This is a genomic window from Undibacterium sp. SXout20W (assembly GCF_049340285.1).
Classification (GTDB): Bacteria; Pseudomonadota; Gammaproteobacteria; order Burkholderiales; family Burkholderiaceae_D; genus Undibacterium.
Genome location: NZ_JBMPPH010000009.1, coordinates 1 through 57,671 on the forward strand (window position 1 = coordinate 1; position 57,671 = coordinate 57,671).

Genomic DNA, 57,671 nt, shown 5'->3' on the forward strand with positions numbered 1-57,671 from the left:
GGGCGATGAACAGCTTAAATCATCGTCCCAGAAAATGTCTCGGCTTCAAAACGCCGCACCAAGTATTTATGAAGCAGTTACAATCGCATCAACATGTGGTTGCACTTCGAAATTGAATCCGCCATTTTTTTGAGAGCATTCCATTGTCCAAAATTAATGGGGAATCGCTGGTAGGACCGCCAGCTTTAATCTCATCCAACGTAGTCAATTCTAACGAATTCTCTATTAATTTGGCAGTTCCCATAACAATGGCGCCGTTTCTACCACTCGTAATAACTAGCACTTCCGTTTGGCCTATGACGACACCTTCAACTGTGCCTTCATCGCCTTCGTTTATCCGTTCACAACCTGGGATTGCCATTGAGTGGCTACCAACAATTTGCCCTCCGTTTTGGCTTAATTCAAAAATGGCAGTCCCACATTCAATATTTTTTATTTTTTTGGCTTTTGATCTTAAACCAATCTCACATGCACCAGAGAATGTTTCCCCCGCTGTGGCAGGGGGCAAAGAGATTATTGAAATTAGAGTTGCAACCAATATTAATATTCTTCGTATTTGGCACTTTCCATGAAAAATTAAATTTATTAAATTTAAGACGAATAGTGAATGCCCCCGATGCCGCGAAGCACCAATTCCCCATAACTCCAAAGGGCTTCTCAGCTCGCATTGGAGCCATGTGCGCGGGAACACGCATTTAAAACTTGATAAGTAATAACTATATTGGATGTGGTTTCTGATGGCCTACTGCAAACGTTCGTTGTGTGCTTGGCAATGTCGAATTATAAAGTAAACACCGTAGGTGGCCCTTGTTTCGTCATTCAGTGGCTTATCTGATCTAGCTAATTTGTCTAATGTGAATGTGCTGCAATATTGAAATTAATAATAAATTTGCCATGATGAAATTATTTTGTTCGGCAGAAATGCAGATTGAAGGAATTGACTCTTCACCGTTTTAGATACAGTTAGACCTAAGTAAAAACACGAGGTGTATCCTTTATTTGCTCTTGAGTGTGTCAAAATAGCGCTTTAAGCATTTTTGCATTGTTATTTTGTTTAAATGGCAATGTCAATGCCGCGATTTCTTATCCAACTTACTGGAGTTTCATCATGTTTCAGCACGTCGAAGCCTATCCTGGCGATCCTATCTTGTCTCTGAATGAAGCATTTGGCAAAGATCCACGTCCAAATAAAATCAATCTGTCGATTGGTATTTATTTTGATGATGCTGGCAAGATTCCTATGTTGCCATCAGTACGTGCTGCTGAACATAAAGTCGTTGCGGATGCAGGCGCGCGTCCTTACTTGCCGATGGAAGGCGCAGCGAATTTCCGTACCGCCGTGCAAGAATTATTGTTCGGCAAAGATAGTGCAGCGGTCAAGGCGGGTCGTGTTGTGACGATGCAGATGGTAGGTTCCAGCGGTGGTTTAAAGATCGGCGGCGATTTTATTAAACGTTATTTCCCGACCTCAACCATGCTGGTGAGTGACCCAACCTGGGATAACCACCGCGCTGTATTCGAAGGTTGCGGCATCACCGTTAAGACATACCCATACTATGACGCTGCAACTGGTGGTTTGCGCTTTGATGCAATGCTGGAAGCACTGAAAGCTGCCGAGAAGCACAGCGTCGTGTTGTTGCATGCATGTTGCCACAATCCGACCGGTGTCGATCTGACGAAAGCCCAATGGCAAGCTTTGGCGCCTGTATTGAAAGAGCGCGAACTTATCGCATTTCTGGATCTGGCATATCAAGGTTATGGCGATGGTATTGAAGAAGATGCTTACGCGATTCGTTTGTTGGCTGATGAAGGTTTGAGCTTCCTGGTTGCTAATTCATTCTCAAAGAGCATGAGTTTGTACGGTGAGCGTTGTGGTGCATTGAGTGTTGTATGCCCTGATGCTGCGCAGGCTGTGAATGTTTTAGGCCAGATGAAAGCAACAATCCGCCGCAATTATTCCAATCCACCTATGCATGGCGGCCAGTTGGTTGCCCGTGTATTGAATGACCCAGAGCTACGCCCAATGTGGGAAGCAGAAGTTGTTGCGATGCGCGATCGCATTCAAACCATGCGTCGTAAATTGCATGACGTGTTGAGTGCAAAATTGCCAGGTCGTGATTTTAGTTACTTCCTGACCCAGCGAGGCATGTTTAGCTACACGGGCTTGAGTGCCGAACAATGTGATCTTCTGAAAGAAGAATTCGGTGTGTATCTGGTACGTTCTGGCCGTATGTGCGTCGCTGGTTTGAATACTGGCAACGTTGAGGCGACTGCCAATGCGATGGCTGCAGTATTGGGTTAATGTTAACCTGATATTCTGAGCAAAAAAAGCGATGCTGCAGGCATCGCTTTTTTTATGTTGCTAATGTTGCTAATGTTGCTAATGTTGCTAATGTCGCCAATGTGGCTGGATCATGAAGCGAGTTTTGTGTTTCCGCCTGCTTAACTTGCCATTGCCGGGGTAACCTCGGCGATAGTAAAAATCTGTACCTCTGAGTCAGGTATTTTAAGCAGATGATTAAACGCATTACGTAAGCTGGACTTGCTGCTCGTCGTATAGGCCGTGATCGTGGGTGGCCGCTGAATTGCCAATAAGGATAAGCTCGATTGTTCAAGCAGGCGCTGCAATTGTAGTGCAACAGCGAGCCCGGTATCAATGACTTGCACTGCGCTAGTATCGGCTCCGCTACTTGCGGCGTTTTCTGCCTGGAATTCTTTGATGACCTGTTCAATCAGGTGAGTCACAAATGGATAATGGGTGCAACCAAGCACGATCGTATCGGCGCGGGCTTGCAATAATGGGGTGACGTAATTACGTATTAATTTTAAAGTTGCAATGGAACGCAATTCGCCTTTTTCAATTTGATTAACCAAGCCAACGCAGGCTTGCTCTTCAAATGTTACGGCAGTTTCAACACTGATTTGCTGACGTAATTTTTTGAATTTTTCACTTTGCAAAGTGAACTGCGTCGCCATTACCCCGGCAACTTTATTGAGACTCAGATTGGCTGCAGGCTTTAAGCCAGGCTCCATGCCGATAATAATCAAATCAGGATAGCGTTCGCGTAATGCGTTGATAGCAGCTGCCGTCGCGGTATTGCAAGCGACGACTAAGGCTTTAATCCGCTGTTGTAATAAAAATTCTGTAATTGCAATACAGCGTTCCGTAATATCGGCTTCCGACTTTTCTCCGTAGGGAGCGAATGCCGAATCAGCAAAATAAATCAACGACTCGTGCGGCAGTATATGGCGAATGTGCTGCAGTACCGACAAGCCACCGATCCCAGAATCAAACACCCCTACAGGCGCAAAACGATCAGACTTCATAGTGGGCTATTCCTTTTCCGGGCTGGGCTCATCAAAAACAAGGTCAGAAGAGCCCAGATTTTTACAGATTAAGAGTAATGCTGCGGTGGTTAATTGACGGGAATAATACCTATCTTAGCTTGCCATTCTTTGGGGCCAGTATTGTGTACTGAAGTTCCCTGGGAATCCACTGCAACGGTGACTGGCATGTCGACGACATCAAATTCGTAAATCGCTTCCATACCAAGATCAGCAAAACCAACAACGGTTGCTGATTTAATTGCTTTTGATACTAAATAAGCTGCACCACCAACCGCCATCAGGTAGGCAGATTGATGTTTTTTGATCGATTCAATCGCTACTGGTCCACGTTCTGCCTTGCCGATCATCGAGATGAGGCCGGTCTTTTCTAGCATCATGTCAGTGAATTTATCCATACGAGTTGCAGTTGTCGGGCCAGCTGGACCAACCGCTTCATTACGTACAGGATCAACTGGACCAACGTAATAAATGACACGGTTGGTAAAGTCGACAGGCAGAGATTCGCCTTTCGCTAACATATCCTGAATGCGCTTATGTGCCGCATCACGACCTGTCAACATTTTGCCGTTCAGCAGCAAGGTCTGACCCGGTTTCCAAGAGGCGACTTCTTCTTTCGTCAAGGTATTGAGGTCGATGCGTTTTGATTTTTCTGTATCTGGTGTCCAGTGAACTTCTGGCCAATCCGATAATTTAGGTGGCTCGATATAGGTCGGACCTGAGCCGTCGAGTACAAAATGTGCGTGGCGAGTTGCCGCGCAATTTGGAATCATGGCGACTGGCTTAGATGCAGCGTGGGTTGGATACATATTGATTTTGACATCCAACACAGTGGTCAAGCCACCGAGGCCTTGCGCACCAATGCCAAGCGCGTTAATTTTGTCGCACAACTCAATCCGTAACTCTTCAGTTTTGTTTTGCGGGCCGCGTTGTTTGAGTTCGTACATGTCGATGTCGTCCATTAAGGACTCTTTGGCCATCAACATGGCTTTTTCTGCGGTGCCACCGATACCGATACCCAGCATACCGGGAGGGCACCAGCCAGCACCCATGGTTGGCACTGTCTTCATGATCCAGTCGACCAGAGAATCCGATGGATTGAGCATGACAAACTTAGTCTTGTTTTCAGAGCCACCACCTTTGGCGGCCACCTTCACGTCAACTGTATTGCCAGGCACCAGTTCCATATGAACGACAGCAGGTGTGTTGTCTTTGGTATTTTTACGTTCAAACTGTGGATCGGCAACGATAGAAGCGCGCAGCTTGTTTTCAGCAAAATTGTAGCCTTGTCTTACACCTTCATTAACGGCATCGATGATGGATCCTGAGAAGCCTTCAAAACGAACGCCCATACCAATTTTGAGGAAAACGTTGACGATGCCAGTATCCTGGCAAATCGGACGCTTACCTTCCGCGCACATGCGCGAGTTAGTCAGAATTTGGGCAATAGCATCTTTGGCTGCGGGACTTTGTTCCGCTTCATAGGCGCGTGCAAGATGGGCGATGTAATCCGCTGGGTGATAGTAACTAATGTACTGTAGCGCTGCTGCTACCGATTCGATCAGATCGTCTTGTTTGATGACTGTCATGTTGTGGCTCTTGGCTAGTGATGAAAACTGGTTACTTTGTGAATGCAGCAGTCAGAACAAAACCGGGTTAGCAATGCGCTCAAAAACACACAATAAATCGCGTTTGTGGTTCATTTTGCAGAGCATAACTCACGTCTGCTGTTGCGGGGGTAGGATCAGGTCACAAAAAACATTATTTTACATCTGTGTCATAAACTCGTGTGATTCTGCTTTTTTACTGATATTTTAGTGGTGATGTAATGGTATTATTTTGGTATTGCATTTCTTGTGCCAAACTGACGCAAAACGGCAACAAGGTCTCAAACTAAGTTGCGGCGACCAAGCCATGGTCTTTTTGACCAAATGCAACATCGTCGATGACGTTGTTTTTTGTAATTGTGTGTAAATTAGTGGCGAAAGAGGTGCACGAAACCGTAAGGCTTGAGTAAGTCTCTGGGATTAAGGTTTGCATGTCCAGTTTTATGGTACTGAATTTTGCCTGACCAAATTCAAGCTTTAACGATTTTATTTATTGAAAACAAGACGGAGACAACCATGACAGACCAAACAACCGATAGCACCGAAGTTAAAGCTGAATCCCGAATTTTCCCGCCGCCAGCAGCATTTGCAGCTACAGCAACGATCTCTGGCATGGATGCCTATAACGCCCTCTGCAAATCTGCTGAAGACGATTACGAGGGCTTTTGGGCAAAATTGGCGCGCGAAAATTTGCATTGGCATAAACCATTTACAACAACGCTAGACGAAACTGATGCACCTCTTTACAAATGGTTTGAAGATGGCTTGCTCAATGTGTCGTACAACTGCCTGGACGTTAACTTGCAAAAAGGCAATGGCGATAAAGTTGCCGTGATTTTTGAAGCAGACGGTGGTGAAGTCACGCAAATTACCTACAAAGACTTACATCAAAAAGTATGTCAATTTGCGAATGGTTTGAAGTCGCTTGGCATCGGTAAAGGTGATCGTGTCGTTATCTATATGCCGATGTCAGTTGAAGGTGTCGTGGCAATGCAAGCCTGCGCCCGTATTGGTGCGACGCATTCCGTAGTGTTTGGCGGTTTCTCCGCGAAGTCTTTACAAGAACGGATTGTGGACGTTGGTGCCGTTGCTGTTATTACCGCTGATGAACAAGTTCGTGGTGGCAAACATCTGCCATTGAAAGCGATTGTTGATGAGGCTTTAGCGTTGGGTGATTGCGAAAAAGTCCGCAATGTTGTCATCTATAAACGTACAGGCGGCGCAATCAACGTTGCTGCTGGTCGTGATTTATGGATGCATGATCTGGCAGAGGGCCAGTCTGATGTGTGCGAGCCAGAATGGGTAAGTGCAGAGCATCCACTGTTCATTCTTTATACTTCTGGTTCTACGGGTAAACCTAAGGGCGTACAGCACTCGTCAGGTGGTTATCTGCTGTGGGCAATCTTGACCATGAAGTGGACTTTCGATATTAAACCTTCTGACGTCTTCTGGTGTACTGCAGATATCGGCTGGGTGACAGGTCACACCTATATTACCTACGGACCATTAGCTGTCGGGGCGACAGAAATCGTGTTTGAGGGCATCCCAACCTTCCCGAACGCCGGTCGTTTCTGGAACATGATAGAAAAACATAAAGCAACTATTTTCTACACTGCGCCAACAGCGATCCGGTCATTGATCAAAGCTGCTGATGCGGATGCGAATGTTCATCCATCTAAATACGACCTGTCGTCATTGCGCTTGCTGGGTTCTGTTGGTGAACCGATCAATCCAGAAGCCTGGATGTGGTACCACAACAATATTGGTCGCGGTAATTGCCCGATTGTGGATACCTTCTGGCAAACTGAAACGGGTGGTCACATGATGACGCCGTTGCCAGGTGCGACACCATTAGTGCCGGGTTCATGCACATTGCCATTGCCGGGGATTATGGCAGCGATTGTCGATGAAACAGGCCACGATTTACCGAACGGGCAGGGTGGTATTTTGGTTGTGAAACGTCCTTGGCCGTCGATGATTCGTACTATCTGGGGTGATCCTGAACGTTTCAAGAAGAGCTATTTCCCAGAAGAGTTTGGCGGTAAAGTTTACCTTGCCGGCGACGGTGCGATCCGCAATAAAGATACTGGCTATTTCACGATCACTGGCCGTATTGATGACGTGTTGAATGTTTCCGGACATCGCATGGGCACGATGGAAATCGAATCAGCTTTGGTTGCAAACCCATTGGTTGCCGAAGCGGCTGTAGTTGGTAAGCCTGATGATACGACTGGCGAAGCGATTTGCGCATTTGTGGTGTTGAAACGCAGTCGTCCAACTGGCGATGAAGCCAAACAAATTGCTACCGAGTTGCGTAATTGGGTTGCCAAAGAAATTGGCCCGATTGCCAAACCTAAAGAAATTCGTTTTGGTGACAACTTGCCAAAAACCCGTTCCGGAAAAATCATGCGTCGTCTGCTGCGTGTCTTGGCAAAAGGCGAAACAATTACCCAGGATATATCGACATTAGAGAATCCGGCAATTCTGGAACAATTGAAACAACCTTTGTAATTCGATAGGGTTTTAAGGTTTCAATGATGCGCAACTTATTTTTTAATAAGTTGCGCATCATTAGATAAACAATGGCATCACCTTTGTCGGTTGATGCCATTGTTTTTTGATGTAAGGCGATTATTCTCGGCTATCAATCGTGTTATTCGTGTTATTCGTGTTATTCAAGTTATTAGCGATTGGTGCGCGACATAAATACCAGGCGTTCAAACAAATGTACGTCTTGTTCGTTCTTTAACAGTGCACCATGCAATGGCGGCACGATTGCTTTATTGTCTTTACTGCGTAAGGCTTCAGCAGGAATGTCTTCAGCCAGTAAGAGTTTAAGCCAGTCGATAAACTCCGACGTCGATGGTTTCTTTTTCAAGCCTGCTACATCCCGGACTTCGTAGAACGTTTGTAAAGCTTGTGTCAATAAGTCCGCCTTCAGTTTAGGGAAGTGAACATCGACGATTTTCTGCATCGTTTCTTTGTCTGGAAACTTGATATAGTGGAAAAAACAACGGCGTAAAAAAGCGTCCGGTAGTTCTTTTTCATTGTTCGATGTGATGATCACCAGCGGTCTATGCTTGGCGCGGATCATCTCACGGGTCTCGTAGACGTAAAACTCCATTCTGTCCAGTTCGCGCAGCAAGTCATTCGGAAATTCAATATCCGCTTTGTCGATTTCATCAATCAGTAAGACGACGGGCTCATCAGCAGTAAATGCCTGCCATAACACACCTTTGACGATGTAATTATGGATATCTTTTACTCGCTCATCGCCTAGTTGCGAGTCACGCAGACGGGAAACCGCGTCATATTCATACAAACCCTGTTGCGCCTTGGTGGTCGATTTGATGTGCCATTGCATTAAAGGCATATTCAGTGCGGCAGCGACTTCCTCTGCCAACATGGTTTTCCCAGTACCAGGTTCGCCTTTGATCAGAAGCGGCCGTTGTAGTTTAAGCGCGGCATTGACGGCGAGTTTCAGGTCATCGGTGGCGACATAATTGTCGGCGCCATCAAAACGGAGAGTGGTGGTTTCCTGCGTCATGGTGGGTTTATTAAGAGTAGGGTTGGTCGAATGCTTCATTAATAAATCAAATTGTGTGCCGCTCTGCAAATGCGTAAGGCAAGTAAAATTAATCCGAACTTGAGTATAAGCCAGAATCTGCCATTTCGTGAACGCCTGTTCTATTTTTTGCAAAATCCAACGGCAGGTCGTTACTATTTTTTACCAGCATCATGCAAAAGTGTTGTCAGATGCGGAATAAATTACTAGTTTTACGCGTGTTTTTTACGCACAATTGATATTGATCATATAAAATGGTGCGCGGTATCAAGGTGTTGTCTTCATTGTTCTGTTTGTTTAATTCAATTCGCTCATATGAAAAAATTGTTTGCAATCCTCGCCCTGGCGAGTCTCGCTCAAGCTGCAGTCGCAGCAGAAGTTGTTGGCAATGCGAAAGATGCTGCTGATAAAAAAATTGCGATGTGCATAGGCTGTCATGCCATTCCTGGTTATAAGGCAACGTTTCCTGAGGTCTATCAGGTGCCAATGATTGGTGGGCAATCGGCTAAATATATTGAAAGTGCTTTGCAAGCCTACCGTAAAGGGGATCGCAAACACTTATCCATGCGTGGCGTTGCCGGCAGCTTGTCGGATCAGGATATTGCTGATTTAGCGGCTTACTACTCACAACAAAAATAAGAATAGGAGCTGGATATGAAAAAAGTTACCTTAACTGTAACGATGGCAACTGCGGCAACTGTTTTATCTTTGTTTGCCGCCAGCGCATCCGCTGCTGGAAACATTGAAAATGGTAAAGCGATCGTCGAGAAAAATAACTGTGCGTCTTGTCACGGTAAAGACTTTAAATCACCGATTGATCCAAGCTATCCAAAATTGGCTGGACAGCATGCTGACTATTTAGTCGAAGCGCTGAAGGGGTATCAACGCGGTATAGATGGCCCAAATGGTCGTGGCAATGCAACAATGGGCGCGCAAGCCAAGGCTCTATCGAATACTGATATCGTCGATGTTGCCGCTTATTTGCATAGTTTGCCAGGGACACTGGTGTTGCAAAAATAAGCTTTCGATGATTTGATCGTTGTTATTAATAAGATAAAATAATCCGATAAAACAATACGATAAAACAATACGATAAAAAACCACGCCTGGTGCGTGGTTTTTTTATCGACAGCGTTGTTGTAAGGCTTCAATATAGGCCTGTCCATCGGGAGGTAAGCCAGTTCTTTGTGAGTTCCAGATCATTTCGCCCAGACATTCCATGATCTGGTGATGCGCTTCATGTTCTGAATTAAACTTATTGGCGAGTAACTGAAAAGCCGCTTTGACGCCACGCGGCTGATCAACAGAAATTTGTTCTGCGATCGATAAGTGCATGGACAAATGCAAAAAAGGGTTGGTTTGCCCCTGATCGACACTGTAATTTGCTTCTAATGCGGCATTGACGTCTTTCAGATCTGGGTCGTATTCCGGATGTTGACGAATCCAGTCCGATGCGATTGCTTCGAGCGGCGTTAAAATTTCGTGAGCGTGGATTTTGCGGTAAGCATCGCAAAAAAAACGTCGAACGTCGTGCTGACTTGGGGTGAACATAAAGACAATCGTAAAAGCGTAGCGCAAAGGCGTGTATTGTAAAAGGAATTGACTTTGCTTGCTGCGGATTTCGGCAGTTTTACGCTACAGACGTTTTCGGTGACTTCGGTTATGATGCTGCGATTATTAAAACTAGAATGCGATAAGGAATCTTATGTTGACTAAAGACGCTCTCAATACCTTGTTTACAGATGCTCGTACGCATAATGGATGGCTGGATAAGCCTGTAACCACGGCACAACTGCAAGAAATTTACGATTTGATGAAGTGGGGCCCGACTTCTGCCAATGCCTCGCCCGCCCGATTTGTATTTGTAACCAGTCCTGCTGAAAAAGAAAAATTACTGAGCTGTATGGCTGAAGGTAATATCGAAAAGACCAAAACAGCCCCGGTCACCGTAATTATTGGTATGGATATGGCATTCTATGATCAATTGCCCACTCTATTTCCGCACGCTGACGCGCGCTCCTGGTTTGTCGGTAATCAAACTGTGATTGACGCGACCGCATTCCGCAATTCATCGTTGCAGGGGGCCTATTTCATGCTGGCTGCCCGCGCAGTTGGTCTTGATTGTGGAGCTATGTCGGGTTTTGATCCAGAGCGAGTGAATGCGACTTTCTTTGCTGGTACGAGTGTCAAAGTTAATTTTATCTGCAACCTTGGCTATGGGGATGCTGAAAAATTATTCCCTCGTTCACCACGTTTGAGTTTTGACGAGGCATGTAAAATCCTTTAATCGCCAGTTTTCGCACGAACGCTCTTACACGTTGTCCGGTAAGGGCGTTTTTTGTTTGTATTCGCACAAGTCGGCGATCATACAATTCCAACATTTCGGTTTTCTGGCAATGCAGGTGTAGCGCCCCAGTAAAATTAACCAATGATGCGCATCTTGCTGAAATTCTTTCGGTACAAATTTCATTAGCTTTTGTTCGACGACATCGACGTTTTTTCCAGGCGCAATGCCAGTCCGGTTGGAGACTCTGAAAATGTGGGTGTCAACCGCAATCGTTGGTTCGCCAAATGCGGTATTCATCACGACATTTGCTGTTTTTCTGCCAACACCAGGTAAGGCTTCTAGCGATTCTCGGTCACGTGGTACTTCGCCATCATGTTCTGTCAAAATGAGGTGGCAGGTTTCAATCACATTTTTTGCCTTGGTGCGAAATAAACCTATCGTCTGAATGTATGGGATCAGACCGTCCACACCCAACGCGTAGATGCTCGCTGGCATATTGGCGACCGGATACAATAAGCGAGTTGCTTTGTTCACTGATACATCAGTCGCTTGTGCTGATAGCAGTACGGCAATCAGGAGTTCAAACGGCGTGGTGTATTCAAGCTCCGTTGTAGGGTGCGGGTTTTCTTGTTGCAAGCGGGTGAAAATGGCGTAACGTTTTGTGGCGTTCATACTGACTTATCTCCGGATTCAGCTTGTAGTTTTTTTAAGCGTGCACGTTCAATGGCTGCAGAGATGATGGCTTTTTTGCGTTCTTTTTGCTGAATTTCATCTTCGCTTTGTGCAGGTTCTTGCTCCAGGGCTTTAAGTTTCGCAGCGGCTTTGTCGGCTAAACGTTGATCGTTTTCTTGCTTTTCTCGTTGCAGGCGCTGGTTTCTGAACTCATATTGTTGTCTTGCGTGGACTGCTTGCTCTTCGCTCCAGGCTGACCACCCCGTTTTTTCTTTGGTGACTGGTATCATTTCGATACAGTCGACAGGGCAAGGTGCTACACAAAGGTCACATCCAGTGCAGCGCTCGGCAATGACAGTGTGCATTTGCTTGGGGGCGCCGACGATTGCATCGACCGGGCAGGCCTGAATGCATAGGGTGCATCCGATACAAAATGCTTCTTCAATAACGGCGACCGGTCTGGGGCGTTCAACACCATGCGACGTATCTAAAGGCAGAATTGGCTTAGCCAGCAGCTTGGCGAGACGTGCTACGCCTTCTTGACCTCCTGGTGGGCATTGATTGTAGTTGGCATTGTCATTGGCAATCGCTTCGGCATATTGATGGCATGACGGGTAACCGCATTTCGTGCATTGGGTTTGCGGTAGGATATTTTCAATTTGTACTGCGAGAGTGTTAGACACGGCGAACTTTAAATTAACATCACAAACGCTGAATTATCCTCGTAATTTTTATGAACAACAAATAAAAAAACCGCTTTCCTCAGAAAGCGGTTTTGTGGAGCATGAATCGCCAGTATTAAGCGTGCTTCTTAATAAAATCGCCAATTTTCGGGCAAATGATGTCGCGCCAGCGTCGGCCGGAGAAAATGCCATAATGGCCGCAACCCGGGGCGATGAAATCTTGTTTCATACTGGCTGGAATGCTGCTGCACAGATCGTGTGCTGCCTGAGTCTGACCTGGGCCAGAGATATCGTCCAATTCACCCTCAACGGTGAATAAAGCAACGGTTTTAATATCTTGTGGACGAACCAGCTTGCCTTCTACTTCCCAGGTTCCCATTGGTAAGCGGAATTCCTGGAAAACTGTTTTAATCGTTTCAAGGTAGTAATCGGCTGGCATATCCAATACCGCATTGTATTCATCGTAAAATTTGCGATGTTGTTCGGCAGATTCGTCGTCACCCTTGATCAGGTGTTGGTAATAGTCCCAGTGACTTTGTGCATGGCGATCAGGATTCATGGCAACAAACCCCGTATGCTGCAAGAAGCCAGGATACACTTTGCGACCGTAACCCGGATAATTTGCTGGTACGCTATAAATAACGGTATTTTCGAACCATGAGAATTTCTTCTCAGTCGCTAAATTATTGACTTGCGTTGGTGATTTGCGAGGATCAATTGGCCCGCCCATCATTGTCATCGTTTTTGGCAATTTGGGATCATTGTCGGTGGCCATTAATGCGATTGCTGCTAATACAGGCACTGTTGGTTGGCAAACAGAAATAACGTGGACATCCGGACCCAGTAAGCGAATAAAATCCTGGACGTAGTAAATATAGTCATGTAAGTGGAATGCACCTTCTGACAAAGGTACCATGCGGGCATCCGTCCAGTCCGTAATGTAGACGTCATGCTGCGGTAACAAGCCTCGTACAGTATCTCGCAGCAATGTGGAATGATGTCCGGAGAGGGGTGCCACTAATAAAACTTTAGGTTGTTTAAGTTTTGCTGCATCTTTATCACTCAATACTTTTTTGAAATGTAATAATTTACAAAAAGGTTTGATGACTGCAGTCGTTTGTGCAATTTCAACGACTTGTTTATCAATGGTCGTCGTCGTAATGCCAAATTCTGGCTTTTCGTAGTCTTTGCCCAACCGAAACATTAATTCGTAACCAGCGGCTATTCTCTGTGCGTACGGTGAGTGCGCGAGCGGAGAAATAGGGTTGGTAAATAATTTTGAAGACGCCTCCGCCCATTGTGTCATTGGGTTAAGGAAGGCGCGGTTTAGTTCGTGTAATTGGTAGAGCATGTTGACATCTTTCTTGAAAAAGACGGAAAACCGGTTTAATGATTAACTTATTGTCTGTAAGTAACTTTTTTGGCAACGATATTATCGATAAATCTGATAGTTTTTGTAACTGTTGTTAGCATGTATTGCATTGCATCATAAACCAGTTACAGAAATTTTGTGTTTTCTGGTGTAACTGTATATCTTTTGCTATGTAAATGAATGTTAAATGCATTAATTAAAGTACAATTCTCGGTCGTATTGTATAGCATGAACGCTGCAGTTTTATCTTATTAGAGGTACCTGGGTATGAGTAGTAGTCAATATCTTTCTGAAACAGAGTGGCGTGAAAGCTGCTTTGTTGCGTTTGATGAAATGCGGGACAACCCTGGTGAAGGCCGTATTTTGGCCAAAAAGATGCGCCAGCAAGCCATTTCCCATCGATTGCCCGTAGTGGGTACCTTTGCTGAGTTGCTGATGGCATTTGCTGACTTTTTTGAAGGTAATCTGGAGTTAGCTGAACCTGAATTTGAACGAACAGCGGCGATGTTCGAACTTGTTGGCGATAAACAGGGTCTGGCTTTTGCTAATTTCGGTACGGTCGCAGTATGGCGTAAGCGTGGGATGTCGGAACAGGCGTATTCCTTGTGTCACTCTAAGATTTTGCCTTTACTTCCTGCTCAAGATCATCGGCTCTCGGTGTTGGTTTTGAATATCCTCGCTGTTTTATCGCAGGAATTGGACTTTACCGAAGAAGCGATCCGCCATTTTTATAAGGCGCTGGAACAAGCCAGACGGCTGCAAATTTTAAATCGCGCATCACAGATTTTAGCTAATCTGGGTGAGATCTTTTATATGAGCGGCAATGTCGAATACGCTGAAAATTTACTCGAGGAGGCGCGCCAGATCGCCGTCGAATCGAGTGAACGCTGGTTGGCACCGTTTATTTCGACGATGCTGGCTCTGTGCAAGTTGTCCTTGGAAAAAAACGAAGAAGCGTATGCCGCGGTTGCGCCCTATATCGGTGAGGGAAGCGCTGCTTTACATACCGATGCCGCTAGTCGTGCTTTCTGTTTTTCTGTGGCGGCTTATACCCTCGCCAGAAAAGGGCAAATGATGCATGCTGAACAGCTCAGCAGCGTGGCGATGAATTCACTCGATAGTTTTGAAGATAAGCATTTAAAGCCTTACAGCTGGTGGGTTAGCGGCTATCTGCATTACTGTCATCAACGTTATCAGGATGCAATCAGGGACTTGCGTCGAGCGATTGAAGAAAGTGGGAATAAAGGTTATTTCTACGTCCCTCTACGCGCGATGAAGCAAATTATCGATATTTTGTCGGAACAAAAAAACTGGGAAGCGGCATTTAAAGAACAACAACGCTATGTTGATCTTTATTCTAAGGTACAGGGGCGTGCAACCCGGATTCATGTCCAGACTTTGCACATTAAAAATGAACTCAAAGAAGCTGAGTTGGCTCGCCGGCTGGCCGAAGAAGCCATACAAGAGCGCAAGTCTCTTGATGACGAGCTCAAACGCGTGTTAATTGAACGCGAAACAATTTTAGAGAACTCGATTGTTGGCATGCTTTTTTTGAATCAACAAGGGCGGGTTCAATGGGCAAATACGCCGCTTTGCAACATGTTTGGCGTCGATAGAAAAACAATCCTTGGCACCTCTCTGGAACAATGTTACCCGTCACGCGAGGAATACTTGAGATCTGGTGCGGCGGTTAATCTGGCTGTGAAAAATGGTCAGACTTATCAAACCGAAATAATGATGCGCCGTGCTAACGGTAAATTGTTCTGGGTTCATTTTTCGGGACAAGCGGTTGATCGAAACAATCTCTCCCATGGCACAGTGTGGGTTGTCATGGATATCTCTTCACGCCGTCAATTAGAGGTGGATCTGAATCGTTCGGAAAAACATTATCGCCAGTTGGTTAATAATGCCTCCGAAGGTATCTTGGTCGTACAAAACGGAAAAATTGTATTTACCAATCCCAAAGCAATCCGCTTGACAGGCTGTGATGCTGCGCAGCTACAAGATGCGCAATTTTTGGATCTGATTTTTGCAGAGGATCAGTCTGTCGTTGAAAAATTTAATGCTAGTTGTTTGCAGTCGGAACAAACCGAGCAATATTTTCATTGCAGGATTATGCATCCGATGACTGGTGCAATCACGTGGGTTGAACTATCGACCGTATTGATTGATTGGGAGGGGCAAGCGGCCACTTTGTCCTTTATGTCGGATATTACCCAGAGAAAGCACCTCGAAACAAAGTTACAAGACAGTATGGCTGAGCAAATGCGTCTGCAAACTCTGCAAATGCAAAATGAGCTTAATGAGGCAGAGGTTGCTCGTCGTCACGCAGAGGAGACAACAGAGGCTAAATCTCTTTTCTTGGCCAACATGAGTCATGAAATCCGTACGCCCATGAATGCCATCATTGGCATGGCACATCTCGCGTTACGTACAGAATTGACTCCTAAACAAAGAGATTATCTGGAAAAAATTCATCAGGCGGGATTGTCTTTGACGGCAATCATTAATGATATTCTGGATTTTTCTAAGGTTGAAGCAGGTAAGTTGGCGATCGAATATGCCGATTTTAATCTCGATGATGTTCTTGGAAATACGTCGGCAATGACGGGCGATCAGGCGTACGAAAAAGGCTTGGAATTAGTCTTTAGTGCGCCTTCCTCCGTTCCTCGTCATTTACGTGGAGACTGCCTGCGGTTAGGACAGGTCTTAATTAATCTTGTCAATAATGCCGTCAAATTTACTGAACGTGGTGAAATCACCGTTCGTTGTCAACTCATTGAGCAAAACGCAGAACGCGTCAAACTTGAGTTTGAAGTACGTGATACGGGCATTGGTATGCCGGCAGACCAAATGCAAAAGCTATTCATACCTTTTAGCCAGGCGGATGAATCGACAACCAGAAAATTCGGTGGCACAGGGTTGGGTTTATCGATTTCGAAACGCGTTGTGGAATTAATGGGTGGCGACATTTTTCTTGAAAGCGAAGAAGGTCACGGAACTTCTGTACGTTTTCATGTGTGGTTTGGCTTGCGGGACGAAGTACAGCCTGTGACACAGTTGCCACAGGCGTTAGCAGATATGCGAATCCTGGTTGTGGACGATAACCGCTTAGCCGCAGAAGTATTGCGGGATGAGTTATTGAGTATATCTGGTCATGTTGATATTGTGCTGACTGCCAACGCTGCGATTGAGGCTGTTGAAGCCAGAGATCATCATCAAGCCTACGACTTGATGTTTGTTGATTTAGATATGCCTGATATTGACGGCCTGGCATTGATAGGCTTATTAAAAAATATCAAAACCTTGCGTTCTTCGCCGTTATTTGTGCTGGTTGGTGTGCATGGGCGTGAAGAAGTTAATCATCGTGCTGATGTGGTGCCTGATGGTTTTATATGTAAGCCGGTCAATGCCGTTGCGATACGTGCGTGCCTCGCCGAACTCTATTCTAAGCAAGAGCATCAACTGATGCCGAAAGAATTGCTGACGATTCCGCAGTATAAAGATTTGCGTGTGTTATTGGTCGAGGATAACGAAATTAACCAGCAAATCGCTCGCGAATTGATGGAGGCGAGTGGCATCCATGTTGAGATTGCAGAAAACGGGAAAGTCGCAGTAGAGAAAATTTTTGCGAATGAACGAGATTATTTTTCGCTGATCTTTATGGATCTTCAAATGCCAGAACTTGACGGCTACGAGGCAACAAACGCTCTGCGGGTGGACGATCGTTTCCAGGATTTAACGATTATTGCCATGACAGCACATGCGATGAATGATGAACGTCAACGTTGCCTCGACTGCGGGATGAATGCCCATCTTGCAAAGCCTATCGAACCACATTCGTTGTTTGCCACGATTTCTCAATGGTGCCCGACGCATGTAGTTAGCGCTGCCGCTGAAGTCGTTGTCAATGAAGCGGCAAATAGCTCAAATCAACTTCAGATTGAGGGACTTGATACGCAAGAAGGTTTGAAGAGAACACTGGGTAACCATGAACTGTATTTTGAATTGCTTGCACGATTTTGCGATGATCAACGTGACGCAGTGGTCAAAGCGCAAGCTGCATTTGTTGATGGCGATGCAGGGTTGGCAGAACGCCTCATCCACACCCTAAAAGGTGTCGCTGCATTAATTGCAGCCAAAGATGTTCGTTATCTCGCTGAAGAATTGGAGTCATTTTTACGGAATTCAAATCAGGCGCGGGATATTATTTCTCGGTTTGATACTTGCCAAAAGCAATTGCAGTTGACGATATCCTCGATCGAAAATGCAGTGTTAAACGCAAAAACGACGCCGCTGCCGGAGTCTGCACCCAATATCAATCCAGTGTATGAGCGTTCGTTGTTACAGGCCAAGTTGACGCAATGTGAAACACTCTTGGCAGAGTCTGATGGCGAGGCGCTGGATATCCTGGTCGAGGCGAGCGATTTAATCGTGCAGGCACTTGGTGTAGAGTCGCATAAGCAAGTGATGCGAGCTGCAAAACAATTTGATTTTGATGGTGCCTTAGATTATCTGCGCCAAGGTGCAAAATCACATGGTTATCAAATTAATTTGCACTCAATTGGCTAAGAAAGGGGCGGAGGAATGATGGTTTACGCATTATTTTTTCCTCAAGAATAATGAGTCAGCACATCGACGCAGGCTCACGACAATTAATCCTGATTGTCGATGATACGCCGGGTAATATCGCACTATTGACGGGGCTTTTTAAAGAGCACTACAAAATCAAGATAGCGACCAGCGGGATGAAAGCCCTTCAGATCGCTGCGCAGCAGCCTATGCCTGATCTGATTTTGCTTGATGTGATGATGCCAGAGATGGATGGTTTTGAAACTTGCCGTCGATTGAAATCGGATCTTTTAACTGTTGATATTCCGGTTATTTTTCTCACTGCAAAAAATCAACCAGAAGATGAAGAAAAGGGACTACGACTCGGTGCTGTTGATTATATCAGTAAGCCAATTAGCCCTGCGGTCGTTGTCGCTCGGGTCGCTACGCAGCTTGATTTGATCAGAGCACAGCAACTTTTGCGTGATCAAAATAAATATCTGGAGAGTCTGGTTAATGACCGCACGCGTAAGCTAGGTAAGTTGCAAGATGCCTTTATTTTGGCGATGGCTTCGTTGGGAGAAGCCAGGGATAACGAGTCGGCGAACCATATCTGCCGGACCCAAAATTATGTCAAAATTTTGGCGCGTCAACTGACGGATCATCCGCGATTTAAGAATGAATTAAACGCTGAAAATATTGAATTATTGTATAAGTCAGCGCCGTTGCATGATATTGGCAAAGTTGGTATTCCAGATAAAATTCTGCTGAAGCAAGGTAAGCTGACGCCAGATGAATTTGAAATGATGAAGCAGCATACCGTGCATGGGCGTGAAACAGTATTGTTAGTCGAACGCTATTCAGGCGAAAGCAATAATTTTTTGCGCTTTGCGCGCGAAATCGCCTACTCGCATCATGAAAAATGGGATGGTACTGGTTATCCAACTGGATTAATTGCCGATCAAATTCCAATTTCTGCAAGATTGATGGCAGTGGCGGATGTTTATGATGCTCTCATTTCAAAGCGTGATGCAGGAGATGCATATGTAAATATGGATGTGATCGCTATTATGCGTGAGGGACGAGGAACGCATTTTGATCCGGATATTTTGGACGCGTTTTTAGCAGTTGCGGATCAATTCGAGGCAATTGTGCAAAGATACCGCGAACCTATCACATCGATACCTAGCGCACGCCATTAACACGATGTGCTTCTGACAGTTGTGCATTGTTGGTTCTAATCAGGTAGTGTTGCGGGATGAAAAAAATGCAATAATGCGTTCTTGTGAAAGTTGTCTTATTGCAATTAACTGTCATTCACATATTAAAAATTAACCGGAATGCTATGAAACTTTTGCCTCTCGTGAAATGCAGCTTGATTTTATTTTTGTCTGCTATTTTTCCCTCTCTTGCGCATAGTGATCAGTTGCCGTCGGCATCGCCTATTATTGGCGAAATCAGACGTGATAGTAACGGGCATTTAATTGCCACGAATGCAGCAGAAGCAGGCAAGGATGTATTAGGGGGGAGCAAAGCTTCTCAAACTACGAATATTTCAGTGCATGAAGGTCGTGGCTCAAAAAAAAGCCCAATTCTGGGTGCATTGACTGACGTTGTGATTGAAAACACCGGAACGAGAGCACAGACTGAAATACCAATTACATTTGGTCAGGCATTTACTGCCAGCGACTTAACCCAATCAGACGGGCTCATAGGTAAGACTGTTGACGGTGCGACGATTCCATTACAAATCAATGTGAAGGCAAGTTATCCTGATGGTTCGATTAAGCATGCGATTATTTCTGCCATCGTGCCAGCAGTCAGTGTCGAAAATCCACTCACCTTTGGGTTAGTGAAAGTGGAGGGGGGCAATAACTCGATTAGCTCAAATTCCAAGTTTCCGCCGACATCCACCTCGGCGTTACTGACTACCGATTTCAACGCAACGATCAATGTCAGTATCGATGGTCAGATGTATACAGCATCTGCAGTACCGATGCTTAAAAAAGGGGCATACAAAACATGGTTGTCAGGGCCGATTGTCAACGAATGGCAAGTGTTGGTCCCCTTGGTTTCTGCTGCAGGAATCACACACCCACAACTAGTAGCACGCTTTTATGTCAGATCTTATTCGGGCATTAATGCTGTGAAAGTGGATGCGATTATTGAGAATGTCTGGGCTTACATAAATGCGCCGCAAAATGTCACTTGCAACGTTAATGTGGACGTCGGCGGCCATAATGTTTATGCCAAAACTGGTTTAACGCATTATGCCTATAGTCGGTGGCGCAAATCGTTTTGGTGGGGTAAAACACCTGACATCAATATCAAAGAAAACACGGCATATTTGATCGCGTCAAAAGCGGTTCCAAATTACGACCAATCTTTCTCTGTTTCTGATATTGCCCTGACAGATCTTTGGAAACGCTGGAGCGGCAACAAAATTGAACCCATGGGCACAGGTTTAGCATTGGCCTATATGCCAACAACTGGAGGGCGTGGTGATATTGGCCTGTTACCCGGTTGGGCCACAATGTATTTGCTATCCATGGATAAGCGCGCCAGAGATGTCACGTTAGGAATGGCAGATTTGGCGGGGAGTTGGTCTATCCATTACCGCGACAGACAGACGGATCGCCCGATTAGCATACTTAACCATCCCTATATAACATTGTTGGGACATCGTTCAGACACGTTTAATCCAGCAACAAAGAAATATGAAGAATTCCCTGAGTGTCTTCAATGTAAGAGCGAAAATACAGCTGACTCGGCACATGAGCCTGCCTTTAATTATCTGCCCTATCTTCTGACTGGCGATTATTATCAATTGGAAGAATTGCAGTTTTGGGCAGCGTTTAACGCCTTTGAATCTAATCCTGGTTACCGCGGAAATATATTGGGCTTAGTTAACTGGAATCAGCTCAGAGGGCAGGCATGGGGGTTGCGAACCATCGGCGAAGCTGCATTTATTACACCAGATGCTGATCCCTTGAAGGGTTTGTTTCAAAGTGTCGTGACCAATAATCTAGCTTGGTTTAATGCGCACTACAGCAATAATCCAGATGCAAACAACTTGGGTATTATTGTTGATGGTGCGACCTTGGTATACGAAAATGGGACGGGAATCGCCCCTTGGCAAGATGATTTCTTTACTGCTGCGATCGGTCGTCTCGCAGAATTGGGATTTCCTGCAGCTAAGCCATTATTGCAATATAAGGCGAAATTTCCTGTAAGTCGTATCAATGGACCTGGTTTTTGCTGGATATTTGGCAGCGTTTATAAAATGTCAGTCAGATCAACACCGAGTGGTAAATTTTTCTCTAACATCGCTCAAACATTCCGTCCAAGTGCCATTTCGAATTATGGCGAACAACAAGGCGCGAGCATCGCGCAAATGTCTTGCGACAGCTCGGAAATGTCCTATGCATTAAAATTACGGTCAGGCGAAATGTTGGGCTATGCGAATTCATCGGAAGGCTTTCCTTCCAATTTGCAACCAGCCTTGGCGTATAGCGTTGATAGTGGGGTAGCAGGTGCTAAAGATGCCTGGCAAAAATTCATATCTCGTAGCGTGAAACCAGATTACTCAAAATCACCCCAATTTGCGATTGTCCCCCGTTGAAACAAAGCACAGTTCCAAAACGCAAGGGACATAGTTAAGCACTTTATTACTGTAGGAGTGTACGTTTTTAATTTCTGACATGTCTGTGCTGGTAATTACACAGAAAACCAATTTAATTGCAGGCACTCCGCAATTCTGGCAAAAAGATGCTTAACAATAACTTCAAAACAATATTCAAATATGTACTGTATAAAAAACGGCGGCCAACGCCGCCATTTTTTAATAATAACTTTAGTATTATGCTTTCTGAGTTTTGCGACGTGCCAAGACTAAACCAAGCAATCCGAGGCCGATTAATGGCATGGATTCCGGTTCAGGAACGGATGTTGTCGGCGCATTGTAAAATGCATAATTTGTAAACGTGCTCCCATTTGCCCAGTCATGTACATAGGCTGATACATCGCCAGGCGAAACATAACCGTTAGTATCATTCGTAAAGTTTTGAGGTAAAACTAACCCTTGGGCTATACCTTGACCACTGATGAAGCTGCTAATCGGGGCTGGCCCTTTGTACGCGCCGTTGGCAGCATAGACGCTATACCAAGCAGCATTGTTGATTGACGCCGCACTTAGCCATTTGTTGAAATCACATAATCATTTGGGTTGTAGTCACCCGTTGTTGCTCCAAATAGCAGTGCTGCAGCTTGCTGGCCTGAATACTCTTGCGGGGTATTTGACCACCATAATCCCTGATCTACTTGCCAGCTTCCCAGGTAGGTTGGTACTGCAACCGCCTGAGACGCGAGTCCTGCTGTCAATGCGGTAACGGTAAAGAATTGATAAATAAATTTTTTCATATTTTCGCCTGATTGTTGTAGGTTCAATCAGATCAGCAAAGAGTATGCCAAAAAATATTTAACGTTATAATCAAAGGTTTATGAGGATTTTAATTTTTATACTATAAATTTTGTAAAAATATTCGACGAAAAATTACATCGATCAATTTGCGCTTTTGACTATCCATTCTGACGTCCAACTTGCGACTTGATCGCGCCATATTCGACTTGAAAACGTGTGATCAGCACCTGGCAACTCGTGTTGCGTGAAACGTGTTTGGCATAACAGTTTTCGCCAAGCTGGCGAGCTGTTCGCTGCTATGGAAAATTCTTGGGCTGTCAGATCGTTGCCGCTTAACAGGATCAGTACTCTCCCGGAAAACTCTGCCAACGAAGCAAAAACGCGGTCAGGGAGTTGTACTGAAGAGGGCGTTTTAACGCGAGACAGTCTAATTTGCTCGATCAAGGAGCCAATGGCGGAGAGAAATTGCGAACGCTTACTGAATAATTTGTACCAGAACTCGGCTTGCATGAGCCTTTGTCGAAAATAATGTTTTAAATGGGTTTGTGCCTGTGTTTGCTCTGTTCGCAGCCATGGATTGGCAAGAACAAGTCCACTTACGCGGGGGTCTTGAACAGAATAAAACGTTGCGGCAGTGGCGCCGTCGCATAAGCCCCATAGGACAACACGTTCGATACTTGGCGCCGCTTTTATTAATGTATCGATCGCGCTACGAATATCCGTTCCAGTATCGTCAAAATTGCGTGGTTTGCCAGTGCTGTCGCCCATTCCGCGATAGTCGAATCGGAATGTCGTAATTCCGCAATCAGCGAGATTGCGGGCGAGCAGGATGAATTGCCTGTGACTACCAACTCGATACTGCGGTCCGCCGACCAAAATGACAACCCCGACGGATGATGTTTCATGCGGACTGTGAATAATGCCAGTCAAATAATCATTCTGGCATTCGAATATGAGTGCTCGTTCTTGCGCGGAGGTCATGCTGTCCCTTTCAATGCACTGGCGCAACGTTCGATCCAATTCATGTCGACCGTGCCTTCGGGGGATTGCCAGCACGGTGAACCGTTGACAATGTGAAGTCGCACTTGATTGCCTTGTTGTTGCCAATGATTAAAAATCCGCTGCCTGGAAGGCGACAGTACCTGGCCTGATTGCGCCATCATTTCGATCCATTGAATTTGCGTCGCTGGTAAATTCCAATCGCTAATATTGATTTCACTTATTGCATTCAACAGGGCGTGAGAAATGTCATAACCAGCAATTTCTATGCTTTTCTGTTCAGTAAGATGAGCTTCTGTTGGCAGCGTTGGTGAGTTAGATTCTTTATTGAGAATGGCACGAGCCAAAAGGCTACGTTTGAATTGATGTACAAATTGATTACCGTCGAAGACTGGTTGGCAAAGTAGTACCTGATCAAATCCTATTTTCTCTACAGCGATGAGCTCTGCAGCCAGGAGTGACCCAAGCCGGTCAGCCCACAAGTGCAATTTGCCATTATGTTTTTCTTTAAGGAAGGTCACAGCTGCAATTAAATCGGCTTTCCAGATATTCCAGTCTGCCTCAGCAAAATCGCCACTGCTGTCGCCACAGCCAAGCAAATCAATTTGCAATACATTTAAGCCATTTTCAGCGAACCGACGGGCAAGTAGCCCTGCGCTGCACCGACCTTTGTTCATTTCCTCGGCAAATGCGTGTATGTGTAAAATGCAATCCGACCCAACTCGCTTTAAGGCGGTAGGATGGTACATGCAAAAACGTTGCCCGGGAGCAGCGGGGAGGAAAAAAGCTTGAGGCGGGGGATTTACCTCCATTATTCCGTGGTGAGTTAAGCTCATTATTGGATTTGAGAGAGTTTTTGATCAACGGTGGCAGCAAGACTGCCTAGCGTTGCAAAAACATCGCCGTTGATCTCTGAATCGTCAAATTTGAGCCCATAAAATTCCTCAATTTCAGTGATCACGCTGATGACTGTGACTGAGTCCAGTTCTGCAAGGCTTCCTAGAAGAAATGTATTTTCATCAAAGTGAGCGGCATGTTCACCAAGTTGTAAGGTGTTAATTACAATGTTTTTAACGTCATTTAGTGAATTCATAATTTTCCGTTTTCGTTTCGCGAAGCCATTCTAGTATTTTTAGTCTGTTTTTGCCCAATAAATGACGTTAATTTGTTGCTATTTTAACATAGAAAGCATCTAAACGAGATTCATGGTTTTTGATAATAAATTAAGTATCAATATAAGCAAATTTTTTCTGCAATGGGCATCAAAAATCAATAGAAATTTGTTTTAATATTAACTATGTCGATTTTTTTTACAGTTTAAAATCGCTACTTAGCTCTTTTGCTTTGATGCATGATTTGGTAATGCTAAGTAATTGAAAAATAGAGTTTTTTTAATCGAGTCGCAACGTTGGAATATTTTTTGCTTATTTATCACTCAGCATATTTTTAGTTAATATTTTAATAATTTAAGTAATTAATTAATAATAACGAGAGATTAGCAGGTCATAATCAATATTCAATAATTAATATTTCATTATAAATTATCAATTTTTAATGATAAGCTAGTCGTACTTTACTGAAAGTGCCAGGGATAAACTAATGTCAACTGAACAACCTAAAAATAATGAGGAAATTACGCAGTTACCTCAAGCTTCAGATTATGTTGGCGTCAATGGTGGGCGTCGTCGTTTCACAAAAGCGAGTATCGCCGCGTCTGGTGTGATTGCAACATTGGCTACACGGTCTTCTTTAGCTGCAGAGGCGATTTCACCCTCAGGTTTTGTTTCCGTGAACCAAAGTCGGCATGGCGCGCATCACCAGAGCCGCGCACGCACCCCACAATATTGGTTAAGTGCTACTCGATGGCCAGTAGGCAAAGACACTAAATTCAATGCCATATTTCACCAATGTTCTCATAGTTCGCCTTATTTTAATGTCAATTGTGCTGATGTATTGGCTGGCAAGCTTGCACATGGTGTTCATGCGCACAATGATGTTGGGGCGTATTTGGTTGCTGCCTATCTCAATGCGACCATGGGCTGGACTGATGAATTTCTGACTAGTTCGCAATGTGTCATTATGGGCAATGAATGGCTGCAAACTGGTCTGTTTCGTCCGACTGCGAACGTAACGTGGACAAGTGCACAAATTACGCATTATTTCCAAAATACCCAGTGCTAAGTCTTAAAATGACCTATCGTCCAATCGAGTAATAATTGATAAATGGAATCTGAAAAGCTGTGGTCGACTACTCTTAAGAGCGGCGTAAATTTGCTTAGAATGAATGAAGAATACGTCGTTTATGAGCCAATATCTGGTAGTACGCATTTACTTGGTGAAGTCGCAGGTCAGATTTTATTGTTTCTCGAGTATTCTCCGGCAAATGTCCGTCGAATTACGGCGGCACTTTTTACTCAATGGGAGCAAGCTCCTTCTTCAGAAGTTGAGCGGAGTATTGAAAATGTCTTGGAAGAACTGCGGGCAATGCATCTTATTGAGTGTGTTTGATTGAAGCTGGCTGAACTTTCAGATTCCCTACTTTACCAAAAGCTGCATGAAGGTTTACCTTTGCAGACGGGGTCATTTGTCGTCAAAATAAAATCGTCTATACCATCTGTGGCTCGAGGCTTGGCTTTGCTTTATGCTGATTACCCATTGTGCTCGGGTGAATTTGCTGATTTTCACGTAACTATTTTTCGACCTCTGAATTGGCGGCGTTACTTTAAATCACAGGTCGTATTCAGTTTTGAAGGAATGTCCCCCTTTAGTCCTTTGCCATATAGTCAGGCATTTCCTATGATGGAGTGGGGCTTGAATTGGTGTATTACTCATCATGCTCACAGTTATTTAAGCATTCACGCCGCCGTCCTGGAAAAAAATGGTAATGCAGTGATTCTGGCGGCCCCCCCTGGTTCTGGTAAAAGTACTCTATGCGCCGCTTTGATGGCGAGAGGCTGGCGTCTCCTGTCAGATGAGATAACATTGGTGCGATTGAGTGATGGTCTTATCGAGCCAGTCCCGAGACCGGTTAGCTTGAAAAATAATTCGATTTCAATAATTCAACAATTTGCAACGGATGCAATAATGAGTCCAGTCGTTCGGGATACTGTTAAAGGAACCGTTGCACATATGAAACCATCATCTGAAAGTGTGCATCGTGCACAAGAGCTTGCACGAGCGGCGTGGATAATTTTCCCTAAATATGTGGAGCGATCAGAGACGATACTAAACTGCGTATCGCCCGCTCGTGCCATGATGAACGTTGCTGAAAATTCATTTAATTATGGATTGCTTGGCCAGCGTGGATTTTCTGCGTTAGGGCGGATGGTGCAGTCCTGTCAAAGCTATGAATTTCAGTACAGTAGTTTAGATCAGGCTATCAAGACGTTCGATCAATTGCCTTCGCCAAGTCTTTCATGAAGCATGTTCCGCTGATTGTAGCCGCTTTTCGCGACCCTTTTGTCGTCTCTGGTTGGGATACGACACAATGGGATTTGGTTTTGTGCCAACTACGCCAGTCAAACATGATCGCCAGTATGCATGCGAGTTTGAACTTACACGGGTTGTTGATAGCTGTTCCTGAGCAAGCGCGCAGGCACCTAGAATGGGCAGCTTTGCTTTCTGAGCAACACCTCCGGTCCGTACGGTACGAGGTAAATGCGATACGTCTTGCTTTAGAGCATATAAAAGTACCTCTTGTATTACTAAAGGGCGCGGCTTATGTGATGGCGGATTTGCCTCGTTTTGCTGGCAGGATTTTTTCTGATATTGATATATTGATCCCCAAAGACGCTATCCTTGACATTGAATCTTCATTGATGATTGCGGGATGGCATTCTACGTTGAATGATCCGTATGATCAACACTACTATAGGGTGTGGATGCATGAACTGCCCCCTATGACCCATGTGACTCGTGGAACGGTGATTGATGTGCATCATGCGATCGTTCCAATCACATCAAGAATGCATCCCGATTCAGCTAAGCTCCTGGCGAATGCCCAGCCCATTCCAGGGGAGCAGCTAGTGTGCACCTTGTCTGGTGTGGATATGGTATTGCATAGTGCTGCTCACCTTTTCTGCAACGGTGAATTTGAAAATGGGTTTCGTGATTTATTAGATCTGCACAATCTTCTCTGTCATTACGCTGGTTTATCAGGATTTTGGGATGAAATTGTCGAAAGAGCAGTTGAACTTCAGCTCTCACGCCCAATGTTTTACGCCTTGCGTTACGTAACCTTAATTTTTGAGACGCCAGTGCCATTCGAGGTAATGAAAAAAGCAGATGCCGGTCGGCCTAATGCGCCGTTGCTCAAAGTGATGGATAGTTTATTCGAGCGTGCATTGCTTCCGCATCATCAAAGTTGCAAGGATTGTTTTACTGCTCCGGCAATATTCGCGTTGTATTTGAGGGGTAATTGGTTGCGCATGCCACCTTTTCTCTTGGCACGTCACCTGTTTCAAAAGGCATTTATCTCAAAACGCAACGCTACGCCTGAAAGAATATAATAGTAGAGTCGTGTAGTCATATATTTATATTGAGCAATTTTCATTTCTATTCGTTCCTCGCAACCCTCGCATTCCTCTCGTCGTGACGAAAATTTTTGCTTATCGGTGTCCGATAAAGATAATTTTCTTTCAATGCGTGACTTCCTCGCCAAATGTAGTTAAAATTAAAACAATTGTTAATTTGTCGATAAATTTTACATATTCTTACAGTTTTAACTGGTGGTTAATTGTAAGTACTTGATTATTTTGGGAGTTAAATTTTGGAACAGATTTTGCTTGGTAGGAAATTCAACATTTACAGTTACTGAACGCGCTTAGTTACTGATTGGATTGCTAGCTTTTGTGCCAAGCATTGAATCTAAGTCACGCAATAAGATTGGTGGTGGGGTTTGGTTAGTCAGTTGTTTTATCTGGCTTTTACACGACCAACAGATTATTGCAGAGCGTTCTGACAGTGAATGGTGAAGTAAAAACAATTGTACGGAGAAATTATTATCTATATCAAAGGTGACTCTGTTCGGCTAGTTCAATTTCCCTCGTAGTAATCAAAATATTTCCTACGGTAAATAATAGACTACACAGGTTGCATCTTAAAAAAGATTCAATCAAATTCTATTAGATTTCCAAGTTAATAAATTGACATTAAATGCGTCGAGGCGCTGGCACTTTTGATTTTCTTATAAGTACATGTTGTCACTTTTATCGTGGAAATTTTTAGAATATGCGAATTGCCAATCATCACGTTCCCCAGTTCACGGTGTTTTTTCTTTTGTTTGAGACTTTATTAGCAATTCTTGCGGTTTATCTCGCAGCATACTTGCGGTTTCCTGCAACGTTTTTTCATTACATCCAAACGTACAATAATTTCTTCCTAACTGCGGTCATTTTTGCGTTTATCTTGATTTTTAGTATGAGCGCCTTAGGGATGTTTCACGTTAATTTTCATAAGGATTTGCGTGGCACTATTTTGCGTTTAATGCCTGCGTTACTCCTGACTGTAATTTTGTTGATACTTGGATTTTATATATTCCCTGATCTGTACCTTGGCCGGGGAATTTTGTTCTTAGTGATGATCAATTCGGCGATATTTATACTCATTGCGCGAATCGTCGTTTATAAATCTTCCGACTCTTCGTTGATTAAGTCTCGTATTGCCTTTCTTGGTTGTGGTGAATTGGCAAACGAGTGCGCTAAGTTGGCCTTGAATAATAATTCTTATAATCGATATTCCATTGTCGGATTTATTCCAGTTGAAGGTGAAACCTGTATGGTCTCCGGAGATAAAGTTCTCGCCAATGAGGGTGGTTTAGCAGCATTCTGTCAAAAAAACAAAGTGACTGAAGTGATCGTGGCTGTGAATAATCGACGTGGGCAACAGTTTCCGTTGAAAGAACTATTGGATTGCAAATTGGCTGGAATTAAAGTCATAGATGCATCGTCGTTTTTCGAACGTGAGTCATGCCAGATTCGTGTAAATACGATGCAACCAGGTTGGCTCGTTTTTGGTGATGGCTTTAACCAATCTTTTCTGCGCGGTTTGGTCAAACGAAGTTTTGATTTGATCGCGAGTATCGTTATTCTGTTAATGACGGTTGTCATTATGTTGGTTACCGCTATTTTGATTTACTTTGAAGATCGCGGTTCAATTTTTTATAAACAAGAGCGTGTGGGGCTCAATGGTAAAACTTATAACGTGCTGAAATTCCGTAGTATGCGTGCGGACGCTGAAGCTGATGGAAAGCCACAATGGGCAAGCAGCAATGATCAACGTGTCACGCGGGTCGGCAAAGTAATTAGATTGTTACGTATAGATGAGTTACCGCAAATTATTAATGTGATCAAAGGCGACATGAGTTTCGTCGGACCGCGCCCTGAACGTCCATTTTTTGTCGATAAATTGATCAATGAGGTTCCTTTTTATAACATGCGTCACAGTATCAAGCCGGGAATCACTGGCATAGCACAAGTGCGCTATGGTTATACTGCCACTAAAGAGGATACGATCCAGAAGTTGCAATATGACCTTTACTATGTAAAAAACAATAGCCTGTTTCTGGATTTACTCATCATGCTAGAGACCATTCAAGTTGTTTTGTTTGGCAAGGGAGCGCGCTGAGTGAAAATGATGTTTTATGCATAATAGTATTTCTATTTATAGCTATGGTAGTGCATCGCTGGGTTATCTTGCTCTTGCTGTTACCTTAGCTTTAAAGTGGAAGAATCAATGGCAATGGGGCATGTTTTTTGCCTCAGCCATCATCTCATCGTTATGGGCTGCGACGTTTGTTATTTTATTTGGATTAGGACTTAACGTCGCGCCGATCGCTCAGTGTCTGGAAGTTCTCCGTAGTGCTTGCTGGATCATTTTTTTAATGATGCTGATGCGTCCCGCCATGAATGCTGCTGGAAAACGCTTGCTCAATACGCGGCCATTCATCATCGGAATTCTGACCTATCTACTGCTCCTTTTGGTAGGCACCATCTTTATTAATAGCCGTCTCTTATCAGGATTGGTTGGTGTTGTCGCCATCTCAGGGCGAGCGGTGCTTGCTGTCATTGGCATGTTGCTCGTTGAACAGTTATTCAGAAGTTCCAGTGAGCATGATCGTTGGAGTATGAAATTTGCTTGTATGGCATTGGCAGGGCTGTTTGTTTACGATTTTTATTTGTATTCAGACGCAATGCTGTTTCATGCAATTAATCCCGAAATTTTGGCAGCCCGTGGTTTTATCAATGCCTTACTAATTCCCCTGTTCATTGTGTCACTCAACAGGAACTTAGAATGGACTACGGGCATCGCGGTTTCAAGAAGAATATTGTTTCACTCTGCAGCATTGATAGGCTCATCCGTATATCTCCTCGTGATGGCAGCGGCTGGCTATTACCTACGCTATTTTGGAGGGCAGTGGGGTGGCGTATTGCAAATGGCATTTTTGTGTGGTGCCTTCATTTTGCTCTTCACCGTTCTATTTTCAGGCTCAATGCGCTCCAAGTTAAGAGTGTTTATCAGCAAACACTTTTATCAATACAGTTATGATTATCGCGAGGAGTGGATTTGCTTTACTCGCGTATTGTCAGCGGAAGGCCCGGGGCTTGGTGAGCGTACCATTGCTGCGGTTGCGCAATTAGTAGAGAGCGGTGCGGGTACCTTATTCATTAACCGACAAGTGAATGAATTTAAAGTAATAGCGCAGTGGAATACCAACGCGAGCTGTCAAACCGTGAGTAACGATAGTGAACTGTGTCGATTTATGCGTGAAAAGCAATGGATCATCGATCTCAAAGAATATCGCCGTGATCCCGGGAACTATGACGACATTGAAATTGATTCATGGTTGATCAATAGTACCAGTGCGTGGTTGTTGATTCCATTGATATTTCAAGGCCGCTTGCTTGGGTTTATTTTGCTCGAGCAGTCACGTAGCAAAATCGAACTGAACTGGGAAATATTAGACGTTCTAAAAATTGCCGCCAATCAGGCGGCTAGTTACCTGGCGCAACAGGAATCTGCTGATGCACTCATGATTGCACGTCAATTTGAATCGTTTAATCGGATGTCGACATTTATTGTTCACGATTTAAAGAATATGGTGGCGCAGTTATCGTTGATGATGGTGAATGCAGAGAAACATAAAAATAATCCTGAATTCCAGCAGGACATGCTGCAGACGATTGATCACTCGATCCAAAAAATGAAAACCTTGCTGCAAAAATTAGCGCGGGGATTTGAAGCTGATTATGTCAGCCCGTTGAAACTCGATGAGTTGCTGCGGAGAGTGATCGAAACGAAGTCGCCATACGAGCCGAAGCCAATTTTAGAAGTCACAAAACCAGATATTGTGGCATATGCGAACCGTGAGAGAATGGAGCGGGTGATCGGGCATTTAATTCAGAATGCGATTGATGCTACTCCGCGTGAAGGGGTTATCAAAGTTGAGCTTGATCATAAAAACCAAGCTGTTGAAATACGGATCATTGATAATGGCGCAGGTATGTCTGAAGAATTTATTAATGAAAAATTGTTTTCGCCCTTTGTCTCAACAAAGGTGGCGGGAATGGGTATCGGTGTTTTTGAAACCAGAGAGTACGTTCAACAATTAGGTGGACGTCTTGAGGTCATAAGTCAACCAAAAGCAGGTACCTGTTTTACGATCATTTTGCCTGATAATAATAATCAGGATTTTGCCATTGCAAATCTTGCGTAATACCGAGGGGGTTATGTTGAGTCAGGATAAAAAGAAATTATTGGTGGTAGAAGACGATATCGGTCTGCAGAAACAACTTAAATGGAGCTTGGATGCCTATGACGTATTGCTCGCTGCAGATGCCGAAAGCGCGATTGCTCTATTGAGACGCCATGAACCCGCTGTTGTTACCATGGATCTTGGTTTGCCTCCAGATCCTGACGGCGCGTCGGAAGGATTAGCATTGCTTAAACAGATTCTATCCTTTCTTCCTGATACCAAAGTGATTGTTATTTCTGGTAATCAAGATCGTAAAAATGCTGTTCAAGCGATTGCGATGGGAGCCTATGATTTTCATCAGAAACCCTGTGAACCGGAAGTTTTAGATTTGGTGATTCAACGCGCTTTTTATTTGCATGAACTGCAGACCGAAAATCGGCGGATGATGCAAGAACGGTCAGCAACGCCGTTAGCCGGTGTGATTACGCGTGATCCTGCTATGCTCAAAGTCTGCCGCAGTATCGAAAAAGTAGGCCCGTCGTCTGCGTCAGTGATGCTACTCGGTGGAAGTGGTACCGGGAAAGAGGTCCTCGCCAGAGCCTTACACCAATTAAGCCCACGCAAGGATAAGCGTTTTACCGCCATCAACTGCGCAGCGATCCCAGAAAATTTACTGGAAAGTGAATTATTCGGATATGAAAAAGGTGCGTTCACCGGAGCGATTAAGCAAAATATCGGGAAAATTGAGTTGTCTCACGAAGGTAGTTTTTTTCTTGATGAGATAGGTGATCTGCCGATGGCTTTGCAGGCAAAGTTGCTGCGGTTTTTGCAAGAACGAGTGATCGAACGCATTGGCGGCCATAAATTGATTCCCGTCGATGTACGTATTATCTGTGCGACACATCAAAACTTAAAAGCATTGGCGGAATCAGGGCGTTTCCGTGAAGACCTTTATTATCGACTCAGTGAGATTGTCATTACGATTCCGCCGCTCGCTGAGCGAGTCGGTGATCCCGCGTTGCTGGCGCATCATTTTAAAAATAAATTTAATGAATTAGAGGGACGTCCCGGACTTAAATTTAGTCCAGAGGCATTGATCCTGATTGAAAATCATTCCTGGCTAGGTAATGTTCGCGAGATGGAAAATTGCATCAAGCGTGCAGTAATCATGTCGGAAGGGCCGCAAATTTTACCCGAGGATCTTGGGTTGTTGCAGGTTGATCCCATCGAAGAAAAAATGAATTTACGGCAGGTAAGAGAAGAAGCTGAATACAAGGCTGTCTTGAAGGCACTATCATTTGTGGATGGCAATATTGCTAAAGCTGCAGAGCTGCTTGGCGTTAGCCGCCCGACAATGTACGACGTCATGAATCGCCACTCAATTAAATAGTAAAGCTTGTTCCGTCGACCACTGCATAAATTATTTATGACCGCACTTGTACATCAATTACTTTCCGAAACTGCGATGAGGCAACCCGATGCGCAAGCATTGCGTTATCAAGAGCAAAGCCTTAGCTATCGAGCGCTGTCCGACCATGTGAGCGAGTTTTCGGACGCATTGCTGACTTTGGGCGTACGTCGTTCGGAACGGGTTGCTATTTATCTCGAGAAACGCTTTGAGAACGTGATTGCGATGTTTGCGGCATGGCAGGCTGGTGCAGTAATGGTACCGGTGAATCCCCTGTTGAAGCAGGAGCAAATCAGCTATCAACTCAACCACTGCCAGGCAGCAGTATTGATTACATCAACAGAGCGGTTTGAAACTAATCTTGCGGTTTTACGTTCTTGTCCATCATTGCGATGTGTGATTGTTGTAGGCCGTGCCAGTGAGGGTAAGACTGATTTGCCGTTTCGCTTGATTTGTTGGGAAGAAGCAATGAAAGAACGAACGACGATGCCGCCACATCCAGTTGTTGATATGGATATGGCGGCAATTTTGTACACCTCTGGCAGTACCGGAAAACCTAAAGGTGTCGTTTGTTCCCATCGTAACCTCGTCGCAGGGGCTCAAAGCGTTTCATCCTATCTTCATAACAATGCAAACGATCGCGTTTTGTGTGTTTTGCCGTTTAGTTTTGATTACGGCTTAAGTCAGTTGACGACTGTTTTTTTAACTGGTGGCACAGCTGTATTACTCAATTACCTTCTTCCTAATGACATAATTCAGGCGATTCGAAAAGAACGGATTACTGGCCTGGCTGCAATTCCTCCGTTGTGGGGGCAGCTATCACTACTTGATTGGAGTAGCATTAATTTTTTGCGCTTTGCCACCAATTCCGGCGGCGCAATGCCTCGATCAGTATTGAATTCATTGCGTCAAAGTATTCCGAATACGCGTATTTATCTGATGTATGGTTTGACAGAAGCTTTTCGGTCGACTTATCTCGATCCGGACGAGGTTGATATTCGTCCCGATTCGATTGGTAAAGCTATTCCCAATAATGAAGTTCTAGTCGTCCGTCCGGATGGCACTGAGTGTGATGTCGATGAAGTGGGAGAGTTGGTGCATCGCGGTGCGCTGGTCTCACAGGGCTATTGGAACGATATTGTTGCCACGTCTGAACGATTCAAACCACTTCCAATTCCTAAAGATGCCTGGCGACTTCCCGAGATAGCAGTATGGTCAGGTGATTTGGTGCGTAAAGATAGTGCTGGTTATTTGTATTATGTCGGACGTAACAACGACATGATCAAAATTTCGGGTTACAGAATCAGTACGATTGAAATTGAAGAAGTACTATTCACACTGCCAGGCATGACAGAACTTGCGGTCGTTGGGGTTGCGCATCCGCATTTTGAGCAGGCTTTAGTTGCAGTGGTAAAACAAAATGCACAAGAAAGTTTGACAACCGACATGTTGCGCCGGCACTGCCAGCGACATTTACCAGCTTATATGCAGCCAAAACATTTTTCTCTTGAATCTTCAAGCTTACCTCGTAATGCAAACGGTAAGATTAATCGCCTCGCGGTTAGCCAAAGGTTTGCCACTTTTTTTCAGAGCCCTGACGATGCAAGCCAAGAAACCTGAACATGCGCCGCAAACTCAGTTTGCCTCACTCGATAATTGTCTGTTGGTCGGTGGGATACCGCTGACAAGGCTGGTTCACCGTGCAGGTGGAACACCGCTTTATGTGTACGATAAAACTTTACTAACTGCCCGAATGCAGTTGTTGAAAAGCTTAGTGCCGGTTGATCTGCGAATTAACTATTCCCTTAAAGCGAATCCGATGCCTGCACTTGTCGGTCATATGGCGGCGCAAGTGGATGGATTTGACGTTGCTTCAAGCGCAGAAATGCAGACGGCACTAGCAACCGTAATTCAGCCTGAGTACATTAGCTTTTCCGGCCCCGGTAAGAGCGATGCAGAGTTATTGCAGGCGATCGCCGCTGGCGTCATGGTGCATGTCGAATCGCTTAACGAATTGCGTAGGTTGGATCGAATTGCCGGTGAACATGGCTACCCGACAGAAGTCATGTTGCGGATCAATCCTGATTTTGACTTAAAGTCGTCTGGCCTGAGAATGGCGGGCGGGCCAAAACAATTTGGAATTGATGTTGAACAAATCCCGCGCATTCTCGAAGAACTAGATGGAATGTACGTTGAGTGCGTTGGTTTTCACTTTTATACAGGGTCGCAAAACCTCAATGCCAAGGCCATTAACGACATGTTCACGAAAACCTGTGAACTTGCGATATCTCTTGCGAATTTACCGATTGGATCGAAACGTCAGTGGGTGCGTCGGATCAATTTGGGTGGCGGTTTTGGCATTCCTTATTTTCCTGGCGATGTTGCACTGGATATTAATGTCGTTGCTGCGCATCTTCAGGATGCTGTAGTGCGTCTGAAGACGGTAATTCCAGATGTTGTCGTGGAGATAGAATTGGGGCGTTACTTGGTGGGTGAAGCTGGAATTTATGTAACTAAAGTAATTGATAAAAAAATATCTCGTGGGCAAACATTTTTAGTAACTGACGGTGGCATGAATCATCATTTGGCAGCATCAGGAAACCTGGGTCAGGTAATTCGAAAAAATTATCCCGTTCTTGTTGGCAATAAAATAAATAAAGATGCTGACCAGTTGGCAACTGTTGTAGGACCTTTGTGTTCACCGCTAGATTTGCTTGCGGACAACATGTTTTTGGCGCATGCTGAGGTTGGTGACCTGATTGTAGTGTTTCAATCAGGGGCTTATGGAGCAAGTGCCAGTCCGATGAACTTCTTGTCGCGTTCACCAGTTGCTGAGGTTCTGATTTAGTCAGCGTAGCACATTGATATCGATCTAAACTTTCTTCAACGTGGGGATGAACATGTTCTACAAATCGTTAGTGTTATTCATACTGGCATCATTAATTAATTTTTTTATAAATGATCCATCTTATGCCCAAACTAGCAAACCGCGGAGCTTGGCGGTTTCTGGTGTGTTGGGTTCTGTATCTCAGTCTGTACCAATTACAACAGTCAAAATTCAGCAAGCAATGCTCTCAGGTCTGAGTAATGGCTCTGCTGCTGGCGTACCCGTCACATTCGGTCAGGTATTTGCTCAGGGAGACGTGCCTAATTCTTCGTCACTTAGTGCTACGCTACAGGATGGTACTCCCGTTGTCTTGCAGGTGGATAAAAAGGCAACACATCCAGATGGATCGATGCGACATGCCGTCATAACAGCGGTTGTTCCCCTTGATCGATATGGTAAAAATTCATTACTGTTAAGCCGCAATTCTGCCCCCGCAAATTTGAATACTGGGGTTGATCCTACGGTACTTCTGAATGATGGATTTAAAGCAAATGTCCAGATATTAATTAATGGAGAAACCTATATTGCATCGGCAGATGACTTATTGCGTAGCACTAGCAAACCATTTCTTTGGTTGTCAGGACCGTTAGTCAACGAATGGCAGGTTTCCGCACCACTAAAAACTGCGTCGGGGAAAGTTCACCCACAACTTTCAGCACGTTTTGCCATTCGCTCATATACGGGCTTGCACAGTGCGAGAGTAGATGTAGCGCTGGAAAATGATTGGGCGTATGCTCCCGCTCCGCAAAATATTACCTATCATCTCGCCGTAACGGTTGGTGGGCAAACCGTGTATTCGAAGTCTTCTTTACAGCACTATCATCATTCACGTTGGCGCAAAACTTTCTGGTGGGGTAACAACAATAATGTTGCTATTGCACACGATACGGCATATTTGATTTCGACCAAGGCCGTGCCAAATTACGACCAAACCGTGCAAATATCTCCCTCTTCAATTCAGAGTATGGCAACACAGTTTTCTGGTGCCGCCGCCGATATCATGGGGAATGGACTCGCCGTCCAATATATGCCTACGACGGGTGGTCGTAACGATATTGGCCTTTTACCTGGTTGGGCAGTAAGTTACTTACTTAGCATGAACGATACCGCCAAAAAAGTGACATTAGGAACGGCAGATATGTCAGGCAGTTGGTCGATGCACTATCGTAACCAGAATACGGATCGTCCGGTTAGCCTGATTGATTTTCCGTATATGACCTTGCTGGGGCGTCCGGGAGATACCTACAACCCGCAAACGAAGAAAAATGAAGCGTTTCCTGTGTGCGGAGGCGATTGCACGACACCATTCGAAGCCGACTCTGCTCATGAACCTGCATTAGCGTATTTGCCTTATTTAGTGACCGGTGACTACTATTATTTGGAGGAGCTTCAGTTTTGGACCATGTATGATCTGTTTCAGAGCAATCCCGGATATCGTAACAACGTTAAGGGATTGTTTCACTCAACGCAAGTCAGAGCTCAGGCATGGACGTTACGCGATCTGAGTTATGCGGCATACATAACACCAGATGCAGATATGTTTAAATCCCAATTTGCACAATTTTTGTCAGATAATTTAGATTGGTATAATGCCTCGCATCAACCGAACGGAAGTCAGCCTAATATTTTTGGCGCATTAGTTGATGGGGATGCTCGCCAATATGTGAACCTGACATCGATTGCACCATGGCAGGATGATTTTTTCACTTCTGCAGTAGGTCGCGCGGTGGAGCTGGGTTTCGATAAAGCTAAGCCACTGTTGGCTTGGAAAGCACAATTTCCAGTAAAAAGAATGATCGATCCAGGATATTGCTGGATTGGCGCTTCGGTTTATACGTTCCAAGTGACGAACCAGAATGGTGGTCCGTTTTTTACCGATATGTCGACGGCATACTTGGCAAGCAATCCACCGGCAATGACATCGACGCCGTGTGATAGCCAAGCGATGGCAGCTTCACTTGGCTTAAATCTGCATGAAATGGTTGGTTATTCGAGCTCTGCGCTCGGATACCCCTCTAATTTGCAACCAGCCTTAGCATTGAGTGCTAATTCTGGCATTACAGGCGCAAAGCAAGCGTGGGCGCTATTTAATGCCAGAGCAATTAAACCGGATTACTCTGGTGCTCCGCAGTTTGCTATAGTCCCACGAAACTGAAAATGAATTTTTTAAATCGATGAATGATCCAGAACATGCTGACATCCCAGGTCGCACCAATAGAGCAACTGATGCCAGCATGGTTATTCATTTGCATGTCGCGATTCCCTCGGTTAAAGAAGATCGGGTCATTCATTCATCTTTTTTTGAAACATTAAAAAAAGCAGTACATCGCATACTCGATTGGTCTCGTTGGCTCCTGCATCGCAAATTCCAATTTAAGAGTCATAATTACGCGCAAAGGGAATACAGTAATCGAGGTGATATTGCCATTAAATTGGTTATAAAAGAGCTATTGCAAGCACAGTTTTCCGGTGTTGAGTTGATTTTTAGCGAATCTGAGTGGGGCAAATTAAGTGAAACTGCCGTCAGACGAATTAATGAACATTCCTCACTGTTTGTCATCGCCGGTGGAGGATACTGGGTCTTCAATAAGTCGAAAAAAATCAGCCCGGCATTTCTGGCAGATTTGCCTTATTTCAATCAAGTAAAATGCCCATTGGTTGTGTTTGGTTCTGGTGTAAACTTTAATATGCCGGAAGCAGATTCGTCCATTGATGTGGATATTGATCCACAGCTACGTGCAGCGCTATTAGATTTTGATCGCCGAGTTGATTTGTTCGCTGTTCGTTGTCGCTCATCGTTTAATTTTTTTCAATCCTTAGGCTTGCAGAATGCCCGATTGCTCTGTGATCCAGCCGTATTCAAATCAATGTCCGGGGAATTTCCTAAACACAAAAATAATGTGCTATCGATAGGCCTCAATTTTGCATTTCATGGCAAATTTGTTGAGAGTTTGTTAGCGAGGAACATCCTGATTTACATCGAATTTCTCAAAATCGTTAGTCAGCACTTTAAAGCTAAATTTTATTATTTCATTCATTCAGATGAGGAATTTTTGGTTGCAAAAATCCTTCAATCTGCAGGTGTTAAATTAACCGTGGTAGATGTTTCCGCCAATGATCTGGCTAATGCTTATCGCCAAGTGGATGTGCTGATTTGTCAGATGATGCATTCTAATATTTTGAGTTTTTGTGCTGGTGTGCCAGCGCTCAATATTGCTTACGATTCGAAAAATATCGGATTTAATGATTTGATTGGAATGCAGGAATTTTGTGTTAGTGCCCATCTAGTGACTGTGGAAAGTCTGGTTGAAAAAATGACCAAATTGATTCAATCTCGCACGACACTCAGTCAAAATATTGCTACAAAAAAGGCTACGCTCGCCATAGAAATGCAGAATTTCATGCGTGATTTAGGCGATATTGTGGCAAATTATCCGAACAACGCGAGTAAGTTGGCAAAGCTTGCTGGAAGTTAAAATATAGTGCTAAAAGACACTAATGTTAGTTTTAACACAGAACAATGCAAAGTAGCGGAGAGCGCTAAGCCAAGGCGTTGATCAGCTTGAAAATGTTATTTCGAGGGGTATTTGGATAGATGTATGCATATCCAATGGTTCATTTTCGCGGAAGTGCCAGACATTTTTTTTCCATAGAAAAGTATAAATATTACGTTACGAAAAGAGTATTTTTTTGAGAAATTCTTTTTGTCAGATTTTTTTACACAATACCCTTAAAAATTCCAGAAATGTTTTTAACTCATTGATTTTAAATAGTTTTAATTTCTGGCACACTAGTTGCTTATATAGTTGTGTAATGAAAATTTCATTGAATTTTTAACTTAACTTTGTGGATGAAAAATGAAAGCATTTAAATTTTTATCTTTGATTGCTGCAAGCGTTGCAGTTTTATCATGTATTTCGGTTCAAGCGTCATCCCTGAGTAGCGAAGACGGTACAGATGCAAACGGAACTGTCATTAATCTTACAAGCCAAAACGTCAAAGGCGGAAATCTGATGCCGCAGAATGTTTCTGGCTTCAATGGCGCTACACGTCCAGGTGGCGTAGTCGGTAATTGGTTGGCAGGGCAGCCAGGATCCAATGCAGTTTTAAGCTTGGTCAATATCGCTAATGGCATTTATGGTTATTCAGACGTTAGTTTCTTATGGGGAACGCCTGATGACTATAATACATTGATCGTTACGCAGAAAAACGGTGCTAAAACAACGTTGTCTTCTGGTATGTTTGATTGGACAGCAAACGGCTATGTAAATATCAAAGAAAGTGGCTCACCAATTGTTTCACTGACTTTTGAATCAACTAGCCCATCTTTTGAAGCTGCAAACTTCGAGGGTACAGTAGTTCCAGAGCCAACTTCCATCGCTTTGCTTGCTCTTGGTTTACTTGGTTTGACTGCAATTCGCCGTAAATCAAACAACATGTAATTTGTTTCCTGCAAAAAAAGCCCGCTTTGTGCGGGCTTTTTTCATTTTGTGGCAGTGAATGCAGGTCATAGCGCGATGCGTCGCATTGGCATGTGTCATAGTTTGAATCGTTCGGGTTAAATTGATTACACTAGGGCTGTGGCAAGGGTACATTGAATTCGACTTGCTCGTTGTAAAAGTAACTTGGTAAACAAGTAATGATGGGCTAATAGCGGTGGGAGACGCTTAGGCAATCTTTAATGTTTATATAATCCTCTTTAAGGTAGTATTACTTTGAAAATAACACTACCTTACTCATCACTGTTGGCTGTCGCCTTCTAAACCCGTCTAAGGGTTTGTCCATTATTTTTCTCTGGAAAAAGCTGCCATAAACAATGCGCGTGAAATATATAAAAGACTTTTTAAGGGGAGAGTACCTTTGGAAAATGCCATTAAGAAAAGAGGTATGCTAGCCAGGAATTTCCCTGAAAAGAAAAGATTACAACCAGTTTGAAAAGAATGTTGGCCACGAATACTTCTGATTTCAACCTTTGATAATTTATCCTTTTGTTCGACGAGGTGTTTTTCAAGCATAGGAAAAACGATCGAATGTGATAGCACCTGGTGGCGCTTCATTAAGCTCCCCTTGCTATCGTAATAATGAACCAAGATATCTTTCAAAATCTGGACTTTACCACGCAACGCAAGCTTGATCCAAAGATCTAAGTCCTCGCCGACTTGAAGCTTTTCATCAAATCCGCCCAACTCCAGTACTAATTTTCTATAGGTAAGGACGGTTGGGGTTGGCAGAAAATTATAAATTAACAGCGTTTTCCATGAGTCATTTCCCTCAACTGGTGGCCGATTGATATGCCCCACTTTGAGGAATTCACCGGACTCAGAAACCATTCTACTATTGCAAGAAATCAAACTGATTGAATTATCAGATTTCAATTCTGCTATTTGTTTTGATAGTTTTCCTTCAAGCCAGATATCATCAGCGTCGAGAAACGCTAAATATTTTCCTCGTGATGACTGGATGCCAACATTACGTGCCGCCGATACGCCGCAGTTCGTTGGCAATTTTAGTACACGAATGACTGGATGAGTCAGAGCTAATTCATTACATAAATCATATGTCTGGTCAGAACTTCCATCATCAATAATGATGATTTCAATCGAACTAATGTTCTGTCGTATGACCGAATCAACCGCTCTGGTAATAGTACGGGCGGCGTTGAAAGCGGGGATGATAACACTCACTTCCATGCAATCAACTTGATCAAAAAGATTGGTTTGTGCTTGGGTCATAATTTTTTTGTGTTTAAGCGCCACACCAGACTTTGAAAACTACGTACTATAAAAGCGGAAGGGGCGTTGTTATACCAAGCACCTCGATAAAACAAATGTTCTTCGCTTCTAATCTCATTTTTCCCATGGGATGTACCTTCTCCACGGTCTATCGTATGAACTTGATGTTGTATTGCCATCGAATAAATATATTTAAGTAAGAGCCTTCCCGGGGAATATTTGGCCATAGAAGGGTTATAAACAGGAAACCAATATTGGAGAATGCCATTGCCCATGATGCCAAAATGACTGGCAATCCACTGATCACCTGCATAGAGTTCGGATAGAAGCCCAGTACAAGCGGGTGATTCAGTGCACAACAATTGTTCCAGAAGTTTTATTTTCCACGAGTCTGCTAACGCGTCTGGTACTCCAGTACGTGCGTATTGGCGTCGTTTTTGTTCAATTAATTGACGTAGATTCGACGGTCGATTTATGAGCTGATTGAAGGTGAACCGAATTGGGCCAATCTCTTCAATTAGAAGTTTTTCGCGGCGATGGACTTCACTGCTTTGCTTTTTATTAAAAATCCCAACACTACGATCACTTGGACTAATTTCCCGGCAAGGGATTCGTAACCCGATGCGCGGCTGTTCTCCGGTCAAGCCATATGTAAGTTGGTGTTCATCCAGATGCGAAAAATTAATATGATTCAATCGCGCCAAAGTGAGCAGTTGTAGCGGCGTAATTCGTAGTGATGTTGGGGCAATTAAACCAAAATAGTCGGTCATTTGTCCGCCAACTGGTATCGCTGACTTCAATATTTTCCACATCCAATTTTTAAATTGAAATGGGAAAAAACCACAAATCTGGTTTTGATTTTCGAGAATGCAAACACGTACATTGGCACCAGTTTTCTCGACAGCATAAACATAGTGAAAACTGAGAAAGGGTGAGGCTAATTCGGCGTGCTTACTTGATAATTGCTCCCATAATGCAATTTCTGTCTGAGTCATTGCACTTGGTTTTACAACCCGTGAACTTAAATTAATCTCATTCATGGGGAGCGCTTTCATAACGGATCGTACTAATTGGTCTGTTAAATAAGCAAAATGCCAACATGAATGGATGAAAACGACCTAATTTGTCGATAATATCGTGTTCTGAAACGGCTATTCGACCAAATATGGTCTCTTCTAACTTGTTTTGGTTTTTCTGATTAAGAATTGAATCGCTGCTAAATAGCAATTCAATTCCTGCTGCTCTACAAGCCTCAACGACAGACTCATTATAACTGCCGTGTGGGAACGACATGGAGATGAGCTCTTGTATATTCACATATTCAGCCAAAGTATTCCGGGCGCTGTTGACCTCAGCGTAGGGATCCGCAACTTTGGTCAAAGGATGATGGCTGTGACCGTGACTTCCAATCGATTGCGTGGCAGAAAGGTTGATTAACTGCTTTTTGCTCAACATAGAAGGCGGCATTTTTGAAAATATATGCAGTCCTTTGGCCAAACGTTGCAATTGGATTGCAGGTAGTTTTTCAAGTTGCCGGATGATCCATTGGATATCGGCAATATCGTTAAATTTATCGTCTTGAATTGTGAGTTCGATTTCTAATTCGGACAAAACCATATTTAGGGCTTTGATATTTCGAGGATCTTGAGACAAAGTACAATATACGGCTTCCTGCCAGAATGGTTCATTCTGTTCGACAATAGAGCCTGAGACAAATACTGCGCTTCTTATTTTGAATTCTTCTAATATAGGTTGAGCAAATTGGGCGGTATCAGCCCAGCCATCATCAAAGGTAATCAAAATACTGCATGCTGGTAATTTTTTACCTTGTTTGTGAGATTCGTAGACGTCTTCAAGAGTAATTACCTGATAGTGTTTTTTGAGAAACATCAGGCACTGTCTGAATGTGTCTGTGCTTATGGTCCAGGTAGGATTGGCACCTAATTTGCTGTGCAAATCGAATGGAAGAACACGATGAAATAAGACTACCGTTAAAGCGTTCTTATTTCGCATCCTATGATAAATATGCATGATACCGAGTTGGTAGAGCATGAATTTGATGAATGAATAAAGGAGCCGCTTAATAGTCCACTTTCCTTTGTATACGGCTGGGGGCGGAAAGTAACCTGCATTTAAAAATTCCGCAATGTGTCCGTAAAGAGGATGCTTCGTTATTGCAACACCAATCAGCCAACCAATTGCAGCGGTGAATATGGCTACGATTAACTGTAAAGCTTGATTATTGTGAGTTGTTGTCCATAATAATGTGATTGTCAGAGGACCTGCAATACTACATGCAGTGACCATACCGCTACGCAAGCACGCTAAAATTAATTCGGTGATTGTTACACCGATCGTCATTTGCAAATATTTATTGATAATAAAAAACGTAATACATTCACCCAGGATGATGGCAATAGAAATGCCCATCACCCCATATCGAGAAGCCACAAGAATAGCGATCACTTTGATAGGTTGTGACAATAACTGTGCAAAAGTAGCCTGTCTGACTTGTCCATTCGCGATCATGACGTGTCCTGCGAAGATCGACATCGACGTAACTGCACCAGCGAGACAAAGCATTCGAACAATCGGCACGGAGGCATTCCATTGTGCGCCGTAGAGAACATTAATAATCTGAAAAGCAACGATTGCCATGACAGAAAAGAAAGGCCACGCAAGAATGGTTAAATAATTGACGGCCAACAGATAAGGTTGTTTAAGATCTGCCCCATCTCTTTTTAGTTGAGAAAAATAGGGTAATACAATGGGAGTTAGTGCTGATTCAATTAATTTGGCAAAAAGTTGAACTAAACCATTGCCGCGACTAAAGTAACCAACCGCAGCCATGTCGATAGTTTTCGCAATCACCAAATCAGGACTATTGGTACCAATTGCATTAGCAGCATTACCGATACTGGATATACCCCCAAATGAAATGATTTTGCCTATGTTTGTGAAACGTGGCAAAAATGGAAGATCTTTGGGACGAAAAATATTTGCAACCACACCAAAAGATAGGATGCCAGCAAAATTTGCCCATGCAAGGCTTAATGCTCCGAATCCTCGATATGCTAATACTGTCGCGACCAAGACATGGCAAACCGCGCTGGCAATTTTGATATAAAAAATGGTTGTAAATTGCATTTCCCTTCTGTAGAGACCAAACAATAGCGATCCAAAAGGTGATACGGCAAAACTTAGTGCCATTACATGTAAAATACTTTTTAATGAAGGGTTATCATAGAACTGCGCAACAGCATCACTGGAGAGCCACATTATCAGGGCGACCATCAAGGCTAAGATAATTGCGACACCAAACGCGGACTGGATTTTTTCATGTGTCAGGTCTACTTCCTGGATGACATAATTCACTACGCCGAAATCTCGGAACATATGTAATAAGATCATCAAAAATGCAGCAACTGAATAGACACCTGTATCAGCCGGCGTCAAAAGGCGAGCGAGAATCAGAACGCCAATAAATTGAATCGATAATTCGAGATATTGCGCAACAAAGTTAATACCAATCGATTTTTTTGTGCTTGTCATAGACTCTGAACTTAAAAAATTATTGTGCCAGCCAGCGAAGTAGCCGTATCTGGAACATCAGGGGAGTCTTGTCCCAAGGGCAGCCTCGCGGAATCTGGAATAGGTCGGTATTCGTCGATACCGTATCTAGCGAGGTACAAAATGCAGCACGATAGCCAGCAGTCTTAGCCAATTCTATATGTCGTTGATCGTAATCTAAGCCTGCCTTGCCGTTTGGGTAAGCAAATAAATCTACGGGTTTACCGGTAATGGATTCCAATGTTTGCTTACACTGGATCATTTCATTTAATCCTTCTTCATCCTTAATTTTAAGTAGGATCGGGTGGGTAACGGTATGTCCACCGATCTCAAAACCGTTATCGGACAGGTTTTTTATCATCACCTTAGAAAGCATTAATTCTTCGTGAGACATGGCCCCTGCCAATTGTTCTAACTGTCGAGTCAGGGCAAAACGTTGTTCAGACGAGCGGTATTTAACTGCATTAACAAGTTGATCTGCGATCATTGCTCTATCAGTCTGGTTCTTAATTGTATAAACATCAAAACCACACGACGTTAAATCCACAGTTCCAGGTCTGATGTGGCGTATCGCTTCAATGATGCGATCATTCCACATATTGCTGCCATCAAGATAATCCGTTGCAATGAAAACAGTTGCACTAAGGTTGAACTCCTTAAGAATCGGCATCGCCAGATCGTGCGTAGATTTATAGCCGTCGTCAAACGTGATACTGATGGATCGCGGTGGCAGGTTGCCGCTTTGCAATTGATTAAGTGCCTGGCTCAGTGGGAGAACATTGAAATTACGTACCAATGCTTCCATCTGCCAGCGAAAAGATGCGATGTCGGGATCAGAGCTACGCATTGGGTCTGGTATGTCGAGAATGCGGTGATAAATCAGAATGAAAAGTCGTTCATTACCGCCTTTACGACGACTGATTTGGCGCTCTAACAGTCTGAGGAGGTGGGACTCTACGCGATGTTTTAGTGATGATGCCATGTTCTCGTTTATCCCTCTTGTAACTCAGGTTGAATCGGTGAGTCCGTAGTGGTTGTCATTTTTTTTGGGTGTAACAGGAATTTTTCTAACAAGACCAGTAGTGCAACAACGTCATAGAAAAGGTCATAGTACGCCATCGTCAAAAATGCGCCACCAACTGCGAAACCGATCATACTGACCTGACACATTGCTGCTAAATTTGACGCCCATTCTTCATCCGGTCGGTTTTTACAGAAGGCGATAATACGACTTCCCGAGCGCCAGGCCAGAAAGATAAAAAGTAGAAATAAGATGAATCCAATATAACCATGTTCACCGAGCACTTGAAAATAAATACTATGTGCGGCATGGTGGTTACGCGGTTCCGGAGCAAATACTAAAAAAAGTCGGGGAGTAAAGCAGTCAAAACCACCGCCTGTTACACTGGAATTTGCCACGTTAACTGCATACTGCCACGCGTTAAGCCTACCCAATGCTGATGAATCTGCAGAATAATTATCGATGCTGTGCATACGCTCAAACCACTGGTTGGGCATGATGCTCATACAAATAGGGACAATGAGAAGTAGTATCAAACCTGTACGAATACGATGTTTACTTTTTAAAAGCAAAAATAGAATAATGGCGGTACCGCCAAGTATTGCTCCACGGGAGTAAGACCCTACGACAGCAATAGAAGAAAGCCCGACCATAAGTAAAAAACCGATTTTGACCCACTTTCGTTTGCTTTCCAGCCATAGATACCACATGATCGGCAGTGCCATCAGTAAGGCAAGGGCGAGTGCATTATTGTCACTGATATAGCTTCCTTCTGGACCATATACATGACTATTGCCGGCTGTTAAGATCGTAAAAATACCGCCTTTGACGCCAAAAAAACCGATCGACAAAGCAATGATGCCGGCAAATTGCTGAATTTGTTTTTTTGTGTTCGTACAGAATAAAATTACACCGAATAAGCACATGGTCTTCATAACCCGGCTCCATTCATTCCACGCTCTTTCTGGCTCCATCGCAAACAGGGTTGTTACTGACATCCATAAGCAAAGCGTGATCAAGGCGATGACACAAGCAGTGGCTTGAAAGCGCATTTTCTCTTTTGAGAAAAAAATGCCGATCACCGTCACACCGACAATCATCGCTTCAAATGGAAAAGAATATGCTGCCCCATATGTCAGGCGATGGGGATTCATGAGGCTGACCCACGTAAATAAAATCACGCCAATGAACGGCCTCTTAACGGCAAAAGGCAGTGCAGCAAATATAAAACAGAAGAGGATGATGTCACGCATGACGCTTAAATCCTTCGATCAGACCGATAATTTTTTTGGCGTTAGATTCCCACGTCAATTGTTTCTCATTAATAGTGCTGCGCGCATTTTTCTGTAGACGCTCGATGAGTGACTGGTCGCGGCAGAGCCGATTTATCGTCTCAGGCATGCTTCCTGGCCGATTAGGATCAAACAGTAATGCATTATCTTGATCGGTCAGAAGTTCACCAATATTGGGTTGATTGGGTGCTACGATAGCTTTACCTGCTGCCAGATATTCGATTAGTTTTAATGGAGAAGCATAGGCGACGACGGCGGGTTGTAGTGCAATATCAAACATGGCGATATAAGTCGGGATCTCGTTTCTTTCGATGAGCCCGGTAAAACTCACGCGATCCTGGATATTTAAGGATTTGGCCTGCGCTTCGAGATGGACACGTTCAGGGCCGTCCCCAACGACGAGTAAATGTCGACGAGAATCTGGCTCATCGTTGGCTAGCATGCTAATGACTTTGTCCAGACCATGCCATTTGCGAATGAAACCTGTAAAACCTAAAACCAGTTTATCGTGCAAGCCCAATGCCATTTTTGCAGATTCTACTGCTGCAATTTCTTCAAATTCGTGAAGATTGATTCCGTTATGAATAACCATGGTTTTTTTCGGATCACTGCCATATTGCAGCACGATGTCTGCCATTACTTGCGTCACCGGTAAAACAAAATCTGCTGATTTCCAAATGTATGTTTGGCACCATTTGGCGATACGATGCAGGGAGAACCCATCGTAGCGTAGGCGCTCTTCAAAAATGGGAGAATTCACTTCTAAGATGAGTGGCAGATGAAAACGACGTTTGGCCCATATGCCAGATAATAGGAATAAATTGTACCGTTCGTAGATGCAGTCAGGTTGATGCAATTTGATTGCTTTTGCTAATTCGCGATACGACACCCAATTATAGGCCAACTCCATCAACTCATAGATGAAGCGCGGCATATAACGTTTTAAAAATGCGACTCTACGGTCATCTACCCCAAATCCTGTCTTTTGACTTCCTTCCGGTGCAACGACAATAACTTTGTGTCCCAAGGATTTAAACGCAGCAATCATTTCTTCAATGTGCACTGCCTGACCGTCTTTTGAGCTGGTGCGATGATGGTAGAGTATTTTTAGCATGTTGGATCACCATGTAATATGGTGTTGAATAAGTGTAATTGTCCTTTTGTGGTGTCATCCCAGCTAAATCGTTCAGCGTACTTGCGTGTCGCTGCACGAGTAGGACCGGTTTCTCGCATGGTATTGACCGCACCCGCAATTTGTTCTGCATTGCGCGCATCGAGCAGTAAACCGGCATCTGGCGAAGTAATTACTTCTGAAGAGCCGCCTACATCGCTAGAAATAACAGGTGTTCCGCATGCCATTGATTCAAGCAAGACATTTGCCCAACCCTCTCGTGAAGAGGCCAGCACCATAATGTCAGCTGCATTGTAATAGCGATACAATTCTTTTTGTGCAACTGAACCAATGAATTTGACGCGATCGCCTACACCAAGTTGTTCAGCAAATGCGCGCAGTCGCTGATCTTCAGGCCCGCTACCAGCAATCATCAGGTGAACCTCTGGCAAAAGAGCTAGTGCCTGAATAACGAGATCATGTCCTTTGTGGGTAGTGAGTGATCCAACGGTGAGTAAGGTGAACGCAGAAATTCCCAACTCGGTTCTGATTTGCTCTCTCTCTATCGGGTAGAACCTGGTCAGATCTACGCCGTTGCGCAGCGGTGTAATGTGATTTGGAGCCACTCCCAATTTTATTAATTCATCTTTGAGTGCCTGGCAAACCGTAATCACAGCGCTGGCATGATGAGCTGCCCATTGCACCATTTTCTTTGGTAATCCACTCTGTGCGATGACGTTGATATCTGAACCCCGCGCAGTAATGACGACTGGTTTCTTGAAATATTTTCCCAACATCATGGCTGCAACGCCATCCGGATAAAAGTAATGTGCATCGATTAAATCAAAATCCTGGCCTGACTCAATCAGCTGGCGAATCGTCTTTTTCAACGAATGTGCCATTAGGAACGGTGTAAGGTACATGCCGATTTTAGGAATCAAGGGATACCGTGGATGGGTAATATTAATTTCCTGGCGAAATTGCTTTGACGGTACTCGTGCAAAGCTCGCGTAGCGTCCAAAAAAGGAATTTCTGAACGGAAACCAAGGTATCGGTGCGATTACCTGTGCTTCGGCTTTACCACTGGCCACCAGAAAACGCAGGCGAGTTTCTACAAAAATGCCGTGGTTGATCTGCTCTTCATTTGGATACAAAGTAGTCAAGGTCAGCAGACGTATTTTGTCTCGAGTGAAATTTTTTTCGCTCATGAATTGGCTCGTAGAAACGCTGCAAACATAAGCAATGCCCATAATGAAGTGCTGTAATCCTTACGCCCTGATTCATGCTGATCGACTAAATGATGCAAGTAGTCAATATTAAAAATTTTGGCATCTTTCATCCGTTGGTGCAAAACAGTATCCCGCACCAGCTGGCGGAGTGGGCCACGTAACCATGACGCTAGTGGAATTGAGAATCCTTTTTTACTACGATATAAAATATCATCGGATAAGAAAGGTCGCAGCGATTTTTTCAGAATATATTTTCCTTCTGCACCATTGAGTTTCATTGATGCTGGTAATCCAGAAACCCATTCAACGAATTGGTGATCGAGCAAGGGCACTCGCACTTCGAGCGAATGGGCCATACTGGCACGATCAACCTTTGTCAAAATATCGCCAGGTAAATACGTTTTGAAATCCAGATACTGTACCAATGAAAGCGGATCCTCGACAGGCGCGTTGGCCGCATGATTACGCATGACCTCGATCGCTTTATAACCCTGGAGTTCGGCGCGAAATGTGTCGCTAAAGAGTAGCTTTCGTTCTCGATCCGGCATAATTGAGACGCCATGAAAATAACCATCAACCAAATCCTTTGACAGTGCTTCAAATGTCGTTTTTGCGCGTAAAAACTGCGGCGCCCAATCTAGTTTAGGGTACATTTTTCCTAACGCACTAAACACAGGAGCACGAATTGCCAGTGGAATTTTTGAGCGAAGTTGTTGTTCCGCCATTGCATATCGATATCGACGGTAACCTCCAAAATTTTCATCGCCACCATCACCAGATAGTGCAACGGTAACGTGCTTTCGCGCTAGTTGGCAGACGCGATAGGTTGGGAGGGCTGAACTATCTGCAAATGGTTCGTCATATAAATTGGCTAGCAGGTCAGTCAGGGTGTGACTATCGTCTTTAACTAATTGCGTGTGATGATTTGTTTTATAACGATCTGCAACTTGTTGCGCATAGATGGATTCATCGTAGTCAGGATCATTGAAGGCAATAGAACAGGTGGTGATCTTGTCAGGATCATTTTGTGCCATCAAAGCAACCACGGCACTAGAATCTACGCCGCCAGATAAAAATGCACCTAACGGTACTTCCGATACCATTTGGCTTTTTACGACGCTGGTAAGTCGGTGAATCAGCTCCTCTTGAAGATCTGCTTCACTGCTGAAGGGAACAGGTTTAAAGGGAACATCCCAGTATTTGATCTGGGTGACGGCGATGTCACCATGGCGAACAAGCAAATAATGCCCTGGATTGAGTTTATTGACTTGGCTATAAATTGTTTTTGGGTCAGGAATATATCCAAAGGCAAAATAGTCTTCAATGGCAGTCGGATCAAGTTGTCGGGAGGCGCCTGGAGCCGTCATTATTGCTTTTAATTCTGATCCAAATAGAAATAATCCATTAGGTAATAAAGAATAAAACAGGGGCTTGATACCGACATGGTCGCGCGCTAAAAACATGACTTGTTGGTTTCTGTCCCATAAACCAAAAGCGAACATGCCTCGTAAACGCTGCAGGCAATTAGGGCCCCATTGTTCCCAAGCGTGAACGATGACCTCAGTATCGGAGCGTGTTCTGAAAGTATGTCCTAACTCAATCAATTCAGACATCAATTCGCGGTAGTTGTAGATCTCTCCGTTAAATACAATCACTACGCTTTTATCTTCATTAAACAACGGTTGCTGCCCAGTCGCAAGATCGATAACGGAAAGTCGACGGTGTCCAAGTCCCACGCCAGCTTCAAGATGGAGATCGCCCTGATCGGGACCGCGATGATGCAGGCTCTCGTTCATACGAAGCAGCATCTCGCGTTCTATCTCACGAATTCCCGAGGTGTCAAACAGACCTGTTATTCCGCACATGGTGACTGATTTCCTGAATTCTTAGTGTAGTTTCTCATGACATAACTCGTCATACAAATGTTGATACTGACTGATCATGCTTGTCAGACTATATTTTTCTTCGATACGTTTGCGCGCTTCTGCAGCGTGGAAAGATGCAAGTTCTGGCTGCTGCAGATAGCGCAAAAATGCATCGGCGAGTGCTTGCGGATCGTTAACTGGTACCAGACTACCCTGTACCTGATCTTTAATCACTTCAGGAATCCCACCAACCTCGGAGGCGACAATCGGCAGTCCTGTTGCCATTGCTTCTAAGAGCGCTATAGGCGTTCCTTCAGCAAAGGAAGGCAGCGTAAAGACTGAAAAGGTGCTCATTATTTGAGCAACATCACTCCGCGCTCCAGGTAACCAGACGAGTTCACTAATACCCGCGTCAACAACCTGTTGTTTTAGCGACCTAAGTAGCCGACCTTCGCCAATGATGCATAGCCTTAATTGATCTCGATAATGCGGACTTTCGTGCAATTTCTGTAATAAGACATGAAATGCTTCGATTAATCCTCGATGATTTTTGATGTCTCGGATTTGACCTACTGTTCCGATAACAAAATGCTCCCCTGGCCATGGCAATACCGTACTTTGTTCAGTTCGATGCGGCGCAAATTTGTCGGTGTCAACACCGTTAATAATCACACACTGCTTCTCTGATGGAATTTTGACCGTATCAAGCAGCCAGTTGTGCAAATCAGTCGATACTGAAACATAACGATCAATAAAAATTTGTAAGTGTCGCTTTAAGAAAATATGTTTCTTATTTGTTCCATTGACGTCGGACATGTCACGGCCATGTTCGGCATGGACACAAATCGGCACACCTGCTAATTTTGCGGTGAATGAATATTCAATAGCGGCAGTATTATAGGTATGTAATATTGCAGGGCGCAGTTTCTTTAGTAACTTCCATAATTTGAAATGGATCGACAAACCTAGCCCAGGTGGTTTGTTCAAAGCAAATATTTGAACATTCGGTTGCGTGATTTTTTTTGCAAAATCTGTAAAGTCAGTCAGGCAGACAATGGCGTGCCTGTATTTGTCAGGTGGTATTTTGTTGACGCAGTCGACGACTAATGTTTCTAGCCCACCAAAATCCAGATGGTATAGTAAATGTACAATCAGAGGCGAGTCTGTGAAAGTCTTTTGTTGCATACTATTTCTGCTTCCTGTTCTGATTTAAGCTCGCCTGAATTTGCATAAAATCGGCTTTGAGGAACTCGCGTATTGTCTGTCTTGCCTGTTCGGGACTGTCCGTAAAAGGAACCGCAAGAATGATAGCGGCGCCGTCATCTCCCTGAAGAGCGAGTTTGCCTCGGGTCTGTATTATCTTTCCCTTGATTTGACTCGACGAAAACTGACCATTAATCCAATTTGTTGACCAGATCATCAATTGCTGGCTGTTATTTGTGAGTTGGGTCTCATGGAACGGCAAAGTGATGATCTGATCATTAGTAGCCTCTGAAACTGGCTCTAATCGATCGGACTGCACTGTCTTGAGCCAGTGTGCAGCATTATCTTCGGTCATGGTGTTCGCACTGCTGATAAGCTCTGAGCCATGCTTCTGATTGCGGTAGTACTTGATCACGAGTTTTACGCGTAGATTATCTTTTGCAAAAGAGCGATCAAACTCAGCAACAGCAGGTAAGTATTGTGGCTGCCATGCAATGAATGCAGGAATCGTTGTCCAACTGGAAATAAAACTATCGAAACCGGGGACGTTGGCGTTGTAGTTCGATTGATCAATTGTGCGCTCGATAAGTGGAAAAATACTTAATAACAGAATCACGGACCCCGCAGCATGAACCCATTTTGTTTTGAATGAAAAAGGGAGGGGGATGGACGTCTGCTTTTTTCCTTCTGAGGTAAGTTCGAGCGGCATGTCGCGCCAGAAGTTGCCGATCCAGAACAAGACATAAATAACCAAGCCAAAGAAAAGCCAGCCATAAATCAAATGGTCAACGCCGACAGCTAAACGCATACTGCTGAGGTGGCCAATCATTACGATCATGTACGCTCGAAGTCCATTGGCCAAAATAGGCATGATGGTTGCCGCGATAACAAAAATGACGCGTTTTTTCCAATGGCTATACGATAAGTAGGCATACAGACAGCCCAACGTCACCGATGAGATCAGATACCGAAGTCCGCTACAAGCGTCAACGACAGACCATGTACCACTTGGAATAAAAAACGTACTACCGTTACGTAAGACTGGAATTCCAGTGATTTGCAATGCGGCAACGGTAAAATCAGCTGTGAAGTTGATGAGTGGTTGGAGTAATACGTCGCCAAACGGGACTGCAAACATCAGAAAGAACAGCGGAAAAATAATAATTTGAAATATCTTTACACCAAAGACCGTCAATACCAACAAGGGAAAGAAAGCCACAAAACTATACTGGCGGATGACTTGCACGTCGCCAATATCTGCCAAAATCCATCCGATCCCATCCAAAAGCATTAACGCCAGACCGGGCCAGAATGGTTGTACAAGTGTGCTATTCAAGTCGCTTCTTTTGCGCCAGATCAGCCACAGAGTGATCGGAAGAATAATGTAGCCATGTGCAAAAGTTTCCGAACTATTCCAAATCTCTACCAAAGAATAGGCAGTACCAAAATAAATGATAAACGGTAAAAGCAACAAGGTAACGATGAAGGTAGTCTTAAAAACTATCGGGGTACTAACTTGCTTCTCAGGTATCTGTGCCGTGTTCATGTTACTGAATATCCGAAGTGGTAGAAGTGAGCATGGAATCAATGGCTGAAAGATTGGCATGCCAGTTATAACTCTGCATAACCTTCGCGCGTGCTGCTAATCCTAAATTGTTTTGTTTCTGATCGAAAATTGCACAAACATGCGCAACAAACGCCTGTAAATTTGCCGCTAAAAGTAGTTCAGTACCTGGAGTTGCATCTATGCCTTCCAGTGCCTGTGCAGAAACCACGACGGTTCGCGCCATTGCCATCGCTTCCAGAACTTTGTTTTGCACGCCACGCGCAGTAAGCAATGGCGCGACGACTGCATCGGCGTGGTGAAGGTATGGCCGTATATCCGGCACACTACCCGTCACATGCACACCCTCAAGTTTCCCAACTTCAACCACACTTTCAGTCGGACGTGAACCTACGATATAAAATAATGCTGCTGGATGGTGCTTGCGGATCAATGGAAAAATATCCCTTGCAAACCAAGTTACCGCCTCACAATTTGGCCAGTAATCCATGGCACCAGTAAAAACAACGATATGCGATTGTTGTTCATAAGGATCGGGGAAGCTGTGTTCAGGCGAAAAATAATCGGTGTCGACACCATTATTGAGAAAGCCAATTTTGTCACTACTTTCAGGTGCAAGTCGTTTAAATAGATTGGCTTCTGCTTCAGAGACGAACAACGAATTATCAGAAGAAGCCGCGAGCTTACGTTCAAACCCTAGCAGGCGCTTGCCTTCCAGTCGATACAGCCAGCTCATCGGCCATGATTTGTTTTGCGCATATTGCAACCACTTATCAGAGTCAACGTCGACAAAGTCGACGATTATCTTAGCGTTGCTTATGTGGTCTACGTATTGTCCCATTGGGGACGAGAAAATCACAATATGCTGGATCTGACGGCGTTCTATAGTTTCATTGACCCATGCTTGCATTTTTGCCGTATAAAAGTAATCCTGAGAAAGAGGGCGGTTCAACACTAGAGCTTTTAAACTCCTGATTTTTGCTAAGAGTGGACGTAACAGTGAAAAATGCGTGTCCCCACAATAGGTTTTTACTTTGTCGATGTATTGCAGATCATCTTGATCATCGATATAACATCCAAGGTGTACCTGATATTGGGCGGCCAGATGTTTTAACAAATTAAACGACCGTATTTTGTCTCCTTTATTGGGTGGAAATGGAATACGGTGCACCAACAAAAGTAAATGTGCTTTATCTTTCATCTTCAGCCAAGATTCTTTACGATAAATGGACCGATGAAATTTGCTAATGGCAAAGGCATTCGGCGCCAAAGTTGAATAAAGCGCTGATATCGCGGATTGAGCGGGTTATTTTCAGGAAGACTCGAATTAGCGTGGAGCAGATATTCGTAGTGCAGTGGTTCCGCTTCGAAACCCCAGTTTTTTTTGAAATCAAAAGCACCGGTACCGCGTTTACTCCGACCAAAATCGAATATTTTATAGCCTCTGGCGCAGGCACGCCGCATCAGTTCCCAATACATGAAATCATTTCCAGCGACGGCTCTTGCTCTACTTGTACCACCACCGTAATAAGGTAAGACTTCGTCTTTGAAATAAAAACTTAATACGCTGGAAATCACTTCTTTTTCTTTCACTATCGTTAGAATTTCACAATCGTCTTTAAACACTTCTTTTAAAATTCGGAAATATTTTTTGGAAAAAACAGGAGTGCCCAGATTATGCACACTGCTCGCATAGGCAAAATAAAATCGATCGATATTTTGATCGATTTCACTGACGAGATTTTCTTTGATTCCCTTACGCACCATCGCTCTTTGCTTACGTGGTATTGCAAGCATATTTGTTTCTTCATCAGGGTCGATAGACTTACGGAAGGTAACGTAGAGGTCTTTACTAATCCAATCGGTGTTTTGAGGTTCACGATTGCGTAATTCCAGATACCCAACATTTAATTCAGCGGTGAGCTCTTGTGCCTTTTTGGTTAACGCTATTTTTGCAGCGTCAGAATGACTGGCTACCCCTCCATAGACGCAGAAGGGTAGGCCACTTAATGAGTGTCCGAATAATACACTTTTGACCTGTGCTAAAGGTAACACGCCAACGATTTCGCCATTTGACTGCGCATAAAGGAAAAACGTTTTATGGCCAAACGAGCGTTCAATCACAGTTTTCCAACCTGCTTTATGGAAAAAAGTAGCGTTCGTGCAAGTGTTTACAAAACTGTCCCAGCGGCTCTCATCTTCTGGTTGCATCAGTCTTATCGTTATTTCATTTTCAATCACTGGCACACCCATTTTATGCATTAACTCTAGGCTGGCTAGCGGCGTTGAGAAAAATATCATCCATACGACCCCAATCGAAATCAGTGATTAACTGTTTCAACTTCGCTTCATTTTTGGAGAGGTTAACGTAGTGGCGGAAACGTGTTTTCAAGTCAAGCGATTGTTGTACTGGCTGACCTGGATCTATTTCCCACGGATGGAAATAAAATATTCCTGGTTGTTGATCAACCTGATTAACACGATTGATCAGGAAGCGCGATAAAAAATACGGGAAGAGTCTGAAATAGCCTCCACCACCTGCGGGATAATTTTTCCCCAAAGCACGTATTGTTGAAATTGGTATTTCAAGCAATCC

Annotated in this window: 45 protein-coding genes and 2 pseudogenes (1 of these 47 running past the window's edge); 21 read left to right on the forward strand and 26 right to left on the reverse strand. The window is 44.1% G+C overall.

The genetic code is table 11. The annotated features are described in order from the left end of the window. Positions 1-116 (forward strand): annotated as a pseudogene (locus tag ACO0K1_RS06965) (IS30 family transposase); the annotation flags it as partial. Here the strand turns inward: ACO0K1_RS06965 and ACO0K1_RS06970 are convergent. After that, a complete protein-coding gene (locus ACO0K1_RS06970; protein ID WP_423024095.1) occupies positions 89-538 on the reverse strand; it encodes a hypothetical protein in 450 nt (149 codons plus the stop codon). The pseudogene ACO0K1_RS06965 and the gene ACO0K1_RS06970 sit on opposite strands and share 28 nt — an antisense overlap. A 570-nt stretch (positions 539-1,108) precedes the next feature. On the opposite strand from ACO0K1_RS06970, the gene ACO0K1_RS06975 reads away from it, so the two are divergent. Continuing rightward, the gene (locus ACO0K1_RS06975) at positions 1,109-2,302 is read left to right on the forward strand and encodes an aromatic amino acid transaminase (RefSeq protein WP_423024097.1); all 1,194 of its coding nucleotides are present in this window, start codon (positions 1,109-1,111) and stop codon (positions 2,300-2,302) included. Positions 2,303-2,442: 140 nt separating this feature from the next. Here the strand turns inward: ACO0K1_RS06975 and murI are convergent, their stop codons facing one another. Together murI and ACO0K1_RS06985 are read right to left on the reverse strand one after the other, a co-directional pair. Beyond that, entirely contained in the window at positions 2,443-3,327 is an 885-nt protein-coding gene (murI, locus tag ACO0K1_RS06980) for a glutamate racemase (protein ID WP_423024099.1), read from the reverse strand. Positions 3,328-3,416: 89 nt separating this feature from the next. Continuing rightward, positions 3,417-4,934 (reverse strand): fumarate hydratase, encoded by a 1,518-nt coding sequence (locus ACO0K1_RS06985; protein WP_423024101.1) that lies wholly within the window; start codon positions 4,932-4,934, stop codon positions 3,417-3,419. Between the two features lie 534 nt (positions 4,935-5,468). On the opposite strand from ACO0K1_RS06985, the gene acs reads away from it, so the two are divergent. Next, positions 5,469-7,463, forward strand: a complete 1,995-nt coding sequence (gene acs, locus ACO0K1_RS06990) for an acetate--CoA ligase (RefSeq protein WP_423024103.1) — start codon at positions 5,469-5,471, stop codon at positions 7,461-7,463. A 172-nt stretch (positions 7,464-7,635) separates the two neighbouring features. On the opposite strand, the gene ACO0K1_RS06995 is transcribed toward acs, so the two are convergent. Further along, a complete protein-coding gene (locus tag ACO0K1_RS06995; protein WP_423024262.1) occupies positions 7,636-8,499 on the reverse strand; it encodes an AAA family ATPase in 864 nt (287 codons plus the stop codon). Positions 8,500-8,832: 333 nt separating this feature from the next. Between ACO0K1_RS06995 and ACO0K1_RS07000 the strand changes: the two genes are divergently transcribed. Continuing rightward, complete coding sequence (locus ACO0K1_RS07000) at positions 8,833-9,156, forward strand: c-type cytochrome (RefSeq protein ID WP_423024105.1); 324 nt, start codon at positions 8,833-8,835, stop codon at positions 9,154-9,156. Positions 9,157-9,171: 15 nt separating this feature from the next. Then, the gene (locus ACO0K1_RS07005) at positions 9,172-9,537 is read left to right on the forward strand and encodes a c-type cytochrome (protein WP_423024107.1); all 366 of its coding nucleotides are present in this window, start codon (positions 9,172-9,174) and stop codon (positions 9,535-9,537) included. A gap of 102 nt (positions 9,538-9,639) precedes the next feature. Here ACO0K1_RS07005 and ACO0K1_RS07010 read toward each other — a convergent pair whose 3' ends face one another. Next, entirely contained in the window at positions 9,640-10,068 is a 429-nt protein-coding gene (locus ACO0K1_RS07010) for a DUF1841 family protein (RefSeq protein WP_423024109.1), read from the reverse strand. 154 nt (positions 10,069-10,222) lie between these two features. Here ACO0K1_RS07010 and ACO0K1_RS07015 point away from each other — a divergent pair, with 154 nt between their 5' ends. Then, on the forward strand, positions 10,223-10,804 hold the full coding sequence (locus tag ACO0K1_RS07015; protein ID WP_423024111.1) for a malonic semialdehyde reductase: 582 nt from the start codon (positions 10,223-10,225) through the stop codon (positions 10,802-10,804). A 24-nt stretch (positions 10,805-10,828) separates the two neighbouring features. Here the strand turns inward: ACO0K1_RS07015 and nth are convergent, their stop codons facing one another. The 3 genes and pseudogenes from nth to ACO0K1_RS07030 form a co-directional block, all read right to left on the reverse strand. Beyond that, the gene (gene nth, locus ACO0K1_RS07020; protein ID WP_423024113.1) at positions 10,829-11,476 is read right to left on the reverse strand and encodes an endonuclease III; all 648 of its coding nucleotides are present in this window, start codon (positions 11,474-11,476) and stop codon (positions 10,829-10,831) included. After that, a pseudogene (gene rsxB / locus ACO0K1_RS07025) lies at positions 11,473-12,186 on the reverse strand (electron transport complex subunit RsxB); the annotation flags it as partial. The gene nth and the pseudogene rsxB, both read right to left, overlap by 4 nt. Positions 12,187-12,274: 88 nt before the next feature. Continuing rightward, a complete protein-coding gene (locus tag ACO0K1_RS07030; protein ID WP_423024115.1) occupies positions 12,275-13,510 on the reverse strand; it encodes a polyhydroxyalkanoate depolymerase in 1,236 nt (411 codons plus the stop codon). Positions 13,511-13,798: 288 nt separating this feature from the next. Between ACO0K1_RS07030 and ACO0K1_RS07035 the strand changes: the two genes are divergently transcribed. From ACO0K1_RS07035 to ACO0K1_RS07045, 3 genes are all read left to right on the forward strand, one after another. Then, positions 13,799-18,103, forward strand: a complete 4,305-nt coding sequence (locus ACO0K1_RS07035; RefSeq protein ID WP_423024117.1) for a response regulator — start codon at positions 13,799-13,801, stop codon at positions 18,101-18,103. A 50-nt stretch (positions 18,104-18,153) separates the two neighbouring features. Beyond that, a complete protein-coding gene (locus tag ACO0K1_RS07040; protein WP_423024119.1) occupies positions 18,154-19,284 on the forward strand; it encodes a response regulator in 1,131 nt (376 codons plus the stop codon). Between the two features lie 143 nt (positions 19,285-19,427). Further along, on the forward strand, positions 19,428-21,704 hold the full coding sequence (locus tag ACO0K1_RS07045) for a hypothetical protein (RefSeq protein ID WP_423024121.1): 2,277 nt from the start codon (positions 19,428-19,430) through the stop codon (positions 21,702-21,704). Between the two features lie 237 nt (positions 21,705-21,941). Here ACO0K1_RS07045 and ACO0K1_RS07050 read toward each other — a convergent pair whose 3' ends face one another. The 5 genes from ACO0K1_RS07050 to ACO0K1_RS07070 all read right to left on the reverse strand — a co-directional run bounded on the left by ACO0K1_RS07050 (position 21,942) and on the right by ACO0K1_RS07070 (position 24,594). Further along, positions 21,942-22,262, reverse strand: a complete 321-nt coding sequence (locus ACO0K1_RS07050; RefSeq protein WP_423024264.1) for a PEP-CTERM sorting domain-containing protein — start codon at positions 22,260-22,262, stop codon at positions 21,942-21,944. Positions 22,263-22,273: 11 nt separating this feature from the next. Continuing rightward, positions 22,274-22,501 (reverse strand): hypothetical protein, encoded by a 228-nt coding sequence (locus ACO0K1_RS07055; RefSeq protein ID WP_423024123.1) that lies wholly within the window; start codon positions 22,499-22,501, stop codon positions 22,274-22,276. A gap of 142 nt (positions 22,502-22,643) precedes the next feature. Then, positions 22,644-23,483 carry a hydrolase 1, exosortase A system-associated gene (locus tag ACO0K1_RS07060; RefSeq protein ID WP_423024125.1) on the reverse strand — a complete coding sequence of 280 codons (840 nt, stop codon included), beginning with the start codon at positions 23,481-23,483 and terminating at the stop codon, positions 22,644-22,646. Next, entirely contained in the window at positions 23,480-24,337 is an 858-nt protein-coding gene (locus ACO0K1_RS07065; protein ID WP_423024127.1) for a hydrolase 2, exosortase A system-associated, read from the reverse strand. The genes ACO0K1_RS07060 and ACO0K1_RS07065 overlap by 4 nt, the downstream gene beginning before the upstream one ends. Next, the gene (locus ACO0K1_RS07070; protein WP_423024129.1) at positions 24,337-24,594 is read right to left on the reverse strand and encodes a phosphopantetheine-binding protein; all 258 of its coding nucleotides are present in this window, start codon (positions 24,592-24,594) and stop codon (positions 24,337-24,339) included. The genes ACO0K1_RS07065 and ACO0K1_RS07070 overlap by 1 nt, the downstream gene beginning before the upstream one ends. Before the next feature lie 506 nt (positions 24,595-25,100). Here ACO0K1_RS07070 and ACO0K1_RS07075 point away from each other — a divergent pair. The 12 genes from ACO0K1_RS07075 (at position 25,101) to ACO0K1_RS07130 (ending at position 40,930) form a co-directional block, all read left to right on the forward strand. Further along, positions 25,101-25,682 (forward strand): hypothetical protein, encoded by a 582-nt coding sequence (locus ACO0K1_RS07075; RefSeq protein WP_423024131.1) that lies wholly within the window; start codon positions 25,101-25,103, stop codon positions 25,680-25,682. 99 nt (positions 25,683-25,781) lie between these two features. Continuing rightward, positions 25,782-26,009 carry an HPr-rel-A system PqqD family peptide chaperone gene (locus tag ACO0K1_RS07080; RefSeq protein ID WP_423024133.1) on the forward strand — a complete coding sequence of 76 codons (228 nt, stop codon included), beginning with the start codon at positions 25,782-25,784 and terminating at the stop codon, positions 26,007-26,009. Further along, positions 26,010-26,921, forward strand: a complete 912-nt coding sequence (locus ACO0K1_RS07085) for an HprK-related kinase A (protein ID WP_423024135.1) — start codon at positions 26,010-26,012, stop codon at positions 26,919-26,921. Further along, positions 26,918-28,009 carry a nucleotidyltransferase domain-containing protein gene (locus ACO0K1_RS07090; RefSeq protein WP_423024137.1) on the forward strand — a complete coding sequence of 364 codons (1,092 nt, stop codon included), beginning with the start codon at positions 26,918-26,920 and terminating at the stop codon, positions 28,007-28,009. The genes ACO0K1_RS07085 and ACO0K1_RS07090 overlap by 4 nt, the downstream gene beginning before the upstream one ends. Positions 28,010-28,730: 721 nt before the next feature. After that, a complete protein-coding gene (locus ACO0K1_RS07095) occupies positions 28,731-30,125 on the forward strand; it encodes a TIGR03013 family XrtA/PEP-CTERM system glycosyltransferase (RefSeq protein WP_423024139.1) in 1,395 nt (464 codons plus the stop codon). Positions 30,126-30,141: 16 nt separating this feature from the next. After that, positions 30,142-32,214 carry an XrtA/PEP-CTERM system histidine kinase PrsK gene (prsK, locus tag ACO0K1_RS07100; protein WP_423024141.1) on the forward strand — a complete coding sequence of 691 codons (2,073 nt, stop codon included), beginning with the start codon at positions 30,142-30,144 and terminating at the stop codon, positions 32,212-32,214. 16 nt (positions 32,215-32,230) lie between these two features. Then, complete coding sequence (gene prsR, locus ACO0K1_RS07105; RefSeq protein WP_423024266.1) at positions 32,231-33,583, forward strand: PEP-CTERM-box response regulator transcription factor; 1,353 nt, start codon at positions 32,231-32,233, stop codon at positions 33,581-33,583. Between the two features lie 36 nt (positions 33,584-33,619). Then, entirely contained in the window at positions 33,620-35,221 is a 1,602-nt protein-coding gene (locus ACO0K1_RS07110) for an acyl-CoA ligase (AMP-forming), exosortase A system-associated (RefSeq protein WP_423024143.1), read from the forward strand. Continuing rightward, entirely contained in the window at positions 35,202-36,449 is a 1,248-nt protein-coding gene (locus ACO0K1_RS07115; RefSeq protein WP_423024145.1) for a pyridoxal-dependent decarboxylase, exosortase A system-associated, read from the forward strand. The genes ACO0K1_RS07110 and ACO0K1_RS07115 overlap by 20 nt, the downstream gene beginning before the upstream one ends. Positions 36,450-36,501: 52 nt before the next feature. Further along, positions 36,502-38,643 (forward strand): hypothetical protein, encoded by a 2,142-nt coding sequence (locus ACO0K1_RS07120; protein WP_423024147.1) that lies wholly within the window; start codon positions 36,502-36,504, stop codon positions 38,641-38,643. A 19-nt stretch (positions 38,644-38,662) separates the two neighbouring features. Next, a complete protein-coding gene (locus ACO0K1_RS07125) occupies positions 38,663-39,964 on the forward strand; it encodes a polysaccharide pyruvyl transferase family protein (protein WP_423024149.1) in 1,302 nt (433 codons plus the stop codon). A gap of 381 nt (positions 39,965-40,345) precedes the next feature. Next, a complete protein-coding gene (locus ACO0K1_RS07130; RefSeq protein ID WP_423024151.1) occupies positions 40,346-40,930 on the forward strand; it encodes a PEP-CTERM sorting domain-containing protein in 585 nt (194 codons plus the stop codon). A gap of 342 nt (positions 40,931-41,272) precedes the next feature. Here the strand turns inward: ACO0K1_RS07130 and ACO0K1_RS07135 are convergent, their stop codons facing one another. The 13 genes in view from ACO0K1_RS07135 to ACO0K1_RS07195 are tightly spaced (at most 43 nt apart) and all read right to left on the reverse strand, a layout consistent with a single transcriptional unit that may run on beyond the window. Beyond that, on the reverse strand, positions 41,273-42,220 hold the full coding sequence (locus ACO0K1_RS07135) for a glycosyltransferase family 2 protein (protein WP_423024153.1): 948 nt from the start codon (positions 42,218-42,220) through the stop codon (positions 41,273-41,275). Next, a complete protein-coding gene (locus tag ACO0K1_RS07140) occupies positions 42,217-43,260 on the reverse strand; it encodes a GNAT family N-acetyltransferase (RefSeq protein ID WP_423024155.1) in 1,044 nt (347 codons plus the stop codon). Before ACO0K1_RS07140 ends, ACO0K1_RS07135 begins: the two co-directional genes overlap by 4 nt. After that, the gene (locus ACO0K1_RS07145; RefSeq protein WP_423024157.1) at positions 43,253-45,772 is read right to left on the reverse strand and encodes an oligosaccharide flippase family protein; all 2,520 of its coding nucleotides are present in this window, start codon (positions 45,770-45,772) and stop codon (positions 43,253-43,255) included. Before ACO0K1_RS07145 ends, ACO0K1_RS07140 begins: the two co-directional genes overlap by 8 nt. Positions 45,773-45,791: 19 nt before the next feature. Further along, complete coding sequence (locus ACO0K1_RS07150) at positions 45,792-46,772, reverse strand: polysaccharide deacetylase family protein (RefSeq protein WP_423024159.1); 981 nt, start codon at positions 46,770-46,772, stop codon at positions 45,792-45,794. Positions 46,773-46,780: 8 nt separating this feature from the next. Then, a complete protein-coding gene (locus ACO0K1_RS07155) occupies positions 46,781-48,064 on the reverse strand; it encodes a putative O-glycosylation ligase, exosortase A system-associated (RefSeq protein ID WP_423024161.1) in 1,284 nt (427 codons plus the stop codon). Continuing rightward, on the reverse strand, positions 48,057-49,217 hold the full coding sequence (locus ACO0K1_RS07160) for a glycosyltransferase family 4 protein (RefSeq protein ID WP_423024163.1): 1,161 nt from the start codon (positions 49,215-49,217) through the stop codon (positions 48,057-48,059). Before ACO0K1_RS07160 ends, ACO0K1_RS07155 begins: the two co-directional genes overlap by 8 nt. Further along, positions 49,211-50,422, reverse strand: a complete 1,212-nt coding sequence (locus ACO0K1_RS07165; protein ID WP_423024165.1) for a glycosyltransferase family 4 protein — start codon at positions 50,420-50,422, stop codon at positions 49,211-49,213. Before ACO0K1_RS07165 ends, ACO0K1_RS07160 begins: the two co-directional genes overlap by 7 nt. After that, positions 50,419-52,308, reverse strand: coding sequence for an XrtA/PEP-CTERM system amidotransferase (locus ACO0K1_RS07170; protein WP_423024167.1), 1,890 nt, complete (start codon positions 52,306-52,308; stop codon positions 50,419-50,421). Before ACO0K1_RS07170 ends, ACO0K1_RS07165 begins: the two co-directional genes overlap by 4 nt. Positions 52,309-52,329: 21 nt before the next feature. Beyond that, complete coding sequence (locus ACO0K1_RS07175; RefSeq protein WP_423024169.1) at positions 52,330-53,493, reverse strand: TIGR03088 family PEP-CTERM/XrtA system glycosyltransferase; 1,164 nt, start codon at positions 53,491-53,493, stop codon at positions 52,330-52,332. Position 53,494: 1 nt separating this feature from the next. Continuing rightward, a complete protein-coding gene (xrtA, locus tag ACO0K1_RS07180; protein WP_423024171.1) occupies positions 53,495-55,057 on the reverse strand; it encodes an exosortase A in 1,563 nt (520 codons plus the stop codon). Between the two features lies 1 nt (position 55,058). After that, positions 55,059-56,276, reverse strand: coding sequence for a TIGR03087 family PEP-CTERM/XrtA system glycosyltransferase (locus tag ACO0K1_RS07185; RefSeq protein WP_423024173.1), 1,218 nt, complete (start codon positions 56,274-56,276; stop codon positions 55,059-55,061). Between the two features lie 2 nt (positions 56,277-56,278). Further along, positions 56,279-57,286 (reverse strand): FemAB family XrtA/PEP-CTERM system-associated protein, encoded by a 1,008-nt coding sequence (locus tag ACO0K1_RS07190; protein ID WP_423024268.1) that lies wholly within the window; start codon positions 57,284-57,286, stop codon positions 56,279-56,281. A gap of 43 nt (positions 57,287-57,329) precedes the next feature. Further along, on the reverse strand, positions 57,330-57,671 hold the 3' end of the coding sequence (locus tag ACO0K1_RS07195; protein WP_423024175.1) for an XrtA system polysaccharide deacetylase. 537 nt of this gene lie beyond the right edge of the window; the window shows 342 of its 879 coding nt (coding positions 538-879); the start codon falls outside the window, past its right edge — the gene reads right to left on this strand; it ends in the stop codon at positions 57,330-57,332.

Coding starts and splice junctions, on each gene's coding strand:
- ACO0K1_RS06975 (WP_423024097.1), top strand. CDS start 1,109: ATGTTTCAGCACGTCGAAGCCTATCCTGGCGATCCTATCTTGTCTCTG.
- murI (WP_423024099.1), bottom strand. CDS start 3,327: ATGAAGTCTGATCGTTTTGCGCCTGTAGGGGTGTTTGATTCTGGGATC.
- ACO0K1_RS06985 (WP_423024101.1), bottom strand. CDS start 4,934: ATGACAGTCATCAAACAAGACGATCTGATCGAATCGGTAGCAGCAGCG.
- acs (WP_423024103.1), top strand. CDS start 5,469: ATGACAGACCAAACAACCGATAGCACCGAAGTTAAAGCTGAATCCCGA.
- ACO0K1_RS06995 (WP_423024262.1), bottom strand. CDS start 8,499: ATGACGCAGGAAACCACCACTCTCCGTTTTGATGGCGCCGACAATTAT.
- ACO0K1_RS07000 (WP_423024105.1), top strand. CDS start 8,833: ATGAAAAAATTGTTTGCAATCCTCGCCCTGGCGAGTCTCGCTCAAGCT.
- ACO0K1_RS07005 (WP_423024107.1), top strand. CDS start 9,172: ATGAAAAAAGTTACCTTAACTGTAACGATGGCAACTGCGGCAACTGTT.
- ACO0K1_RS07010 (WP_423024109.1), bottom strand. CDS start 10,068: ATGTTCACCCCAAGTCAGCACGACGTTCGACGTTTTTTTTGCGATGCT.
- ACO0K1_RS07015 (WP_423024111.1), top strand. CDS start 10,223: ATGTTGACTAAAGACGCTCTCAATACCTTGTTTACAGATGCTCGTACG.
- nth (WP_423024113.1), bottom strand. CDS start 11,476: ATGAACGCCACAAAACGTTACGCCATTTTCACCCGCTTGCAACAAGAA.
- ACO0K1_RS07030 (WP_423024115.1), bottom strand. CDS start 13,510: ATGCTCTACCAATTACACGAACTAAACCGCGCCTTCCTTAACCCAATG.
- ACO0K1_RS07035 (WP_423024117.1), top strand. CDS start 13,799: ATGAGTAGTAGTCAATATCTTTCTGAAACAGAGTGGCGTGAAAGCTGC.
- ACO0K1_RS07040 (WP_423024119.1), top strand. CDS start 18,154: ATGAGTCAGCACATCGACGCAGGCTCACGACAATTAATCCTGATTGTC.
- ACO0K1_RS07045 (WP_423024121.1), top strand. CDS start 19,428: ATGAAACTTTTGCCTCTCGTGAAATGCAGCTTGATTTTATTTTTGTCT.
- ACO0K1_RS07055 (WP_423024123.1), bottom strand. CDS start 22,501: ATGAAAAAATTTATTTATCAATTCTTTACCGTTACCGCATTGACAGCA.
- ACO0K1_RS07060 (WP_423024125.1), bottom strand. CDS start 23,483: ATGACCTCCGCGCAAGAACGAGCACTCATATTCGAATGCCAGAATGAT.
- ACO0K1_RS07065 (WP_423024127.1), bottom strand. CDS start 24,337: ATGAGCTTAACTCACCACGGAATAATGGAGGTAAATCCCCCGCCTCAA.
- ACO0K1_RS07070 (WP_423024129.1), bottom strand. CDS start 24,594: ATGAATTCACTAAATGACGTTAAAAACATTGTAATTAACACCTTACAA.
- ACO0K1_RS07075 (WP_423024131.1), top strand. CDS start 25,101: ATGTCAACTGAACAACCTAAAAATAATGAGGAAATTACGCAGTTACCT.
- ACO0K1_RS07080 (WP_423024133.1), top strand. CDS start 25,782: ATGAATGAAGAATACGTCGTTTATGAGCCAATATCTGGTAGTACGCAT.
- ACO0K1_RS07090 (WP_423024137.1), top strand. CDS start 26,918: ATGAAGCATGTTCCGCTGATTGTAGCCGCTTTTCGCGACCCTTTTGTC.
- ACO0K1_RS07095 (WP_423024139.1), top strand. CDS start 28,731: ATGCGAATTGCCAATCATCACGTTCCCCAGTTCACGGTGTTTTTTCTT.
- prsK (WP_423024141.1), top strand. CDS start 30,142: ATGCATAATAGTATTTCTATTTATAGCTATGGTAGTGCATCGCTGGGT.
- ACO0K1_RS07110 (WP_423024143.1), top strand. CDS start 33,620: ATGACCGCACTTGTACATCAATTACTTTCCGAAACTGCGATGAGGCAA.
- ACO0K1_RS07115 (WP_423024145.1), top strand. CDS start 35,202: ATGCAAGCCAAGAAACCTGAACATGCGCCGCAAACTCAGTTTGCCTCA.
- ACO0K1_RS07120 (WP_423024147.1), top strand. CDS start 36,502: ATGTTCTACAAATCGTTAGTGTTATTCATACTGGCATCATTAATTAAT.
- ACO0K1_RS07125 (WP_423024149.1), top strand. CDS start 38,663: ATGAATGATCCAGAACATGCTGACATCCCAGGTCGCACCAATAGAGCA.
- ACO0K1_RS07130 (WP_423024151.1), top strand. CDS start 40,346: ATGAAAGCATTTAAATTTTTATCTTTGATTGCTGCAAGCGTTGCAGTT.
- ACO0K1_RS07135 (WP_423024153.1), bottom strand. CDS start 42,220: ATGACCCAAGCACAAACCAATCTTTTTGATCAAGTTGATTGCATGGAA.
- ACO0K1_RS07140 (WP_423024155.1), bottom strand. CDS start 43,260: ATGAATGAGATTAATTTAAGTTCACGGGTTGTAAAACCAAGTGCAATG.
- ACO0K1_RS07145 (WP_423024157.1), bottom strand. CDS start 45,772: ATGACAAGCACAAAAAAATCGATTGGTATTAACTTTGTTGCGCAATAT.
- ACO0K1_RS07150 (WP_423024159.1), bottom strand. CDS start 46,772: ATGGCATCATCACTAAAACATCGCGTAGAGTCCCACCTCCTCAGACTG.
- ACO0K1_RS07155 (WP_423024161.1), bottom strand. CDS start 48,064: ATGCGTGACATCATCCTCTTCTGTTTTATATTTGCTGCACTGCCTTTT.
- ACO0K1_RS07160 (WP_423024163.1), bottom strand. CDS start 49,217: ATGCTAAAAATACTCTACCATCATCGCACCAGCTCAAAAGACGGTCAG.
- ACO0K1_RS07165 (WP_423024165.1), bottom strand. CDS start 50,422: ATGAGCGAAAAAAATTTCACTCGAGACAAAATACGTCTGCTGACCTTG.
- ACO0K1_RS07170 (WP_423024167.1), bottom strand. CDS start 52,308: ATGTGCGGAATAACAGGTCTGTTTGACACCTCGGGAATTCGTGAGATA.
- ACO0K1_RS07175 (WP_423024169.1), bottom strand. CDS start 53,493: ATGCAACAAAAGACTTTCACAGACTCGCCTCTGATTGTACATTTACTA.
- xrtA (WP_423024171.1), bottom strand. CDS start 55,057: ATGAACACGGCACAGATACCTGAGAAGCAAGTTAGTACCCCGATAGTT.
- ACO0K1_RS07185 (WP_423024173.1), bottom strand. CDS start 56,276: ATGAAAGATAAAGCACATTTACTTTTGTTGGTGCACCGTATTCCATTT.
- ACO0K1_RS07190 (WP_423024268.1), bottom strand. CDS start 57,286: ATGCAACCAGAAGATGAGAGCCGCTGGGACAGTTTTGTAAACACTTGC.